Source organism: Shewanella fodinae (assembly GCF_014651955.1).
Taxonomy (GTDB): domain Bacteria; phylum Pseudomonadota; class Gammaproteobacteria; order Enterobacterales; family Shewanellaceae; genus Shewanella; species Shewanella fodinae.
The window spans coordinates 1-57,671 of record NZ_BMXW01000003.1 but is presented as its reverse complement, the minus strand read 5'-3'; the positions used below and the strand labels follow the sequence as shown (position 1 = coordinate 57,671).

The 57,671-nt window shown below is 49.8% G+C and carries 46 protein-coding genes, 1 tRNA gene and 2 pseudogenes (1 of these 49 running past the window's edge); 32 read left to right on the top strand and 17 right to left on the bottom strand.

Going from position 1 to position 57,671, the window contains the following annotated elements:
* On the bottom strand, positions 1-2,587 hold the 5' portion of the coding sequence (gene uvrA, locus IE064_RS04180; protein ID WP_189616890.1) for an excinuclease ABC subunit UvrA. Its footprint begins 236 nt before the window's first position; the window shows 2,587 of its 2,823 coding nt (coding positions 1-2,587); it begins with the start codon at positions 2,585-2,587; its stop codon lies off the left edge, out of view.
* A 338-nt stretch (positions 2,588-2,925) separates the two neighbouring features.
* Here uvrA and IE064_RS04175 point away from each other — a divergent pair, with 338 nt between their 5' ends.
* The 7 genes from IE064_RS04175 (at position 2,926) to IE064_RS04145 (ending at position 11,372) form a co-directional block, all read left to right on the top strand.
* Positions 2,926-4,293 (top strand): MFS transporter, encoded by a 1,368-nt coding sequence (locus IE064_RS04175; protein ID WP_189616688.1) that lies wholly within the window; start codon positions 2,926-2,928, stop codon positions 4,291-4,293.
* Between the two features lie 37 nt (positions 4,294-4,330).
* Positions 4,331-5,002: a single-stranded DNA-binding protein gene (gene ssb, locus IE064_RS04170; protein WP_189616686.1), complete on the top strand. Its 672-nt coding sequence runs from the start codon at positions 4,331-4,333 to the stop codon at positions 5,000-5,002.
* A 504-nt stretch (positions 5,003-5,506) separates the two neighbouring features.
* Positions 5,507-6,259 (top strand): EAL domain-containing protein, encoded by a 753-nt coding sequence (locus IE064_RS04165; RefSeq protein ID WP_189616684.1) that lies wholly within the window; start codon positions 5,507-5,509, stop codon positions 6,257-6,259.
* An 839-nt stretch (positions 6,260-7,098) separates the two neighbouring features.
* Positions 7,099-9,291: an argonaute/piwi family protein gene (locus tag IE064_RS04160; protein ID WP_189616682.1), complete on the top strand. Its 2,193-nt coding sequence runs from the start codon at positions 7,099-7,101 to the stop codon at positions 9,289-9,291.
* On the top strand, positions 9,279-10,451 hold the full coding sequence (locus tag IE064_RS04155; protein WP_189616680.1) for a PD-(D/E)XK nuclease domain-containing protein: 1,173 nt from the start codon (positions 9,279-9,281) through the stop codon (positions 10,449-10,451). Before IE064_RS04160 ends, IE064_RS04155 begins: the two co-directional genes overlap by 13 nt.
* A gap of 174 nt (positions 10,452-10,625) precedes the next feature.
* Entirely contained in the window at positions 10,626-10,859 is a 234-nt protein-coding gene (locus IE064_RS04150) for a hypothetical protein (protein WP_189616678.1), read from the top strand.
* 84 nt (positions 10,860-10,943) lie between these two features.
* Positions 10,944-11,372, top strand: a complete 429-nt coding sequence (locus IE064_RS04145) for a hypothetical protein (RefSeq protein ID WP_189616676.1) — start codon at positions 10,944-10,946, stop codon at positions 11,370-11,372.
* Between the two features lie 277 nt (positions 11,373-11,649).
* On the opposite strand, the pseudogene IE064_RS04140 reads toward IE064_RS04145, so the two are convergent.
* Both IE064_RS04140 and IE064_RS18285 read right to left on the bottom strand, forming a co-directional pair.
* A pseudogene (locus IE064_RS04140) lies at positions 11,650-11,988 on the bottom strand (IS110 family transposase); the annotation flags it as partial.
* A gap of 64 nt (positions 11,989-12,052) precedes the next feature.
* A complete protein-coding gene (locus tag IE064_RS18285) occupies positions 12,053-12,601 on the bottom strand; it encodes a TetR/AcrR family transcriptional regulator (protein ID WP_189616673.1) in 549 nt (182 codons plus the stop codon).
* Positions 12,602-12,697: 96 nt separating this feature from the next.
* Between IE064_RS18285 and IE064_RS04130 the strand changes: the two genes are divergently transcribed.
* Together IE064_RS04130 and IE064_RS04125 are read left to right on the top strand one after the other, a co-directional pair.
* Positions 12,698-13,717: an NADP-dependent oxidoreductase gene (locus IE064_RS04130; protein ID WP_189616671.1), complete on the top strand. Its 1,020-nt coding sequence runs from the start codon at positions 12,698-12,700 to the stop codon at positions 13,715-13,717.
* 111 nt (positions 13,718-13,828) lie between these two features.
* Complete coding sequence (locus tag IE064_RS04125) at positions 13,829-14,221, top strand: nuclear transport factor 2 family protein (protein ID WP_189616669.1); 393 nt, start codon at positions 13,829-13,831, stop codon at positions 14,219-14,221.
* A 284-nt stretch (positions 14,222-14,505) separates the two neighbouring features.
* On the opposite strand, the gene IE064_RS04120 is transcribed toward IE064_RS04125, so the two are convergent.
* Positions 14,506-15,120: a TetR/AcrR family transcriptional regulator gene (locus tag IE064_RS04120; protein ID WP_189616667.1), complete on the bottom strand. Its 615-nt coding sequence runs from the start codon at positions 15,118-15,120 to the stop codon at positions 14,506-14,508.
* 111 nt (positions 15,121-15,231) lie between these two features.
* Here IE064_RS04120 and IE064_RS04115 point away from each other — a divergent pair, with 111 nt between their 5' ends.
* Both IE064_RS04115 and IE064_RS04110 read left to right on the top strand, forming a co-directional pair.
* A complete protein-coding gene (locus IE064_RS04115) occupies positions 15,232-15,990 on the top strand; it encodes an SDR family oxidoreductase (protein ID WP_189616666.1) in 759 nt (252 codons plus the stop codon).
* A gap of 335 nt (positions 15,991-16,325) precedes the next feature.
* A complete protein-coding gene (locus IE064_RS04110) occupies positions 16,326-17,024 on the top strand; it encodes a 2'-5' RNA ligase family protein (protein ID WP_189616664.1) in 699 nt (232 codons plus the stop codon).
* Here IE064_RS04110 and IE064_RS04105 read toward each other — a convergent pair.
* Positions 17,014-17,919, bottom strand: a complete 906-nt coding sequence (locus IE064_RS04105) for a LysR family transcriptional regulator (protein WP_189616662.1) — start codon at positions 17,917-17,919, stop codon at positions 17,014-17,016. The two genes, IE064_RS04110 and IE064_RS04105, sit on opposite strands and share 11 nt — an antisense overlap.
* Before the next feature lie 87 nt (positions 17,920-18,006).
* Here IE064_RS04105 and IE064_RS04100 point away from each other — a divergent pair, with 87 nt between their 5' ends.
* A complete protein-coding gene (locus tag IE064_RS04100; protein WP_189616660.1) occupies positions 18,007-18,786 on the top strand; it encodes an NAD(P)H-dependent oxidoreductase in 780 nt (259 codons plus the stop codon).
* A 45-nt stretch (positions 18,787-18,831) separates the two neighbouring features.
* Here the strand turns inward: IE064_RS04100 and yegD are convergent, their stop codons facing one another.
* Positions 18,832-20,184, bottom strand: a complete 1,353-nt coding sequence (yegD, locus tag IE064_RS04095) for a molecular chaperone (RefSeq protein WP_189616658.1) — start codon at positions 20,182-20,184, stop codon at positions 18,832-18,834.
* 514 nt (positions 20,185-20,698) lie between these two features.
* Between yegD and IE064_RS04090 the strand changes: the two genes are divergently transcribed.
* Complete coding sequence (locus IE064_RS04090; protein WP_189616656.1) at positions 20,699-21,043, top strand: hypothetical protein; 345 nt, start codon at positions 20,699-20,701, stop codon at positions 21,041-21,043.
* A 155-nt stretch (positions 21,044-21,198) separates the two neighbouring features.
* Here the strand turns inward: IE064_RS04090 and IE064_RS04085 are convergent, their stop codons facing one another.
* Positions 21,199-22,326, bottom strand: a complete 1,128-nt coding sequence (locus tag IE064_RS04085) for a DUF3800 domain-containing protein (RefSeq protein ID WP_189616653.1) — start codon at positions 22,324-22,326, stop codon at positions 21,199-21,201.
* 29 nt (positions 22,327-22,355) lie between these two features.
* Positions 22,356-23,363 (bottom strand): hypothetical protein, encoded by a 1,008-nt coding sequence (locus IE064_RS04080; RefSeq protein ID WP_189616651.1) that lies wholly within the window; start codon positions 23,361-23,363, stop codon positions 22,356-22,358.
* Positions 23,364-24,428: 1,065 nt separating this feature from the next.
* On the opposite strand from IE064_RS04080, the gene IE064_RS04075 reads away from it, so the two are divergent.
* The 11 genes and pseudogenes from IE064_RS04075 to selB form a co-directional block, all read left to right on the top strand.
* Positions 24,429-25,160, top strand: coding sequence for a DUF4197 domain-containing protein (locus tag IE064_RS04075; RefSeq protein ID WP_189616649.1), 732 nt, complete (start codon positions 24,429-24,431; stop codon positions 25,158-25,160).
* A gap of 409 nt (positions 25,161-25,569) precedes the next feature.
* Positions 25,570-26,037 carry a MarR family transcriptional regulator gene (locus tag IE064_RS04070; protein ID WP_133039363.1) on the top strand — a complete coding sequence of 156 codons (468 nt, stop codon included), beginning with the start codon at positions 25,570-25,572 and terminating at the stop codon, positions 26,035-26,037.
* 29 nt (positions 26,038-26,066) lie between these two features.
* On the top strand, positions 26,067-27,284 hold the full coding sequence (locus IE064_RS04065) for an HlyD family secretion protein (protein ID WP_189616647.1): 1,218 nt from the start codon (positions 26,067-26,069) through the stop codon (positions 27,282-27,284).
* A gap of 3 nt (positions 27,285-27,287) precedes the next feature.
* Positions 27,288-28,793, top strand: a complete 1,506-nt coding sequence (locus tag IE064_RS04060) for a DHA2 family efflux MFS transporter permease subunit (protein ID WP_189616645.1) — start codon at positions 27,288-27,290, stop codon at positions 28,791-28,793.
* A 124-nt stretch (positions 28,794-28,917) separates the two neighbouring features.
* Positions 28,918-31,221, top strand: coding sequence for a S9 family peptidase (locus tag IE064_RS04055; RefSeq protein ID WP_189616643.1), 2,304 nt, complete (start codon positions 28,918-28,920; stop codon positions 31,219-31,221).
* A 639-nt stretch (positions 31,222-31,860) separates the two neighbouring features.
* Positions 31,861-34,878, top strand: coding sequence for a formate dehydrogenase-N subunit alpha (gene fdnG / locus IE064_RS04050; protein WP_189616641.1), 3,018 nt, complete (start codon positions 31,861-31,863; stop codon positions 34,876-34,878).
* 2 nt (positions 34,879-34,880) lie between these two features.
* Positions 34,881-35,786, top strand: coding sequence for a formate dehydrogenase subunit beta (fdxH, locus tag IE064_RS04045; protein WP_133039358.1), 906 nt, complete (start codon positions 34,881-34,883; stop codon positions 35,784-35,786).
* The gene (locus tag IE064_RS04040; RefSeq protein ID WP_189616639.1) at positions 35,783-36,412 is read left to right on the top strand and encodes a formate dehydrogenase subunit gamma; all 630 of its coding nucleotides are present in this window, start codon (positions 35,783-35,785) and stop codon (positions 36,410-36,412) included. Before fdxH ends, IE064_RS04040 begins: the two co-directional genes overlap by 4 nt.
* Positions 36,413-36,414: 2 nt before the next feature.
* Positions 36,415-37,317, top strand: a complete 903-nt coding sequence (fdhE, locus tag IE064_RS04035; protein ID WP_189616637.1) for a formate dehydrogenase accessory protein FdhE — start codon at positions 36,415-36,417, stop codon at positions 37,315-37,317.
* A gap of 66 nt (positions 37,318-37,383) precedes the next feature.
* Positions 37,384-38,805 (top strand): L-seryl-tRNA(Sec) selenium transferase, encoded by a 1,422-nt coding sequence (gene selA, locus IE064_RS04030; protein WP_189616635.1) that lies wholly within the window; start codon positions 37,384-37,386, stop codon positions 38,803-38,805.
* Positions 38,802-40,610, top strand: a pseudogene (selB, locus tag IE064_RS18280) (selenocysteine-specific translation elongation factor); the annotation flags it as partial. The gene selA and the pseudogene selB, both read left to right, overlap by 4 nt.
* Before the next feature lie 69 nt (positions 40,611-40,679).
* On the opposite strand, the gene IE064_RS04020 reads toward selB, so the two are convergent.
* Positions 40,680-40,774 (bottom strand) — tRNA-Sec (locus tag IE064_RS04020).
* A gap of 139 nt (positions 40,775-40,913) precedes the next feature.
* Here IE064_RS04020 and fdhD point away from each other — a divergent pair.
* From fdhD to IE064_RS04005, 3 genes are all read left to right on the top strand, one after another.
* On the top strand, positions 40,914-41,744 hold the full coding sequence (gene fdhD / locus IE064_RS04015; RefSeq protein WP_189616633.1) for a formate dehydrogenase accessory sulfurtransferase FdhD: 831 nt from the start codon (positions 40,914-40,916) through the stop codon (positions 41,742-41,744).
* A 323-nt stretch (positions 41,745-42,067) separates the two neighbouring features.
* On the top strand, positions 42,068-43,051 hold the full coding sequence (locus IE064_RS04010) for an NAD(P)H-quinone oxidoreductase (RefSeq protein ID WP_189616631.1): 984 nt from the start codon (positions 42,068-42,070) through the stop codon (positions 43,049-43,051).
* 328 nt (positions 43,052-43,379) lie between these two features.
* A complete protein-coding gene (locus IE064_RS04005; protein ID WP_133039351.1) occupies positions 43,380-43,811 on the top strand; it encodes a hypothetical protein in 432 nt (143 codons plus the stop codon).
* A gap of 10 nt (positions 43,812-43,821) precedes the next feature.
* Here IE064_RS04005 and IE064_RS04000 read toward each other — a convergent pair whose 3' ends face one another.
* The 6 genes from IE064_RS04000 to cutA all read right to left on the bottom strand — a co-directional run bounded on the left by IE064_RS04000 (position 43,822) and on the right by cutA (position 50,459).
* The gene (locus IE064_RS04000; RefSeq protein WP_189616629.1) at positions 43,822-44,217 is read right to left on the bottom strand and encodes a DUF2391 family protein; all 396 of its coding nucleotides are present in this window, start codon (positions 44,215-44,217) and stop codon (positions 43,822-43,824) included.
* A gap of 2 nt (positions 44,218-44,219) precedes the next feature.
* The gene (locus tag IE064_RS03995) at positions 44,220-45,269 is read right to left on the bottom strand and encodes an aldose epimerase family protein (protein WP_189616627.1); all 1,050 of its coding nucleotides are present in this window, start codon (positions 45,267-45,269) and stop codon (positions 44,220-44,222) included.
* 26 nt (positions 45,270-45,295) lie between these two features.
* Complete coding sequence (gene galK / locus IE064_RS03990) at positions 45,296-46,450, bottom strand: galactokinase (protein WP_189616625.1); 1,155 nt, start codon at positions 46,448-46,450, stop codon at positions 45,296-45,298.
* 132 nt (positions 46,451-46,582) lie between these two features.
* A complete protein-coding gene (locus tag IE064_RS03985; protein ID WP_189616623.1) occupies positions 46,583-48,193 on the bottom strand; it encodes a cation:proton antiporter domain-containing protein in 1,611 nt (536 codons plus the stop codon).
* A 119-nt stretch (positions 48,194-48,312) separates the two neighbouring features.
* Positions 48,313-50,130: a protein-disulfide reductase DsbD gene (locus IE064_RS03980; RefSeq protein WP_189616621.1), complete on the bottom strand. Its 1,818-nt coding sequence runs from the start codon at positions 50,128-50,130 to the stop codon at positions 48,313-48,315.
* The gene (cutA, locus tag IE064_RS03975) at positions 50,127-50,459 is read right to left on the bottom strand and encodes a divalent-cation tolerance protein CutA (protein ID WP_283166104.1); all 333 of its coding nucleotides are present in this window, start codon (positions 50,457-50,459) and stop codon (positions 50,127-50,129) included. Before cutA ends, IE064_RS03980 begins: the two co-directional genes overlap by 4 nt.
* A gap of 189 nt (positions 50,460-50,648) precedes the next feature.
* Here cutA and IE064_RS03970 point away from each other — a divergent pair, with 189 nt between their 5' ends.
* Positions 50,649-51,167 (top strand): FxsA family protein, encoded by a 519-nt coding sequence (locus tag IE064_RS03970; protein ID WP_189616619.1) that lies wholly within the window; start codon positions 50,649-50,651, stop codon positions 51,165-51,167.
* A 60-nt stretch (positions 51,168-51,227) separates the two neighbouring features.
* On the opposite strand, the gene IE064_RS03965 is transcribed toward IE064_RS03970, so the two are convergent.
* Positions 51,228-52,610: an MATE family efflux transporter gene (locus tag IE064_RS03965; RefSeq protein WP_189616617.1), complete on the bottom strand. Its 1,383-nt coding sequence runs from the start codon at positions 52,608-52,610 to the stop codon at positions 51,228-51,230.
* A gap of 268 nt (positions 52,611-52,878) precedes the next feature.
* Between IE064_RS03965 and IE064_RS03960 the strand changes: the two genes are divergently transcribed.
* From IE064_RS03960 to IE064_RS03945, 4 genes are all read left to right on the top strand, one after another.
* Entirely contained in the window at positions 52,879-53,169 is a 291-nt protein-coding gene (locus IE064_RS03960; RefSeq protein WP_133039343.1) for a co-chaperone GroES, read from the top strand.
* Positions 53,170-53,224: 55 nt separating this feature from the next.
* Positions 53,225-54,868: a chaperonin GroEL gene (groL, locus tag IE064_RS03955; protein ID WP_189616614.1), complete on the top strand. Its 1,644-nt coding sequence runs from the start codon at positions 53,225-53,227 to the stop codon at positions 54,866-54,868.
* A gap of 402 nt (positions 54,869-55,270) precedes the next feature.
* Positions 55,271-56,695 carry a DEAD/DEAH box helicase gene (locus IE064_RS03950; protein WP_189616612.1) on the top strand — a complete coding sequence of 475 codons (1,425 nt, stop codon included), beginning with the start codon at positions 55,271-55,273 and terminating at the stop codon, positions 56,693-56,695.
* Between the two features lie 131 nt (positions 56,696-56,826).
* The gene (locus tag IE064_RS03945) at positions 56,827-57,324 is read left to right on the top strand and encodes a GNAT family N-acetyltransferase (protein WP_229799850.1); all 498 of its coding nucleotides are present in this window, start codon (positions 56,827-56,829) and stop codon (positions 57,322-57,324) included.
* An 81-nt stretch (positions 57,325-57,405) separates the two neighbouring features.
* On the opposite strand, the gene IE064_RS03940 is transcribed toward IE064_RS03945, so the two are convergent.
* The coding region (locus IE064_RS03940; RefSeq protein WP_189616610.1) for a glutaredoxin family protein at positions 57,406-57,671 on the bottom strand (266 nt) is incomplete at its 5' end.

Below are 57,671 nucleotides of genomic sequence, written 5' to 3'. Positions count from 1 at the left end.
GACCCGTTGTGGGTTCGTCCAGAATATACAAGGTTTGGCCGGTATCGCGTTTTGACAGCTCTTTGGCTAACTTCACCCGCTGCGCTTCACCGCCCGACAGTGTGGTAGCGCTCTGTCCCAGTTGCACATAAGACAATCCAACATCCATCAGGGTTTGCAGCTTACGGGCAATCGCTGGTACCGCATCGAAGAAGCTGCGGGCTTCTTCCACCGTCATGTTCAGCACTTCATGAATGCTTTTACCCTTGTATTTTACTTCCAGGGTTTCACGGTTATAACGCTTGCCCTTACACACATCACAGGGTACATACACATCCGGCAGAAAGTGCATCTCCACTTTAATTAAACCATCACCCTGACAGGCTTCGCAGCGGCCGCCTTTGACGTTAAAGGAGAAACGCCCCGGCTGATAGCCGCGAGTACGTGCTTCCTGGGTACCGGAAAACAGTTCGCGGATCGGCGTAAAAATGCCGGTATAGGTGGCCGGATTGGAACGCGGGGTGCGGCCAATCGGGCTCTGGTCGATATCCACCACCTTATCGCACAGTTCCATGCCTTCAATGCGGTCATAAGGCGCGGGTTCGTTGACGGTCGCACCGTTCAACATCTTATGGGCGATACGGAAGAAGGTGTCGTTGATCAGCGTTGATTTACCAGAGCCGGAGACTCCGGTGATGCAGGTCAGCAGCCCAACCGGGATCTCCAAATTCACGTTCTTGAGGTTATTACCTTTCGCGCCATACAGCTTGATCATCTTGTTAGGGTCACACACGGTACGCGGCCCGGGCACGGTGATCTTCTGCTTGCCTGATAGGTATTGTCCGGTAAGTGACTGCTCACATTCTATGATAGTGTTGAGATCTCCTGCGCAGATCACCTCGCCGCCGTGGACTCCCGCACCGGGGCCAATATCGACAATGTAATCGGCGCTGCGAATGGCATCTTCATCATGTTCCACCACAATCACGGTATTACCGAGATCGCGCAGATGAGTCAGGGTGCTTAACAGCCGTTCATTATCGCGCTGATGCAGGCCAATGGACGGTTCATCCAGCACATACATCACCCCCACTAGACCAGCACCAATCTGGCTCGCTAGGCGGATACGCTGGGCTTCCCCGCCTGAAAGCGTGTCGGCAGAGCGCGACAGCGACAGGTAGTTCAGCCCCACATTCACCAGAAAACCCAACCGATCTTGGATCTCTTTGAGGATCTTCTCGGCAATTTGTGCTTTTTGTCCGCTAAATTGCAGCTCGGCAAAGTAGCGGCTGGTGTGGCCGATGGACCAGTCGGTTAATTGTGGCAGGCTGACATCGCCAATAAACACATTGCGTGCTTCTTCACGCAAGCGTGAGCCGCCACAGGTTTTACAAGGGCAGTTGCTAATGTATTTGGCGAGTTCTTCACGCACTGAGTTGGATTCGGTTTCGCGGTAGCGGCGATCCATATTATTCAGGATGCCTTCAAACGGATGATTGCGTATCACCACATCGCCACGGTCATTGATATAACGGAAGGCGATTTTTTCGTCCCCCGAACCATGCAGCACAATATCACGAACACTCTGTGGCAAATCACAAAACGGGGTTTCCACCTTGAAATGGTAGTGCTCGGCCAGTGAAGTCAGCATCTGGAAGTAATAAAAATTCCGTCGATCCCAACCGCGAATGGCACCGCCCGCCAGCGACAATTCATCGTTGGTGACTACCCGTTCTGGATCAAAAAACTGCTGCACACCCAGACCATCGCAAGTCGGACAAGCGCCGGCCGGATTGTTAAAGGAGAACAACCGTGGCTCCAGTTCCGCCATAGAGTAGCCACACTGGCTGCAGGCAAAGTTCGCAGAAAACAGCAGTGGTGCTGCATCGGTGTTGTCCATGCTGACTACAGTGGCAATGCCGCCCGAGAGTTCCAGTGCGGTTTCAAACGATTCTGCCAGCCGCTGTTGCAGATCGGCGCGCACCTTGAAGCGGTCTACCACCACCTCAATGGTGTGCTTGATTTGCAGTTCCAGCTCTGGCGGATCGGAAAGGTCACAGACTTCGCCATCAATACGAGCGCGGATATAACCTTGTGCCGCCAGATTTTGCAGCAGTTTGACGTGTTCACCTTTACGGCCCTGTACCACGGGTGCCAACAGCATCAGGCGTTCACCTTCCGGCAGTGACAGCACCTGATCCACCATCTGGCTCACGGTTTGCGCGGCCAACGGCTCCCCATGCGTCGGGCAGCGCGGCTCGCCAACGCGGGCATACAGTAAACGCAGGTAATCGTACACCTCGGTAATGGTGCCAACAGTGGAGCGCGGGTTATGCGACGTGGATTTCTGTTCAATGGAGATCGCCGGGCTTAGCCCTTCGATATGATCCACATCGGGCTTCTCCATCAGGCTCAGGAACTGACGGGCGTAGGCCGACAAAGACTCTACATAGCGGCGCTGACCTTCGGCATAGAGTGTGTCGAACGCCAGTGAAGATTTACCGGAACCAGATAACCCAGTGATAACAATCAATTTATCCCGAGGAATCGTGAGATTGATATTTTTCAGGTTGTGGGTGCGGGCACCACGAATTTCTATCTTATCCATCTCTGAAATAGCTGACTGCTGACCGAAGAAAAAGACGATCAGTATCGCATAAATCCACATCAGCTCATAGGCGCAAAATAAAATGTAGCGATTTTCTGGGAAACACGGTCAAACACTCAACAGCGGCTATTGCTACGTAGCAAAAATACGCTGAATTAGCGCATGTTACTGTGTATTAACGCGAATTAATAAACGCATTTGTATGAATCTAAATGACTTTTAAATGGATGCTCAAATGTGTATCGCAGAGATAGGATTTCCTTTTGGGTGAAAAAAAAGCTTCGTGTTAAACTGCGCATCCTTTCCTTAAATAAAACTGAACTCAGGGCAAAAACGACATGGCTAATGCTGGACTTTCCGGAACAGAGAAAAGAGTCGCCTTCTCCTTAGCCGGCGTGTTTGGATTACGCATGCTGGGCTTGTTTATGATCATGCCGGTGTTCGCACTGTACGGACAACATCTGCAGGGATTCTCACCGTTGTGGGTGGGGATAGCTATCGGCGCCTATGGTCTGACACAAGCATTACTGCAAATCCCCATGGGGATATTGTCAGATAAAATCGGCCGCAAACCAGTGATCTTGGGTGGCCTAGTGTTATTTGCTATTGGTAGTGTTGTAGCGGCCATGTCCACCAGTATTTATGGTGTGGTGGCAGGCCGAGCTATACAGGGAATGGGCGCTATTGCCGCTGCGGTGCTGGCCTTGGCAGCCGACCTGACGCGTGATGAACAGCGTACCAAAGTGATGGCTATTATTGGCATGTGCATTGGAGGCTCGTTTGCCGTGGCGTTGTTGGTGGGGCCGGTAGTGGCGCAACATCTTGGCCTCAGCGGTTTATTTGGTCTCACCGGTGTGTTGGCAATTGTTGGCATGATTATCATGCAGCTGTTAGTGCCCAATCCGGTGCATCATGCGCCCGCTGGCGATACGCTGGCGCAGACCAGCAAGCTGCTGCAAATGCTGAAAGATCCGCAACTGTTCCGCCTAGACGCCGGGATCTTCCTGTTGCATCTGGTGTTGACTGCGGTGTTTGTCGCATTACCGCTGGATCTGGTGGATGCTGGGCTTGTTAAAGAAAAGCACTGGATGCTGTATTTCCCGGCGTTTGTCGGCTCCTTTATGTTGATGGTGCCAATGATCATCATTGGAGTGAAACGGCAAAATACCAAACAGATGTTCCAGATTGCGCTGGTAATTATGGTGCTGGCACTCAGCCTGATGGCCTCCTTGCCCCACAGCTTGGTGGCGCTAAGTATTGCCGTTATCGCCTTTTTTACCGGCTTTAACTATCTGGAGGCCTCACTGCCGAGCTTAATCTCCAAATTTTGTCCGGTGGGCGCTAAAGGTTCGGCAATGGGGGTTTACTCCACTAGCCAGTTCCTCGGAGCATTCTGCGGTGGTTTATTTGGGGGCGGTGCCTATCAGCTGTTGGGGTCAACCGGTGTGTTTATGGTGGCCGTGGTGCTGATGTTAATCTGGATTGGACTGACCTTCGGTATGCGCAATCCCAAATTGCTTAAAAGTTACACCTTAGAAGCTGCCGTTCAGGGGCGCGAACAAGCGCAGCAGATGGCCGCCAAATTGTCGCAACTGGATGGCGTTGCCGAAGCCATTGTTGTGCTTGAAGAAAAGGTTGCTTACCTCAAGGTCAACGATCAATTCGATTTAACGGCAGCGCGAGCTGTGCTAGGCTCTGCCAATTAAGCTCAACATAAAAGATTAAGAATTGCAGGAGATTTTCATGGCCAGTCGTGGTGTTAACAAGGTAATTCTGGTGGGCAATCTGGGACAGGACCCAGAGGTGCGCTATATGCCGAACGGCAATGCTGTGGCAAATATCACCGTAGCGACCAGTGATACTTGGAAAGATCAGCAGGGACAGCAGCAGGAACGTACTGAATGGCACCGCGTGGTCATTTTCGGAAAACTGGCGGAAGTTGCCGGAGAATATCTCCGTAAAGGTTCGCAAGTATATCTGGAAGGTCGCCTGCAAACCCGTAAGTGGAAAGATCAGAGCGGTCAGGATCGCTACACCACTGAGATCGTTGTTGATATGCAGGGCAGCATGCAGATGCTGGGTGGTCGTCCGCAGAATCAGGGTGGCGCACCAGCACAGGGTGGCAATATGGGCGGCGGTTATGCTGCACCACAAGGTGGCAACCAGTATGCGGCACCGCAGCAATCTCAGCCACAGTATACCGCGCCGCAACAGGCCTCACAGCCCGCGCCACAGTATAATGCGCCACAGCAATCTGCTCCTGCTTATCAACCGCAGCAAAGCAGTGGTTATGCACCTAAACCACAGTCACAGCAGCGCCCGGCACCGCAGCCACAACAAAATCCACAACAGCAGCCTCAGCAGAACTACACGCCAGATCTGGATGATGGCTGGGATGATGATATCCCGTTCTAGATGGGATTGGTGAGTATTCACCCTGTCAGTTTCTACGAAAAGCCACTGTTCGCAGTGGCTTTTATATTAGGTTTAGTAAGATCTAAAATGGAAAGTCCTGTATTACTGGGGATCAAGTAAAGATTGGTGTTGGGCAAATGTTTCTAGCTACACATTGCCGGTACTTCGCAATTGTTTTGTGATTGGCTTTGACGGCTATTCAAGTAGTACTAATTTATTAAATAAAATCAAATAATTAATGTATTTAATTGAAAGGATTGCTTGTAAAATCACCAGCGGCCCTAGCAGCGCGTATCTTTTATAGAAAGCCGCTACATTCTAGGCAATACTGATAGATACTCGTACGCATTTATATTTGGGCTATATGGGGTAAATGCAGTTATGTATATCCAGTCGTGTCATGAGGATAGATCGGGTAAGCGTATTTGAATCATATACCTTCCACGCCCAATTTTTTGAAATTAAATTGCAATATAATCAAATAATCAGCACTTGTGAGAGAACATGGATAAATTAGGGGCGTCATGTAAGCAATGTCAGGAATCATCCGACCTCGGATTTGATTTTACTATGGCATTTCAACCCATCATTCAATATTCATCAAAAACGATTTTCGGTTATGAGGCATTAGTTCGAGGTCTCAATAACGAATCTGCATTTTCTGTTATCTCTCAGGTTAATGATGATAATCGCTATCGGTTTGACCAGTTATGTCGCGTTAAAGCCATAGCGCTGGCGGCCAAATTAAACATTAGCCAAATGGTCAGCATTAATTTTTTACCTAATGCAGTTTATCGGCCGGAACGTTGCATACGGACAACATTAGAAGCCGCCAAAGAATATGGCTTTCCAATTGCTCAAATTATGTTTGAATTCACAGAGGTTGAGAAAGTTAAAGATAATCAACATATTAAAAATATTGTTGAATATTATAAAAGTTTAGGCTTTAAAACAGCGATTGATGATTTTGGCTCTGGATATTCAGGGTTGAACTTGCTTGCTGATTTTCAGACTGATATTGCCAAGCTCGATATGGAGCTTATCCGCAATATAGACAAAGATCCTGTCCGGCAGATAGTGGTTAAAAATACGGTTGCTATGTTTCGAGAACTAAACATAACCCCTCTTGCTGAAGGCATAGAAACTAAAGAAGAGATGTGCTTCTTACGAGATATCGGGATTGATCTGATGCAAGGCTACTACTTTGCTAAACCCAGTTTTGAATCATTACCCGAGGTAAACTTCAGTATTTTATAAAGCACGAAGTCAATATGTGAAGTCCATGCTGGGAGCGCACGACATAGTCGCATGTCTGCACGAAAGTGAGTTAGCAAGTTGTTGGTGGAACAAGCAACAAACGGGGTTTATGCCCTAGAAATTCTCATCTATATCCACCTTTGGTGGAAGTTTCCAGTCATGTGTTAAAACTGGATAGATATGTGCAGCATCATCAGATGTCGCAAAATAGGCAAATTTCAGACATTTTGGCATATTTTGATGTACGAACGACTGCTCAAAAAATAAAAATATTTTTATTTATCAAAAGAATGTCAGTAATATCTCTTTATGTAAATTCACGAATTTGGACAAAATGTCGGAATTAAACACGACATTTTGTCGTCTAAACACTGTTAGGCCAAAAGGAGAATTTCGAGTGATCACTGATTGTCCACATTGCGAATCCAAGGTCGACTGCGTTGAACGCGGATCTGTGGAGCTCAGTCTCGAATATTCAGGTTGGCCGACACAGATAGTCTTGCTTCAGTGCAAAGTTTGTAAAAACGCACTTCTTGGAATTTCAGAAATAATACAAGTTGGTGAAGATGAATGGGAATGGGACTCAGCCGCTCGCCTATGGCTCAGCCCTGAAGGGGAAGTGGATTCAGGAATTCCAGAAATAGAAAGAAACTCCCTAGTTGAAGCAAAAATCTGTTTCAAAGCTAAAGCATATAGCGCTTGTGCCGTGGCGAGCAAAGGCTTAACCAGGGGCTTAAGCGGACCGCTTTTCCGGCGCGGTGCGCCTCCAAATCGGCCGTTTAGCCCAGGCGTTAGACGCCCAAAAAGGTACACGCATTGACCAAAGAAAGGAGCGAGTTTTGTCTGTTTCCCTGAACGCATTTCCACTCAAAATCCCCAATGCGGATCTTGACGCTCTCCAGGTTCCCTATGTCAAGGAGACGCTGGATGGTCTTCGCTCTAAACACGGATCGACGCACTCCTTCCGTCGGCAGGGCGACAATATTCTGATCTTTTCATCAGACGGCACGTTTCCCGTTTCTGGTACGCTGATCACCATTCCTCTCAATGACAACTTCGGTATCTTCTGCTCACTGGTCAAGGACGGGTTGTCCCGTCATCTTACAGGGCTCGGACGTAATCCTCTTGGCTTCAATCCCATTGAGCTGGTAAGTACCAAACCGGAGGATAATCTCCTCGCTCCGATTCTCGGTGACGCCTATCCGTTTAAAGTCTGTGCCAAATATTCAATCAACACTCGTTATGTGCATGACCATCCGTGCCTTGTTATTGACTGCACAACACGAAGGGTTCTCAAAGAGAACGGCCTGTTTTTCCTATATGGTGGATTCGATCTCATAGGCCGCTACGTCGTCACAGAACAAGAGGATGGGTACAGAAAGCTCGTGGGATCAGTGAGCGCGATCAAAGGCGAGACGTTACAGGTCACCCAGCCTGACGGCCAGGTCGTGCAGGCAGATGCAAAGGATGTTTACCTTGAAGCCAGCCGGACAAACTTCGACGACTATATTCTGCATACGCACGGTGCTCAGAAGGACGCCATCGTCGAGCGTATCCGGCAGTCAGTCTCCATCTTCAATGGAGGCGAGAACAAGAAAGCCCGCATAGACACGCTCAAAAAGTACATCCAGTCGAAGGCTATTCCGCTGATTGACGGAACACGCATCGAGATTGAGGATGCGCCCGATATCCAGAAGGATTGTGGGCAGATGCAGAAACCCTTATTCGTCTTCAACGACAACGGTGAGGCTGATTGGGCCGAGAAAGGGCTTACGCAGAGCGGTCCCTATACGAAGCGCACATTCGACCGAAACGATCCGTCAATCTGTGTCATCTGCGCTCAGCATGATAAGGGCCGCGTCGAACAGTTCGTCCGCAAGCTCTTGAAAGGAATTTCAAGCAGCAAGTATTTCAGCAATGGCCTTGAAGGCAAGTTCGCCTTGGGAACTAGTCGCGTGGAGGTGTTTGCAACGGCCACCGAAAGCGTGGAGGCATACAAGAACGCTATTGAGGCTGCGATCCGGAGGAAGGCGGATGACGGTGGACGATGGGATTTGGCCCTCGTGCAGGTTCGGCAATCTTTCAAGAAACTCAAGGTCACAGAGAATCCGTATTATCTCGGCAAGAGCCTGTTCTTCCTGCATCAAGTTCCCGTTCAGGATTTCACGATAGAGCTGTTGGCACAATCTGACTATTCACTCGGCTATTCGCTCAACAATTTGGCGCTGGCTTGCTACGCCAAGATGGGCGGCGTTCCTTGGCTGCTAAAATCCTCCCCTACACTCTCGCATGAACTCGTGATTGGCATCGGCAGCGCCAACATCGGGCAAGAGCGTGGAGCGGATATTCAACGGATTATGGGCATCACCACGGTCTTCTCCGGAGACGGCAGCTATATTGTCTCGAATACCTCGAAGGCCGTCGTGCCGGAAGCCTACTGCGAGGCTCTAACCTCAGTTCTCGGTGAAACTATCGAGAAAATTCAAAAGCGCATGAACTGGCAGAAAGGCGACACGATCCGCCTGATCTTTCATGCGCAGGTCAAGAAGTTCAACAAGGAAGAGATCGAAGCCGTTTGCACTGTGATCGACAAGTACCGGGAATATCAGATCGAGTATGCATTCCTGAAAATCTCGGAAGATCACGGACTACATATGTTCGACTCCGCGACGGCAGGTGAGCAGAAAGGAAAGCTAGCGCCACCGCGCGGAAAGACCTTCAAGCTCTCCAAGCATGAAATGCTCGTCTATCTGATCGGTCAGCGCGAATTGCGGCAGGATACAGACGGACATCCGCGCGGTGTAATCCTCGATATTCATAAGGATTCGACCTTCAAGGACGTTAGGTATCTGAGCGCTCAGCTCTATAGTTTCGCCTCGCACTCCTGGCGCAGCTACTTCCCCAATCCCATGCCGGTGACGATCAGCTATTCCGACCTGATTGCACGAAACCTCGGTTGGCTAAATCAGCTTCCGGGATGGAATGACTCGGTGATGATCGGTAAAATTGGGCAATCGCAATGGTTTCTGTAGAGAAGGAGAACGCGTACCAGTTACGCGAGTATCTGCACCGCAAGGTGATCGAGAGCGCGCACGCCGACCCTTTCAAATCCACCTTTTTACATTTTCTGGGCTTGTCAAAGGACGGTGCTACGGCCTTCGATTTTGCGACGCTTTCCTTGTACCAGCGCTGCGCGATTGCGGGTCTTGGCGTTCTGGAGGAAACCGTCCCCAACCAGGATGTCTCGCGCCTGCTCGGTCAGGCTGCCAAAATCGACTCGACGCCGCGCCCGTGGGTCTCCGATATGTTTGGCGTCATGGCCGTGAAATGGTTGGCTGGACAAGTGAACGATAGCCGCATCGCCTACGAGTTCGAGAACTGGACATCCGGTTTCCTTGCGCAGCAGGCGGGCAGCGACCATCTCAATCTTTTCGAGAAAGATATCGCAGAGTACGTCCGCAACGGGGAATCCGCCATCTACGCCAGCGCGTGCGTGCCGCTCTTTCTTCACTACCACGAGATTCAGCGGATCGACGATCACCGAAGCCGCATGGCTCTGATCGACCGCTTCATGGGTGAATTCCGAGCAACGGCGCAGGGGGACGCTTCGGCGGCGCTCTTGTCCCTGATGGTCTACGTTTTCGATCAAGTCAATCAGGATGTGGCTGTCGTGCCGCCGAAGGGCTGGTGCCTCGATGATCTTCTGGGATTTCTGGAGCACATCCCCGTCGGCCTCAAGCGGTGGACATGGGAGGATTCGGGCCGCACGCGAGGCGCGGAACCCGTAAAGTGGCCGGTAGAGAACGAATACCACGTTCAGAACCTTCTCTATGTTCTGCTCGGGCCGATCTTCAACGACCTCGCGGATGAAGTGAATCTCCAGCCCGTTGGGCAGAAGAATCCGCGCATTGATCTCTACCTTCCGTCACTGCACACGATTATAGAAGTTAAGTACCGTAAGGATATGAAGAAATCTTTCCCGGCGCTCATCGGTGAGATTGCCGAAGACGCCTCGCTTTATCGCGCTGACGCGAAATACAAGGATGCGCATATCGTCAATTTCCTGTGGGATTGCACTCGTGCGACGCAGGAGCACGCTAAGTTCAAGGAGGGTGTGTTGAAGATAGGCGGCATTAACGGGTGTGTCGTGGTTAGTGCGCCATCCACTATGGATGGTCGGCCACAGGGTTAGATTAAGGAATTTGAACAGAATTAGATCTGCACTCAACTGTAGGAAAGTGTTGGCAGAATTAATGACATCGTGAGCGTGGCATCTAACAAGACGTTGCTGTCGGACAAATTTTCCGCTGCGCTTCACTTCAGCCCCAAAGGAAAGCGTTATGTGGCAATCGATTGAGGAGCAAGCATGGGTGAATATTCCAAGATCGAAAAGTATATCGTTGCTAGTGATGTTGGCGATGTTAGGGATGGAATCGGAATAGAAGTTTATTCTGGAAGTGAAATGCTTCTCGAAGTCTTTCGGGATGATACTAAAAAGACCCGAGAGGTCACCCTATACAAAAAGGACCTAGATCTTGAGCTTGTTGAGCAGGCAATTGCTCTATTCAAAAAGGAAATCCCGTGGGAGTTTCAAGAGTGAGAACGACGCACACGTCACCACATACAAGGTGTCCATCCGACGCCAAAAAGCGGCGGTCGGACTTTAACGTTGGGTTGAAAAGTAATGTTCAGAAGTAATCTATATCCTTTCGAGCTTTCAATCTTGAATGGGGTTGCTGCTTCGCTTCCTGAAAGTATGAGTGATACGTACACGTCTCAGATCAAGCATATAAATAAGGTTCAAAGGCTCCTTGAATGGAACGAAATTGAATTCTATTGTATGAGATTCTTCAGGGTTCGGTGGCCAGAGGAATCGCTGTTTAAAAATAAAGGCGAGTTCATCCTTGGTCGTGGAAGGATAACGTCATGGGGACTTGCCGCGGATGTTGCTGTCTGGGCCGTTGGGGGGCATGTTTTCTCTATCGAATCAGAAGCTTCCCTTAAACCCTTTAGTTCAATGCAAGATGTGTCATTTATTTTGACGGAGAACACAACTCAACAAGGCGTTGCAGGCGACGGTGTTGGTATGACTTCCTTTGTCAATCCTGAATGAGTGCTTCCCTGACATTCTTGCAGTCCATCATCAGTTGTTCTTTACACTTAAATAGATGAGCTAACGCACCGGATGAGGCAGTAATGTCGTCGGTCTGCTATTCGTAGGTTACTTACTCTTTGAATAAGCAGAGCTGACCTTACTCAATCCGCCGTAGCACCTTCTCATCAGTCAATGCTCGTGGAGCATAACCCTTAGGCTATTGCCATCATAACACCCTCGTAGGTTGTGCCACATTCCGCGGCCCGATCAGAATGCGTTAGCTCAAACTCGCTGTTCATGCTGGAACTCGACTTAACTGTAGTTTGGGATTAACCGATGTGAGTACGACTTCTTTGGCAATAGCCCAGATGTAGACAGCCATTTCTCTAGCAATCGCAGTAACAATGAGGTTGTAGTGTTTCCCTTTCTGATTCATTCGTTGATAACTTTTACATAGGCGAAGCTGTGCCTTCCAGGCAATATCGACGATGTCCTTAGGTAAGCCTTCTTGCCTTAACTGTAATTCAGTGGAGACATTCGCTGGATACCGATAACTGTGTGGGCCTTCAATCAGTATGCGCCTTGCTCGGCTGTTGCCTGATTTTGTAATGGCACCCAGATGGCGTTTCTGGCCATAGTTCAGTACAAGCTATCGCCTCGTCCGAGCAGTGTTGAGCCGAACAGGCTCCGGCAACGCATCAATGCGGTGTCAGTAAAGCGCTAGTTATTACCTCAAACAAATGATCTGCGCGTGCCGCGGCACTTGGTTGCTCACGCACCCAAGCAAGCGCAGCTATCAGGGCAAAGAGGTCAGTGCCATCAATGTCTTGTCGCGCTTTTCCCTCTGATTGCGCACGCGTAAGGAGTTCGGTGCCTGCTGCGCGCAGCGTTACGCAGGAGGTATGAAGGGCTGAGTCCATATCTTCGATGGCACCCATCATCAGCGAAAGAACACCTCGATGGCTGTACGTAAATGCTATGGTCTCCCGCAGCCACAAAACCAGAGCCTCGTCGGACGAGTTCGAGGCCGTGAATAAGTCCGCGCGTGCCGCTAGCTCCTCAAAGCTCGTTCGCAGAAGTGCCTCCAACAACGCTTCCCTTGTCGGGAAGTGTCGGTACAGCGTACCAAGTCCGACCTCCGCTCTGCGAGCAACCTCACGTAGCGACAAGTCGGCGCCCTGCTCAGTGACAACTTGCCGTGCCACCTCTAGAAGGCGATTGTAATTCTTTTTTGCATCAGATCGCATGATTTCTCTTGATAATCGGAGCGCCGCTCCGTATATTTAAATAGTCGGAGCGTCGCTCCGTTTTTGATAGATTATTTGTTCTGAAAGGAAAATGCAATGCCAACCAAGACTATGAAGGCCATTCAACAGCATGAATTTGGTGGCCCAGAAGTGCTGCTCTACGAAGACTCTCCTGTACCTGAGATCAAACCCGGGGAGGTGCTAGTACGCGTTCACGCTGTGGGCCTGAATCCCCCGGACTGGTATCTGCGCGATGGCTACAAAATGCTGCCACCGGAGTGGCAGCCGAAGGTGGACTTCCCCGTAATTCTAGGCACCGACATCTCGGGTGTCGTCGCGGCTGTGGCTGAAGACGTGACCGCCTTCTCTATCGGTGATGAGGTGTACTCGATGGTTCGTTTCCCCAGCGGCTTGGCCGGTGGTAGCCGTGCGTACGCTGAGTATGTCAGCGTACCGGCTACTGAACTTGCTTTGAAGCCAGCGGGAATTGACCATGTGCATGCAGCAGCGGCACCGATGTCTCTGCTGACCGCATGGCAGTTTATGATTGATTTGGGTCACAACGAACCAAATCCGTTACAGCCGTACAGACACGAGCCGGTGCCACTTGAGGGCAAGACCGTCCTAGTCAACGGGGCCGCTGGCGGCGTGGGGCAGTTCGCCTTGCAACTTGCCAAATGGAAGGGCGCGAGGGTCATTGCCGTCGCGGCTGGCAGGCACGAGGCATTCGTGCGCGACCTTGGTGCGGACGAATTCATCGATTACACCAAGACCAAGGTGGAGGAGCATGTACATGACCTCGATTTGGTCATCGATGCGGTGGGTGGGCCGACTACAGGTCGCTTTTTGCCAACGCTTAAGCGCGGTGGTGCGCTGTTTCCCATCTTTCCGCTGGGTTTCTCTGGTGCGGACGAGGCGGAAAAGCTGGGTGTCACGGTTTCGTCAGTGCAGGTCCGTTCGAGTGGTGCGCAACTCGCGCAACTCGCCGATTTGCTCGCCGCTGGAACCGTTCGCGTCGGCGTTGATAGCACGTTTGCGCTTGCGGATGCGCGAAGCGCCCACGATCGTGCCGCCCGTGGGGGCGTGCAAGGAAAGATTGTACTTACGGTCAAGTAACACCAGCGCTCTCCAAAGCGAGGCGCACAGCCTCAAGGCCGCGTCTGGAACTCGGGGGCGGCTTTGAGCTACCGCTAACGGAGCGCGCGAAAGCCAATAACGAGAACTTTCATGTCAACAATCAAAAATGCAGTCGACGACTTACTCACCCCTCAAGTGCCCATTCAAGAAGCCATGGATAGGCACTTTGCTCCGGACTTCCGCCAGCGCGTCAATGGAAACTGGATTGACCGTACGGCCTTTCTTGATGGTATGGTCCGTCTTCGGCAAGCGCTCAAACAGGCCAAGATTACCGTCATCGATGAGGTCGCCACCGAGGAGCTTTACGCCGAACGTCACGTTGTCGACCTAGTCATGCACGACGGCGCGCGTGTTCTCCAAGAGGTATACGTGTTTGCACAGCGAGGCTCTGACGGACGCTTCGTGCGCATTGAGGAGGCGACCGTTGCTTTAGGCGATGAACTTAGTGCGAGTCAAAACACCATGGCCTCCACCAAAATCTGAAAGCCGTTTGTCAGCAATCTGCTGACATATCCACCACAGCGACCTTATAGCTAACAATCTAGCCCGCTTTTATCCAAAACTGCATTAACCCAAAATTTGAAAAATGGGGCATGATGGCTCATTTCTGCACTAGAAATGATAAGTCACTGTCGCAATGTGGTGAGAGTACGCTGCCAAAGCGGTGTTTGCCCCAGTTAAGGCCATTGAGACCGCTATAGTTGGAGCGGTCTTCTGTGTCGCCGAAGACTGATGATAGGGCAGCGCTCATAAGCCACGGCTATCGATTAGCCTTCTGCGTGTTTGAGTGCGGGCAACAAAATATGATCCAGTAAGGTGGCATAGTCTTCTTTGCTAAAAACGCGGTGTTCGATGCGACTGTGGTAGGTCACCATGGCGACAATTATCTCACATGCCATATCAATATCTGCCTGGGGCGAAATTTCCCCTCTCTCTTGAGCCCGTAGCATCAGTGTTCGGTTAAGTACACTCCATGGCTCGAAAATTCCCTGCATGGCATCTTCCGCTATTTCCTGGTAGCCAGCGTAGAAAGACCCCAGCCCAGCAAGTACCTTCAGTTTGCGCTCGCTATATTCTAGCGAATGCGGCTTGAGCAGCGCCATCAGGTCGCTTCTGAGTGTTCCTGTATCGGGTAGATGTTCGATATTAAGGGAATTTCGACTCATGTGAACCATGGCATCACGTACGAGCTCCGCTTTGGAAGACCAGCGGCGGTAGACCGTTGCTTTACCTACTTTTGCCTGAGTGGACACCATATCCATGGTCATGCCATCAAAACCCGCTTCGGCGAGGATATCGATAGCGGACTCAAGAATAGCCTCATCCAGTTTGTGATTGCGTTTTCGTCCTACCGTAGCCGTGGCTTTTTCTGGGGAAGTCATGCATGCCTCATCTAATTCGATACTTGTTAGTTTCGAAACTATAATGTATCGTAATTATGTTTTTACTAAAAATGCTTTGCAAACATTCATTTTTCAGCAGGAGTTTACCACATGAAAACCGTTATGATTACCGGATGTTCTTCAGGGTTTGGCCTTGAAATTGCCAAGTACTTCCTTGCGCACGATTGGCAGGTTATCGCGACTATGCGTACCCCTTGCGATGGTATTTTGCCCAATTCCGATAGGCTACGCATCCTGCCTTTGGATGTCACGGACATCGACTCAATCCATAAAGCGGTTGCAGCTGCCGGGGCAATTGATGTGCTAGTGAATAATGCCGGGATTGGTTTCTTAAACGCATTGGAGGGAACGCCACTACAAAAAATCCGCGAAATTTTTGAAACCAACACCTTTGGCACTATGGCAATGATTCAGGCGGTGTTGCCGCAATTTAGGGCGCAGAAATCCGGCATGATTGTGAATATCACATCCAGCGTTACGCTGAAATCGCTGCCACTATTATCTATCTATACGGCGAGTAAGGCGGCGGTGAATGCCTTTACAAAGTCGCTCGCGTTAGAGCTAGCACAATTTAACATTAGGGTCGGGGCGGTATTACCTGGGCGTGCTCCAAGTACACGTTTTGGCGAAAATGCCGGTGTGCAAAATCTGAAATTTCCAGAACCATACTTAGCGTTAACTCAAGAAGTATTTTCTGGATGGCAAGAATCAACTGAACCTGTCACTTATGCTGAAGATGTTGCTAAGGCTGTGTGGTACATGGTTAATACGCCGATCGCGCCAATGTTGTTACCTGCTGGTGCCGATGCCATTACATGGGCAGAAGCGGCAAACCTAGAGATGGTGTAATGACGGGATTGTCACTGCCAATTGCTAACGGCAGTGACAACGCACCGCTCATTTCACTGTGAACGTATTGACGGTTGTTTGCTTGGCCTAAGCGTTTGTTGCTGATACTGTACCGCGAGCACCTCTTCTTAATCACAACGGTGAGGGCTGTGGTGGACCTTGTTCATAACCTAGTGTTAAGGGCCGTCAAGATAGGCGCGGCGGGAAAGTCTTTGGCGTAGTCTATGACCATGCCTTTACCGCATAAAAATTTACGGCAGCCATTGGTAATGCACGCTTTATTGGATAACTCGCTATAATCGCGGCTAATCAGGTGTAAAACGAATGGATTTAACATGCACAAATTACTGCGTTTCCAAATCTTTAAAAATGGCTGGTATGGACTCTTCACCTTAGCACTGTGGCTGGTCGCTGGCACCGGGCAAGCGGCGCAGACGCTGGATGTATATGCCATTCCGTCTAAACCGATAGTGCAACTGGTGAGTGATACCAGCAAGCAGTTAGCCACTTATGGCATGCAGAGTTTTTATCAGCAGGGGCGCCCGGTGCATATCACGCTGTATCTGACGGCATTTCCTGACGCTAGCGACGCCGCCATCAAACGGGCGGTGCAGCAACTGAGTCAGCAGTACCAGCCAATACCTTTAATTGCCAAAGGCTTTACGGTGACCAAAGGTAACTGGGCATTTATTGATGTGGAGCACAGCCGGGAGTTGCAACGGCTTGCTGATAAAGTGACGCTGGCACTAGAACCCCTGCGTGATCCCCATCCTGTATTGCCCGAATGGGTGAAAGCCTATCCCGGTAAATTGGCAGCATTTGAGCGTTATGGCAGCCCCAATGTGTTCCAGAATTTTGAGCCACATCTGACGCTGCTGGCGGCTGAGAAAAATCCGCAGCTGGTAAAATTCCAGCAGTTAATGCAGCAGCAAATACCGCGTGCTAATGGTGAGATTATCGGCTTGGGTATCGGCGTTACCGATGCGTGGGGCCAACAGCGGCAAGTGCTCGCGGAATATTTTTTCAAGCCTTAGCCCCCGTTGCACTGGAGGCAAATAACTCGCGCAACCATTGATGGGAAGGATCGCGATGCGAACGCTCGTGCCACAGCATCATCATCTCGAATGGGGCAACGGCAACGGGTGCTTCGGCACTGTCCATCTGCTGCGGGTCGATCAAGCGGCTCGGCAGCATCGCTACTAAGTCGCTGCTTTTTAACACTTCCACCATAAACAGAAAATGTGGCACCGACAGTACCACATTGCGTTGCTGGCCGATGGCGGTTAGCGCTGCATCGGTGGCCCCGGCAAAACCGCCCCCGCTAGGTGAGACAATGACATGCTCCAACGCACAGAAGCGCTCAAGGGTCAGTGGTTGTTGTAACGCCGGATGGCCTTTGCGGGCCGCTAACCGATAGTGTTCACTGAATAATAGGCGACTGCGTAGTGTCGGTGGCGCGGTATTCCTAACATGAAAGGCCAGATCTATCTCGCCCCGCTCCATGCGGGCCTGTAATCCAGCGGGCATCACCTGTGATACGGCAATTTTGGCATGGGGTGCTAGTTGCCGTAGTTGCGCCAACGCTGGCCGCAAAATGGTGGTTTCGCCATAGTCAAAGGCGGCGATACGCCAGATGATGTTGGCTTCTTGTGGCATAAACGGCTGCACTGCCACTAGTGCCTGCTCCAGTTCAGCTAACGCTTGCCGTAGCGGTTGACGTAACTGATCTGCCAGCGCAGTGGGTCGCATGCCGCGGGCATCGGGCAGTAACAGCGGGTCATGAAATATTTCCCGTAGCTTTGACAGTTGCACGCTAATCGTTGGTTGCGACAGATGTAGCCGTTGCGCCGTGCGTGTGACATTGTGTTCCGCCAGTAATACATCGAGCGTCCGCAGCAGGTTAAGATCCAGTGTCTTTATATTAACCATGATAATACCTGCAATTTTAGAAATTCATTATTCGTATACATGATTAAATCCTATTGTGTAGACCTTAGCCAACAATTGAGGTCAGTTATGAATATTTTACTGGTTTACGCACACCCCGAACCCCAATCACTCAACGGTGCCTTGCGAGATTTTGCCGTGTCACATTTACAACAGGTCGGGCATCAGGTACAGGTGTCCGATCTGTATGCGATGAATTGGAAAGCAACATTGGATAGCCGAGACTTTCCCGCACGGCAACCCGGTCGCTTTGATGCTTCGCTAGATTCGGCGGTGGCTTTTAAAGACGATACCCAAAATGCAGATATCAAGGCGGAACAGCAAAAACTTCTCTGGGCCGATACGGTGATTTTCCAGTTTCCTCTGTGGTGGTTTTCGATGCCAGCCATCATGAAAGGGTGGTTTGATCGGGTGTACGCACACGGTTTTGCCTATGGCGTTGGCGAGTTTTCTGATAGCCGCTGGGGCGACCGTTACGGTGAAGGGGTAATGACCGGGAAGCGCGCCATGTTGCTGGTGACCACCGGCGGTTGGGATTCACATTACAGCTCCCGTGGTATCAACGGCCCCATTGATGATCTGCTGTTTCCAATTCAGCATGGTTGTTTGTTTTATCCCGGTTTTAGTGTGTTGCCACCGTTGGTGCTTTATCGGGTACAGAAGATGCAGCCATCGGCATTTACCGAGGCTTGCCAACAGCTAGCCCAGCGGTTGGATACCTTAGCCACCACTACGCCCATTCCATTCCGGCGGCAAAACTTTGGTGATTATCAGATCCCAGCTATGACATTACGCGATGATATTCTGCCTGAACAGGGCGGTTTTGCGGTGCATGTGCGGGAGAGCTAAGGCTTGTCACCATGCCTTGCAACAGGCGTAGCGTCTGGCTGGTGGTTAGCCGAAGCACACCTCAGCCCAACGTGCCAGCCCGGCGGTAACTGAGCCAAAATCGTTACCGCTGACCAAGGGCACTTGCGGTAATACTTCTGCTACCGCTTGCCGTAATAGCGGTGAGCGCGCAGATCCGCCAGTCATAAAGATCACATCAGGAACACTGTCACCTTGGGTTAACGCTTCGCGTACCAGCTTTGTGATCTGCTGTTTGGGGCCATCCAGCGCTTGCAGCATCTCATCGTAACGGATGGTGAGTGGCAGCACTTCAGTTGCTAATGCCAGCGTACTGTGAAATTCCGCCTGTTGCGACAAGGCGATTTTGGCTTCCTCAGCGCGGCGCACTAGGCTGTAACCAAGGGTGTCGTGATACACCTGTAACAAACGTGCCAGTTTTTGCGGTTCTCGTGCTTCTTTGTGCAGTAGTTTGAGTTCTGCCAGATTGCGCTGCGCATAAAAATCGTTTTGGGCTGATAGATCGTTAATCGCCACCGGATTCCACAGCTGTTTTATTGGCATTTCCAGCCCGGAGTCCAGCAAGCTGCCCAAGCCGAAATACGGCATCAGTTGCCGAAACGCCAAATGAATATCCAAGTCGTTACCGCCCACGCGTTGGCCGCTATGGGCCAATAAACTGCCACTGCGATCCTTTTTCTTGCGCCAGTTGGGGCCCATCCTTAGCAATGAACAGTCCGTGGTTCCCCCGCCGATATCGACTACTAACACGGTTTGTTCCTGCGTCAGTCCAGCTTCATATTCCAGCCCGGCGGCGACCGGCTCAAACTGAAATTCAACCTGACGGAAACCGGCGCGGTTGGCGGCTCGGCGCAAAATGTTTTCAGCTTGGCGGTTAGACTCTTCACCGCCGCTGCCTTGAAAATTAATCGGACGACCTATAACGGCATCGTCGATGGTCTGCTGGGTGACCTGCTCGGCGCGCCGCTTGATATTGGCCATCATGGCGCACACCAGATCTTCAAAAAAGCTTAGCTGAACCTCATGCAGGCCCATAGCACCTAGAAATGACTTAGGCGATTTGACGTAATATAAATCTTGCGGATGCGCCAGATACAGTGCTAAGGCCGCTTGACCAAACAGCAGATCTTCCGCTTGTAGGTCAATGCCTTCTTCGCGGTTGGCGGCCACGGAGCGGCGCAGCAACTGTTGACCAACAGCGTCTAGCGGCTGGATCTGATAATGGCGGAACAGGTACTCGGAAACCGATTCACGGGTCGGCGCCGCTAATGTGGATGGCAGATAATGACTGGTATTTTCCAGCGGCAGTAACTGTGGCTCTCCGTCCAGCATACGTGCCACCGAGCAGTTGGAGGTGCCGTAATCAAACCCGATAAACATGTTATTCCCGTGTTGCCGCCAAGAAAGCCGCATAAACTAACGCAAATCATCCATGAATGCCAATGCCGTTAACAGCATCTAGTGTTTATCCGACTACTACTGGCGGCTGTGCCATAAAACTACCAAAGCTTGGGTGAGTGTCTTCCTAAATAAGTGTTCTCAATGCCAGATCACAGAGGCCATTCCCAACGTCGACACGCATAAACCCGTCCATGGGGCTCCACCGCGCCATCCCTGACGCGGAGGGTCGACTTATCGGAATAACCTCTATTCCTCGGGTGAAGCGCAATTAGGAACAGCTATTTAGAAAAATGATTTTTGCTATCTCTGGATCTTTACCACTCCAATTCTACGAATTTTTTACTGCGATGCTTCCCCTAAGAGACTGCGGGCGACATACTGCTACATCTAAATCGCAACACACGCGGTATGACTAAGCCTTTAGCGTCAATACCCTATAAGCTAGGGAGCTAAATAGTTAGCTGATAAGCAATAAAAAAATGGAGTTGTCTACATGGATTGGAAAGCATTTTGGGCTGTAGGTGCGGTGACTTTGGTACTGGGTGTTGTATTGCTAGTTCCAGGATTGATGTTGGGACGGAAGTTAAGTAAAACGTCGTCCAATGAGTTTGTTACCAGTGTTATTACCAAACATGGGCTGTTTTTTTGTGTTGTATTTGTGGTGAGCTTGCTGCTGGCATCTGCCGCACGCTACTTTGCGCCTAACTCATTTATTGGTCATTGGACCGCGACTGATGTGGGTCTTTACAGCTTTATTGCTGTATTGAATGTATTAGCGATGGTGATTGAAAAAATATTGCTGTTGTTTGGCATTAATTTGGTGAGCAACAAGCGTTAGAAAAGGACGTTAAATAGTTTGTGGACAAAAAACGTTTTAGGTCGTCGGTTGTATCAGGTGCATTTCGCATAAAAATTCCTATGGGCTAACGTTTGCATTTTCGGCAGGTTTGGAACGCAGCAGAAAACCAGTCTGACAACATGCACTTGTTATATTCACTTATCCATTGCTGCTCTTTGGTTAGCTTCAATTTTTTTGTTTAGCTCTTTACCTGCTTTTATCATCTCAGGCGTTAGCTCTTGCTGAATTAATTGGAAGTACCTAGCTTGGATAATTGCTAAAGACATTGATCTTGAAATAACGAAATCATCGGAGTTGTCTAATATCTTAGCCTTGGTTTCTTCAAGGCTATTATTTTTAACATCTCGTTGAATTAACCATAAGAAAAGATCCGTTACTTGTAATCCATAAGATATCTTTGAAGATTCTAATTTGAATTTCCCCAAGTTATATTCAACTTCTTTAAATTGTGGGATTCCACCGAATTTATCTTCTTCAAAATCAACACCAAAAAAAATGCGGTGGTACTCTCGCATCGTTCCTTTAAACTCATCGCTCTGATCATGGATAAGTTCAGAAACTGATACGCCATACTCTTTGCAAAATCTATGCGTGGCAGTTAATAAACTAGAAAAAGCAATAATATTTGGTGTCTGTTTTTTATAAGCGCTTTTACCTTTAGCTGATATAAGGGTGAATATATAAGGGTTATCTATCGCGTAACTTAGTCCTGCAGTGACAACTTCACATGCCCTTTTGTCATAAATATATGGCGCTTTTTCCAACAAAGCTTTACATATATTAATTAGTCCATCCAAATCATCTTTTAAATAACAGTTCCAAAACTCAACATCTAAACCGTCTTCCATCATGTCATCTATTAATATACATAATGTGTGTCTGAAAAGTTCAGTTGTGTACCAGAAAGGATGGACTGCGGGGTTATCCCAACAATCAAAGACAGTATCAACAAATTTTGTAGGTGCTATATACCTTTTTTGAAGTGTTGTGTAATGAAATATCCATTGAGTACCGTCTAAAGCATCCAGTAACTCTAAGCAAAGGCTATTTACTTTATCTTCTCCAAGTTCGTAACCATGCAATCTTTCCAGTCCATTATCAGCGCAATATTTTTGAATTATTGGTGCAACTTTGGTTTCAATCTCACCAATAGATATTACTGCGCCTTGATAATAAATAGGTGACTTTGAATCAAAAATTTCTTTGCCTGAGTGACCAGATTCATCTGCATATATGAAAGCTCCTTCTTTACCTTTGCTCATATCTATCCTTATGTCCCTAGTAGCGCATGTTATGCCTTAGCTTGGATAGCCTGTTGGATTTCATTCTTGTGCAACCTTTCAATGACTTTTTCGTCCTTTACTTTCCTAAATTTTCCGCCCATTTCTATATACTTTAAATTATCATTCTCTTCATGAACTGGCTCTTTACCAGAAAAATCGCAAAGATTATGATAATAACTTTTTGCGTATCTGTATGCTGCAACCGCTTCATCCGTCGTCTTACCAACGGTTAAAAGCTCCATTTCTTCTTTACCTTGGAGCTTCGTTGGAACGAGGATGCTGCGTTCCGCAAGCTCAACGTATATTTCTGGCAACCCAAGTTTTTCACTTAACCGATAAATTGTGCTACAAAATGTGACGATATAAAAACTGTAAGTAAATTCCGGCTTGGCGTCTCGAATGATTAAATCCAATTCCCACCTAGCCGATGACAACTCTCTCTCGATATCTTCGAATGCATTTATATTTAGTTGTGGAACTCCATTCTCAGGCTTACCAATAAAGAAATTTTTATGAACTCTTGGGTGTACTTTGAACTTCCCGGTCAAGCAACCAAGATACTCAACTTCACCTATCTGATCGAAATAACTGAATAGCTCTTTTCTGTGAGAATGAAAAAGGTCGATGTTATTTTTCTGATTTGTAATTTTAATCTGCTTAGCCGTTTGTTTCGTTGCATGTAGGCGAGACACAAGAACAGACAATGGTAATGAAAGAGATAAAGCGCCTAGAGGCAGTGCGCTAATTGAAAAAAACACACTCAATCCATCACTTGTCAAAGAGACCGAATAACCCCTCCAGGCGATTACACCCAAGGCGATAAAATATAGAAATGGAGAAATTATTGAGACCCATAGTAGTCCTTGTTCAGCAAGTCCTCGCTCTTCATCTAGCGTCATCGTGGACTTGAGTCGCTCTAAAATCCGAGAACCACTGCCCAAAACTGCCGAAACGACCAATACTGGTAAAAGAAGAGGCAGAAGCACAAGGGCTATCAACGAAACTATGTCCATCAATCAAAACCATCCGTAGGTATAACGATCATAACACAACGGTGCGGTTTTCCGTGTCCGTTGCCGTGGCTTGTTTTGTGAGTGACAGATGACGTAGGCGGTGCGCATGATAATAGGCTATGTGACTTCCTTGTATCTGAACTCTCCGTATTTCGCCAACTTTGAGAAGGTTGTTCCTCACATGAAGGTGGCTGGCGGTGGCTGAGTGTAAACTTGCCTCAACTGCTTATGTAGTAACATTGTCGCATTACTAAGATTTGGTCAATCTTTGTATGTCAGAGTTAGCCTAAAATCACATGCTGAATAACTTTGGGGGCAATATGATGAAGGTTGGAACCATAAGAAGTATTAGCTTCCAACTTGGTTTCATTTTTATCCGTTTGTTGCAATATGGACTGCAATGTTTTACGCTTAACATATTAAATTTATTATAGAAAAATCTAATATTTTCCTCACAGTGAGGGCCACTTCATAGATATCCCTTATAAATTACTATTCAATAACGGGGCCGATACGTAGGGCATAATAGCGAAGTGCCCTGCGTGTATACCTCCAAGAAAACGAAGTGACAGTGTTTATGGCTCATGGACACATCTTTTTAGCTAGTTTATCTGAATCCTAAACACTACCCGTTAAACCGGATAAGCAGCTGTAGTTAAAAGACGACCTTAGGTTTATTTCAGGACGAATCGTTTCTGCTTGAGGTTAATGGTACGGAGTTGTAGATTATCGAACCGCATAAATTGTCTTTCTTTATGCTTCAACTCTAACCTCCGCTTTCGTAGGAATATATCATGATGCGCGATACTCATCGTGTAGTCTGGTTTGGCAACATCTCAAAGCAATCCCAACGTGTTATTTATCCATTCTTACGCTCGTCAACTCTCCCTAAGTATCTGCATTTTAGAAACATTTGGCGCGAGTGCGTTGAGAGCACCTGAGCAGCTTCTCCTATGACCGGACGTTTTGGAACATTTCAGTTGTAAACGTTTATCGAAAATTAATTCACGCAACGCCGCTACAACCCTATGGCGGTGATTATTAATATTTTAGCGTCATGGAAATTCTATGTTTCGTAAAATTGCAGTAACGTTTTTATCGCTTGTTGTCTGTGCTTGCACCTCAATGGTGGCGGATCTAGAAAGTAGCGTGCAGCAAAAATTTCAACAAATGTTGGCGGATAAATTTGCTGAACGGCTAATGGTTGGAATTGATGCCGTGGTGGATGAATTGGCAAAAAGCGGGGGTTACCTCAATGACCCGTTAGTGCGTATTTTGCTACCACCACCTATCGGTATTGTTGCGGGTGTCGCCAGTGAACTTAAGCAAAATCCTGACGCTAACCTATTACAAACATTGATGAATCAAGCGGCTGAGCATGCGATCCCTGTGGCTGGGCCTTTGCTAAAAAATATCATCACCAACATGGATGAGCCTACCTTAGTTGGCGTTCTCAACGCGGGTAATCAGGGGGCTAGTCAATATTTGAAGCAACATGCTGGCGAAATGGTGCAAACCGCATTATTGCCCGTAATTACAAAGGAACTCAATGCTAATGGTGCGGTTGAGCTCTATGGAAAGTTGCTGGAGGCTAAAAGTAAGGCGGACAACATTGCTGCAAAGGCGAATGATGTGCAACAGTCGTTGGCGACCGCGCAGCGGTTGCAAGATAACCCTGAGAATGTCGCCCAAGAACGGCTTACGCAGTATGTCGCCGAACAAGCAATGGGCGGGATGTTCCGTAAAATAGCGAAGGAGGAACTGAGTATTCGCCAAGAATTACAACAGCCCAAGTTGTAATGATTTCTCACCTTTTTAGAGGACAATAGCTTATCCGCATTATCGTAGTTGTCCCTCACACCATCGTGAGGTTACGGATAGTTTATTGCCTTCATCAGACGCGCAACATGCAGCGGCGTGATCAACTTTAGTCGTGCTAGCTCCGAGCGGATGACAGCCGCAAACACTTACCCAAAGTCTAAACCGAATACTGCAACGGTCACGGTTAAGGCAATTGTCGTTTTTGAAAAAATTTCGACCTAGTATTTATTTTTCAGGTGGCAGGTGAGGATTTGCTGCCCAAACCAATGCCGATAACCGAAGACGACTAAATTCCCCAGCAGCAGAGTTGTGCAGAGTTATTGCTATTGCGCCAGCAGCATTGCAGGCGTATATTCACTTTTATTTAATTGCCTAGGCAAATATTGACATGGCATATTTTACCGCAAGCAAAATTGAACAAAATCCTTTTTCGTTGGGGCACTTGCTGCATTTGGTGAACCAATACAAAGACCGGGTACTGACCCGACACTTGCTACCATTGGATATCACGGCGCAGCAGTTCAAAGTGTTGATGATGATCCATCGCGATCATGTTGAGAGCTGCAGTGTGTTGAGCCAGCGCTTATCGATTGACGGCGGTGCTACGACTCGCATGCTCGATCGACTGGAACAGAAACAACTGTTACAGCGGGTGCGAGACAGTAAGGATCGACGCCGTATCGCGCTGCAACTCACCGAAAGCGGTCACGCATTTTGTCAGCAGATGCCGGAAATGATCGCGGAAATGCTGAATGAGTTCACCCAGGGACTGGATGACCAGGATATTGCACAGCTGGAACTATTGCTGCGCAAAATTCTTTGTGCCGGTGGTGTGCTGGAGCAGCAACCGGAATAACTTTTTTATGAATATCAAACGAGACATTTATGGTTGAGCAAACAACAGACAAACAGCCCGCAGTGTCAGCCCCAGCAAAATCTAGCAAGCGTAAACAATATCTGCTGGGATTGCTGCTGGTTGTGGCTGGAACTGGCATCGGAGCCTACGTTTACCAGCAGGAATACGGCCGATTCTATGAAGACACCGATGATGCCTATGTGCAGGGAAATCTCATCACTATTGCGCCGAAAGTTCCCGGAACGGTGACCCAGGTATTTGCCGATGAAGGTGACTATGTCGAGAAAGGCCAGACGCTGGTAACGCTTGATCCCAGTGATGCCCGGATTGCATTGGATAGCGCTGAAGCAAACCTCGCCAATGTGGTGCGCCAGACCCGTGGTTTGTATAACGATGTCGACAACTACCAGGCTCAGGTACAGGTACAAGAGGTTAATTACCGCCAGGCAATGACGGATTATCAGCGGCGGGTAAAACTGGCAAAACGCAATCTGATCTCCGATGAAGAAGTGACCCATTATCAGGACAGCCTGAAAGCGGCAGAGAATCAACTCACCGCGGTAAAACAGGCGCTAAATGCCAAATTGGCCCTTACCGAAGGCGTCAGCATCGCCAATCATCCGGCAATCAAGAGTGCGATTGCCCAACTGCAGAATGCCTATCTCAATCTGCAGTATGCCCAGATTAAGGCGCCTGAGTCAGGCTATATTGCTAAACGCGCCGTGCAGGTGGGGCAACAACTGTCGGCAGGAACTGCCCTGATGGTGGTGGTGCCGCTGCAGCAGGTGTGGATTGACGCCAACTTTAAGGAAAGCCAGATGGCGGCTATGCGCATTGGACAGCCAGTGGACATTGTGGCAGATCTTTACGGTGATGATGTGCATTTTCAAGGACATATCGCCAGCTTAGGGATCGGCACTGGCAGCGCTTTCGCGCTGTTGCCGGAACAAAATGCGACCGGAAACTGGATCAAAATCGTGCGACGTCTGCCGGTGCGGGTGGTGTTTGATAATCCGCAACAGTTGCAGCAACATCCGTTACGCATTGGGCTGTCCACGCAGGTAACTGTGCATCTTAAAGATGAAAAAGGCCCATTGCTGGCACAGACGCCGGTGACCAAACCACGTTTCAGCACCGATATATACGACGATCAGTTGCAGCAGGCACACAAACTGGTTGAGCAGATTCTGCAAGATAATGGCATCAAGCCCGGTGACGTCGTTGTGGCTGACAGCAAGGGTCTCTAACGGATGAGCAACTATCAGTTCCGGCCGCAGAATCTGGTGTTGGCAACACTGGGGCTGTCGCTGGCGACCTTTATGCAGGTACTGGATACCACGATTGCTAACGTGGCATTGCCCACCATTGCCGGTAACCTTGGGGTTTCGTCTGATCAAAGTACCTGGGTTATTACTTCCTTTGCGGTATGTAATGCCATTGCGTTGCCTCTGACTGGCTGGGTGTCGCGTACGATTGGTGAAACTAAGCTGTTCCTAGGAGCGGTGATCATGTTTGCGATTACCTCATTTCTTTGTGGTATGGCGCAGTCGATGAATGAACTGATCCTGTTTCGGGCGCTGCAAGGTTTCTTCTCGGGGCCGTTATTCCCAATGTCGCAAACGCTAATGATGGCGATTTTTCCCCGTGATAAGCGCGGCCTGGCATTAGCGCTGATAGGCATGGTGACGGTGGTGGCGCCGATTGTTGGGCCGATAACCGGTGGCTGGATCACCGATAATTACTCCTGGCGCTGGATTTTTTACATCAATGTGCCCATTGGGATTTTTGCCGCGCTGGTGGTCTTTATGCAACTGCGTGGCCGCCAAGAAGATACCGTGCGCAACCCCATCGATTTTGGTGGTTTGTCACTGCTGGTTATTGGGGTGGGCGCACTGCAGATCATGCTAGATAAAGGCAACGACCTCGACTGGTTCTCTTCCAGTTTTATTGTGTCGTTGGGGTTGGTATCGCTGGTGTCATTGGTGGCCTTTGTTATCTGGGAGCTCACCAGTGACCATCCCATTGTTAATCTGTCGCTGTTTCGCGATAGAAACTTTACCGCTGGCACTATCGCGTTGGTGTTTGGTTATGCGGCGTTTTTTGCAATCGCACTTATTCTGCCACAATGGCTACAGATCAATATGGGTTACACCGCCATCTGGGCTGGGCTCGCGGCGGCACCAATGGGCGTTATTCCGCTGCTGACATCGTCACTGATGGGTAAGTATTCCCATAAGTTTGATCTGCGGTTGCTGGTGACAGGTTCCTTTATGGTGATGGGGGCGTCCAGTTTTATGCGTGCCGGGTTTAACCTGCAAGTGGATTTTGCCTCGGTAGCATTGGTGCAATTGTTTATGGGCTTGGGCGTGGTGCTGTTCTTTATGCCTCTGACCACCATTTTATTATCAAATCTGGAACACCATGAGATTGCTGATGGCTCAGGCTTGGCGACCTTTTTGCGGGTCCTGGGCGGCAGTTTTGCTTCGTCACTGAGTATCTGGCTGTGGGATCGCCGTGAAATTTTTCACCGGGCGCAGCTCAATGAAAATATCAGTCTGTTGAATGACAAGGCCGTGCATTATCTGCAACAGATGGGGGGCGTGACCCAGAGCAATTTGGCGCAGATTGAACGAATGCTGCAACAGCAGGCGGTGATGATGTCCACTATTGACTATTTCACACTGCTGGGCTGGATGTTTATCGGTTTGATTGTGATTATCTGGTTTGCCAAACCCCCCTTCTTCCATAGCCATTAAGTCGGAGTGCCAAGGACGGTACACATCTGCTAACGAAGTTTAGCCGACAAAATATTGTATAAATTATGTGATTTATGTTAATGAATAGCTGATTCTTTCAATAATAAATTCAATAACAAAACTCATGAACATCTACAAAACTCTACTATATGTCGCTGCGCTGTTATTCGGTTTGGGCGGTTGTGTCTCCGCAGGTGCACCAGCGGATGCCAGTGCTCAGCTCACCCTAAAACGGATTTTCCAGGATAAAGAATTCAAGCCACAACGCGCGCCTTATTTCCGCTGGCTGGATGATGGTAGCGGTTATACCGTACTCGAATCCCGCGACAAACAAGCCGACGCCAAACCCCAGACTGATGAAGAACACGGCGTCAAAGGCAGCGACATCGTATTTTATCAGGCCGATGGTAGTGGCCGTAAGGTGCTGGTATCGCTGGAGCAACTGACCCCCACCGGAGCCAAAGAGGCGCTCACCATTGAAGATTATCAGTGGTCTGACGATGGCCAATGGCTGTTAGTCTTTACCAACGGGCAGAAGGTGTGGCGCAGTCGTACCCGGGGGGATTTTTGGGTCTTGAATCTGAAGAATAACAAGCTGTACCAATTGGGTGGCAAGCAGCCCGATGCCAAGGTGTTGATGTTCGCTAAATTCTCGCCTGACAGCAAACGAGTTGCGTACGTCAAAAATAACAATATCTATATGGAGTCGCTGGGCAGCAGTAAGGTCACCCAACTGACTACTGATGGCAGCGATACCTTAATCAACGGGCATTTTGACTGGGTTTATGAAGAGGAATTCACTATCAAGGATGGTTTCCTCTGGAGTCCTGACAGCCAGAATATTGCTTACTGGCAGCTCGATAGCAGCGGCGTGAAGTTATTCACCATGATCAATAACACCGCCGGGCTCTATCCAACCATCACCCAATTTCCCTATCCCAAAGCGGGCGAGCAGAATTCTGCCGTGCGCATTGGGGTGGTCAATATTAAGGACAAAAAGACCCGTTGGGCACCGTTGCCCGGTGATAATCGAGATCGCTATGTGCCACGTATTAGCTGGGCTGGCACCAGTGAGGCGGTGTTGATCCAAGATGTGAATCGGCCACAGAATACTAACGTATTACGCTTGTTTGACTGGCACAAGCAACAGCTGACCAGCATTATGACCGAGCATGATGACGCCTTCCTAGAGTGGTTCTATCAGGCTGAATGGGAAAAAGACGGCAGTCATTTTATTTGGCACAGCGAACGTGACGGCTGGCGTCATCTGTATCGGGTGTCCCGCGATGGTAAAAGCGTGGTGGATTTAACGCCGGGTAACTACGATGTGGTTGAACTGCTAACGTTGAATGAAGCCACCAACAGTCTCTATTTCACTGCATCGCCCGATCATCCTGAGGCGCGTTATCTGTTTAAGGCCAGTCTCGATGGCAGCGGCAAAGTGACCCGTATTACTCCAGAACAATTCAGCGGCAATAACCATTACTACATTTCCAAAGATGGCAGTTTGGCGATGCATAGCCACAGTTGCTTTGATCTACCGCCTTCCAGCGAAATCATCAAAGTCGATGGTCATAAAACCATCAAAGCGCTGACGGATAATGCGGAACTAAAAGCTAAACTGGCGACACTGGAGCTGCCGCCACATCAGTTTTTCCAGGTGCAGGCTCGTGACGGTGTAGTGCTGGATGGCTGGGTGATGTTCCCACCACATATGGATAAATCTAAAAAGTATCCGATTATTTTTTACGTCTACGGCGAACCTTGGGGCTCCACTGTGCAAGATGTTTGGGGCGGTGATAACTACCTGTGGTCCAGCATGATGGCCCAGCATGGTTTTATCATGGTGTCAGTGGATAACCGTGGCACCCGTGCACCTAAAGGTCGTGATTGGCGTAAATCCATTTACAAAAAAATCGGCATTATCACGGTGCGTGACCAAGTGGATGCGCTAGATGCCATGGCTAAACGCTGGCCACAAATTGATACTGAGCGCGTAGGTGTCTGGGGGCATTCCGGCGGTGGCAGTTCAACCTTGAATCTGCTGTTCCGTCATGGCGACAAGTTCAAGGTAGGTGCCGCATTTGCGCCAGTGGCGGATATCCGTCTGTATGACTCCATTTATCAGGAGCGTTACTCCGGCAATCCCAAAACCGATCCAGAGAGTTACACTCAAAGCTCGCCTATCACTTTTGCTAAAAACCTCACGGGCAAGTTACTGTTGGTGCATGGTACCGGTGATGATAATGTGCATTATCAGGGCACTGAAGAGCTAATTAACGAACTGGTGAAATACAACAAACAGTTTGAGTTTATGTCTTATCCCAACCGTACCCATGCACTTAAAGAAGGTGAGGGCACAACGCTGCATCTGCAGACACTGAAGACGCTGTTTTTCGAGAAGTATCTGCTAACGCCAGCCAAATAATCGGCGCACCGATACCAATAAGCCGTGCTAGGTGGTACGGCTTATTTGTGGCAGCCGCGGTTTGAGTCATCTGCTCTTCGTTCTTATGTGAGTCGCGCCGTATACAATACAAATAGTGCAGCATTAGCCGCCGATACTGCCATTGCCTGTGGTACATGGGCGCTTACCAATCTTTGCTGTCACCACCAAGCGGCACAATCACTAAAAATACCTTTGTCAGCTAGGGTAAAAATGTCCCATGGCTGGTTTTTATCCAGCAGAAACACTGTTGAGTAGTTGTTAAGTGCGGCAAAAATCGTTTTTTAAGTGATCTATGTCACATTTAATATTAGTAATCATCCAATATGAGACATCTTTACCAATATGACCAAGACAAAATGACCAATGGAAAATATGTTAAAAAATAGAATTAAACACTAAAATATTCTATTTAAATTGTATTATATTCCTTTAAATGTTTAATTTAAGCATTATATCCTTTCAAAAATCATATGTGATCAATGTCACTTGTCGTTATTTGTTATCTATTTTCCTTTTGCGGATAATTGAAACACGGGTAGTGGTGTTATTTGCCAGTGTCCGAACCGGCGGTCTGTGGACTGCCAATCGTACTCATAACAAACAAGTGTGAGATTACTTATGAACAGACGACAGTTTTTCAAACTGTGTGCTGCCGGGGCGGCAACTTCAGCGATTTCTGCGCTGGGGTTGATGTCCGACAAGGCCTATGCCGCAGTGCGAGAATTCAAGCTGCTCAGAGCCAAAGAAACCCGCAATAATTGCCCTTATTGCTCAGTGGGTTGTGGCCTGTTGATGTACAGTCAAAACAGCGGCGGCAAAAACTCAGAACATGCGATTTTCCATATCGAAGGGGATTCAGACCATCCTGTAAGTCGGGGTGCATTGTGCCCGAAAGGTGCGGGTCTGGTGGACTATGTTAACAGCCCACACCGCCTGCAATATCCAGAATATCGTGCTCCAGGTAGCAACAAGTGGCAGCGACTCAGCTGGGATGAAGCGTTCAAACGTATCGCCCGTCTGATGAAACAGGATCGTGATGCTAATTTGCTGCAGAAAAACGCGGCTGGCGTCACCGTCAACCGTTGGCTGACTACCGGGATGATGACCTCGTCTGGTATGTCGAATGAAAGTGGTATTGCGACCCAGAAGTTCGCCCGTGCTCTTGGCATGGTCGCTATCGATACTATTGCGCGTAACTGACACTCCCCAACGGTAGCAAGTCTTGCTCCAACATTTGGGCGTGGTGCCATGACCAACCACTGGATCGATATCAAGAATTCCAATGTGATCGTGATTATGGGCGGTAATGCTGCAGAAGCACATCCTGTCGGTTTCGGCTGGGTGACTGAAGCAATGCAACACAATAACGCCAAGTTAATCGTGGTCGATCCCCGTTTTAACCGTAGTGCCGCATTGGCAGATCACTATGCACCCATTCGTTCCGGTACGGACATCGCGTTCCTGCTGGGGGTTATCCGTTATCTGATCGATACCAAGCAGGTTAACTACGACTACGTGAAAGCGTATACCAACGCCAGTTATATCATCCGCGAAGACTTCGATTTCCATGATGGTCTGTTCAGCGGCTTTGATGAAGAAAAAGGCGCTTACAATACTGAATCCTGGTATTACGAATTGGATGAACAGGGCTATGCGAAAGTCGATGACACCCTGCAACATCCTCGTTGCGTCTGGAACCTGCTAAAACAGCATGTAGAACGTTATGACTTCAAAACGGTAAGTAACGTTACCGGAACGCCGATAGATGACTACCAGACCGTCTGCGAAATGATCGGCAGTACCCATACCAAAAACCGGGTTGCTACCTTTATGTATGCGCTGGGCTGGACCCACCACAGTAAAGGTGCACAAAACATCCGTACCATGGCGATGGTGCAGCTGTTGCTGGGTAACATTGGTCAACTGGGTGGTGGGGTCAACGCGCTGCGTGGTCACGCTAACGTACAGGGTTCTACTGACATGGGACTGCTGGCGCAAAGCCTGCCGGGTTATCTGAAGCTGCCAAGTGATAAAGAACCAACACTTGAGGCGCATTTAACTGCCCATACGCCAAAACCATTGCGTCCCGGCCAGACTAACTACTGGCAAAACTATCCCAAGTTCTTCGTGTCACTGCTGAAATCATTCTGGGGCGATGCCGCCACCGCTGAAAACGATTTTGGCTACGACTGGTTGCCAAAATGGGATCAGATGTATGACTTCGGCAAACACATCGACATGATGTATCGCGGTCAGGTGAATGGACTGCTGGTGCAAGGGGTTAACGCCATTAACTCCATGCCAAACCGCAATAAGACACTGAAAGCACTCAGCCAGCTGAAATATCTGGTGGTGCTGGATAACCTGTCTTCTGAAACGGCCACTTTCTGGCAAAATGAGCCGGGCTTTAACGAAGTGAACACTGCTGAGATCCAAACCGAAGTGTTCCGCTTACCGACGACCTGTTTTGCTGAAGAAGAAGGCTCTATCGTTAACTCCGGTCGCTGGATGCAGTGGCACTGGAAGGGCGCTAATGCGCCTGGTGAAGCGATGGCCGACTCAGAGATTGTGTCAGGTATTATGTTGGAGCTGAAAAAACTCTATCGTGACGAAGGTGGTGTGCTGCCAGAACCTGTGGCTGCGGCTAACTGGCATTATGCCATTGAGCACAATCCGAGTTCAGAAGAACTCACCAAAGAGCTGAACGGTTATGACGTAGCTACCCGCCGCCAGGTCAGCGGTTTCGGTGAACTGAAAGCCGATGGTAGTACCGCTTGTGGTTGCTGGCTGTATGCCGGTTCCTGGACCGAAGAAGGTAACAACATGGCTCGCCGTGATAACCATGACCCGTCAGGGAAAGGGATCACGCCGGGATGGACCTTCTCATGGCCGATGAACCGTCGCGTGCTATATAACCGTGCGTCTTGTGACATCAACGGTAAGCCATGGGATCCAGAACGTACCATCGTTGAATGGAAAGACGGTAAGTGGCACGGGATCGACGTGGGCGACTTCAACATGAAGCTGACGCCGCAAGAAACGGCCAGTCCATTCATTATGCAGCCTGAAGGTGTGGGTCGTCTGTTCGCCCTGAAGCTGCTTAAAGAAGGGCCGTTCCCGGAACATTATGAGCCGGTAGAATCACCCATTGGTACTAACCCGTTGCATCCTAAAGTGGTGCACAGTCCGGTATTACGCTGGTTTGAAGGGGTAAGGGAAACTCTTGGGACTAAAGATGAGTTCCCGTATGCCTGTACCACTTACTCGCTCACCGAACACTTCAACTTCTGGACCACTCACTGCCGACTGGCCGCGATTTCTATGCCGGAAACCTTTGTGGAAATGAACGAAGTGTTGGCTGCCGAGAAAGGCATCAAGAATGGCGACTGGGTGAAGGTCAGCTCCAAACGTGGGCATATCATCACCAAAGCGCTGGTGACCAAACGTCTGCGGCCGTTGCAAGTAAACGGTCAGGTAGTGCATACCTTGGGGATCCCGCGTCATGGCAGCCACAACGCACTGATCAAGAAGGCTTACACCTGTAACGTGTTGACCACCGAAATGGGTGACGCTAATACCGGTGTACCTGAGTACAAGGCGTTCCTGGTTAACGTAGAAAAGGCGGAGGGCATCTGATTATGGCTGAACAAGATATCATTCGCCGTTCTGGCACCACCGACATTACGCCAGCTTCACAGGCACGTGTTGGTGGCGTGAAGAAGGTTGCCAAACTGTTCGATGCAACTAAGTGTAATGGCTGTAAAGCCTGCCAGGTTGCTTGTTCAGAATGGAACGATCTGCGTGAGGAAGTCGGTGAGTTCAGTGGCTCATACCAGAACCCACCGTCATTGTCGCCCGAATGTTGGACCCTGATGAAGTACAACGAGATTGAGGATGCTGGCAAGTTACGTTGGCAGTTTACCCACTCTGCGTGTATGCATTGTGCCGATCCGGCCTGTCTGAAAGCTTGCTCTACCGCTGGCGCCATTATTCAGCGCGCCAATGGTACGGTGGATTTTGATTCGGACAAATGCATCGGCTGTGGTTATTGTGCCAGTGCTTGCCCGTTCGACATCCCTAAGATCAGCGCCAAGGACAACAAAGCCTACAAATGTACCTTGTGTTCCGACCGCACGGCGGTAGGGCTGGAACCTTCTTGCGTTAAGACCTGTACCACTGGTGCGCTGCGCTACGGTACCCGCGAAGACATGCTGTTCTATGCGGAAAAACGGGTTGAAGAGCTGAAGGCCCGCGGCTATAAAAACGCCGGTTTGTACAACCCTGAAGGGGTGGGTGGCACTGCGATGATGATGATCTTCCATGACATCAATGATCCTGAAAGCTACTACATGCCGAAAGATCCTCAGGTGCCAATGGCCACTGAGATCCGTCAGGATTGGCTCAAGCCATTAGGAACTGCAGGTCTTATCGCGACCGCCGCCTTTGCCCTGATGCACCGTATCACGGTGGGCCGCAATATCGTCGAAGAAGATCAACCCGGCTACATTGATGCTGCGGCCGAGAAAGAGGAGGACAGCAAATGAGCAAGCAAGAGATGATTGTGCGTCATAAGCTGTTTGACCGGTTATGTCACTGGACCATTGTTGTGGTTGGGCTAGTGACCTTTCTTACCGGCTTTTCCTTCTTCTACCCGTCGTTTCAGTGGCTTGGTGGGATTGTGGGAACTCCGCAGTTAGCAAAAGTGCTGCACCCATTTTTTGGGATTGCGATGTGTTTGCTGCTGGGGTTGCTGCTGATCCGTTATTACCACCATAACAAATGGGATAAGTATGACTGGCCTTGGATGAAAGCCGTGGTGTGGGTACTGTTGCAGAAAGAGGAAAACATTCCGCCGGTGGGACATTACAACCCCGGACAGAAGATGTTGTTCCGCGCTTTCGTTATCTTTGTGATCGCCTTTATCGTGACCGGCGTGATCATGTGGCAACCGTACTTTGCACCTATGTTTGAGGCCTCCACTGTTAACTGGGCAACGCTAATCCATGCGGCCTGCGCCATTTTGATGCTGATTGCCATCGTGGTGCACTTCTGGATGGCGACCTGGATCGAAGGTTCCATTACCGGCATGTTGTACGGCAAGGTTTCTAAAGCCTGGGCACGTAAACATCATCCGGCGATGCTGGACGATTTTAAAGAAGAGGAGAAGTAGAGATGACATTTGCCAGTGAAATCCCGTTGAGTCTGGGTGATAAATCGCCCCTGGCACTCAAGCCGCTGTTGGCGGCCAAGCCACAGGATATTTATCGTCACCGGGCCGAACGGCTGGAAACACTAGCCGAAGGGTCGCCGCTGGCAGACTATCTCAAGCTGTGCCGGTCGCTGGTGGCCACTCAGCTGAAACTGGCTGAGGCGCAGGAATTTGGTCCCGCGCCTGAGCTGGATATGACGCAACCCATGCCATTGTCACTGCAATATACCGCCGACAATCACTACTGGCTGGTGCAACTGCAATCACTGTTAAGTGATATGTTGCCATTAGTCCCAGCAGCGGTTGCCGGGGTTATTCGTGAATTGATGGCGCTGACACCTGAACAACAAGCGGCCTATGGTAATAGCTTGCGGCAAGGGCATCTTAGCGATGTTCCTGCTCAGTACAGCTTGTTCCTGTGGGCGGCCTTGTCAGCTTATTGGGCGCACTGGGCACCTATGGTGATTTCACGGATGGATATCGCGGCGGTTAAGCAGACCGCACTGTGTCCGGTTTGTGGTAGTCATCCGGTGGCGAGTGTGATCCGTGAGGAGCCAAGGGAAGGATTGCGTTATCTGCATTGCAGTTTATGCGAAACACAGTGGCATTATGTGCGCGCACAGTGTACTAACTGTGATGACGCCAAACAGTTGTCGTTGTGGGCTTTTGATGACCACCAGGCAAACATTCGCATTGAAACCTGCGATCATTGCCACGGTTATACCAAGATGCTGTTTGTTGCCAAAGATCCGCGTATGGAAGTGGTAGCAGACGATCTGGCTTCGCTGGGACTGGACAGTCAACTGAGTGATAAGGGTTACAGTGCTACCACACTGAACCCACTACTGCTGGCGCATGAATCGTAGGCACGGCAGCCCTAAACACCTGGGAGGGCTGTAGGCCCTCCCTTTATTGTTTGCTATTTGTGACAGATGATGACCCAAGTATTTGATACTCATGAAAAGCTCTATCGTGCATTGCCATCCATGGATGGGTTATTGGCTATGGCTTCGTTGCAACCGTTGCTGCAGCGTTATGGTAAAACTGCATTCAAACAGGCACTGAACCAGATGCTCGCGGCAGCCCGTGCGCAGATTGCTGCTAGTCAGCAATTACCGGAGTGGCTGAGTATCGATGCGGAGATTTTCGAGTATTTGGCTGATCAATTGCAGGCGAGTCATCGCCATAGTTTACAGCCGGTTTGGAACTTGACCGGCACCATACTGCATACCAACCTTGGCCGGTCGCAGCAGTCTGAGGCCGCAATTGCCGCCGTGGCTTCGGTGATGCGCTATCCAACACCGTTGGAATTTGAACTGGAAGCGGGTAAGCGCGGTCATCGTGACAATACCGTCAGCGAACTTATTCACTATCTGACGGGTGCCGATGCCTGCTGTGTCGTCAACAACAATGCCGCTGCGGTGTTATTGATGCTCTCGGCAGTTGCCACGGGCAAGGAAGTGATTGTTTCCCGCGGTGAGCTGGTGGAGATTGGCGGCGCATTCCGTATTCCTGACATTATGCGCCAGGCTGGCTGTACGCTGGTGGAGGTGGGCACGACTAACCGTACGCATCTGCGCGATTATGAAGCGGCCATTACCGAAAACACTGGCGCGATTATGAAGGTACACACCAGCAACTATCATATCAGTGGCTTTACGGCGGCGGTGGATGAAGCCTCACTAGCGAAATTGGCGCATGAGCGCGGTTTGCCGCTGCTGTCTGATCTCGGCAGTGGTGCGCTTACGGATATGCGTCGCTTTGGCCTGAAACAGGAACCGACACCGCAGGCGATGCTGGCCGATGGTGTGGATTTGGTGAGTTTTTCTGGCGACAAGCTGTTGGGGGGGCCACAGTCGGGACTGATCGTTGGCAAGCAGTTGCTGATCAATCAGTTACAGCGCCATCCACTGAAGCGGGCGTTGCGCTGTGACAAACTTATTCTGGCGGCGTTGGAAGCCACGTTGCGCCATTACCTCAATCCAGAAACGCTGGATCAGCAGTTGCCTATCATGGCTAAGTTTGCTCGTACCGAGGGGGAACTGCAGTCTCAGGCACAACGGTTTATTACCGCGCTAGCCGCCGTCTATGCCCCCGCTTACCAATTACAAAGTATTGCGTGCCACACACAAGTGGGCAGCGGTTCGCAGCCAGACACTTTTCTATCGTCAGTTGCTCTGGCCTTCAGTGCCACAAACGGCGGTTCTATTCTGGCGTTGGAACGGCATTTCAAAACGGCAACCCGTCCGGTGATTGGCCGTATCGCCAACGACCAATTACTGTTGGATCTGCGTGGTGCCGACGATTTCGATGAACTATTGACCGACCTGCAAACTCTCGGGGCCGCCTTATGATCATAGTAACTGCAGGTCATGTGGATCATGGCAAGACATCGGTTATTCAAGCGCTGACGGGCATGAATACGGACCGACTACCGGAAGAGCAACGCCGTGGCATGACTATCGACCTCGGTTATGCTTTCCTGCCGATGCCCGATGGCAGTCGCTTGGCTTTTATCGATGTGCCGGGGCATGAAAAATTTATTAATAACATGCTGGTAGGCGTCAGCCATGCTCGCCATGCGTTGCTGGTTATCGCTTGTGATGACGGAGTGATGCCCCAAACCCGTGAACATCTGGAAATTCTGGCACTGTTACCGTTGCAGAGCCTGACGTTGGTACTGACCAAAATCGATCTGGTGGACCCTCAGCGTCAGGCACAGGTGCTTAACGATGTTTTACTGTTACTGCAATCCCATGGACTGGAGGCTGCCGGTGTTTTTCCTGTTTCGGCGCTGACGGGCGATGGGATTGATGGACTGCGCCAGCATATCTATACCTTGTCAGCCGACGCAGCGGATGACCGACAGTTATTCCGTATGGCACTCGACCGGGCTTTCACCGTGAAAGGTGCCGGTTGTGTGGTGACCGGAACGCTTATCAGTGGCAGTGTCAGTGTTGGGGACACGCTTTACAGTTCCGCGCAAAAAGGTGCCCTGCGCGTGCGGGCAATCCATGCGCAAGGACAGGAAACTCAAGCCGCCGCTGCGGGCAACCGCGTAGCGTTAAACCTGGTGGGTACTGATAGCCATCGACTGCCACAGCGGGGCGACTGGCTCAGCAGTATCGAAATTCCTGCCCCCAGTGAACGGCCTGTGGTGGTAATTGATGCGCAGGAGCCTTTGGGACATTGGCAGAGTGTGCATTGTCATCATGGTGCGGACCATACGCAGGCGCACCTGTCGTTATTGGGGGAGCCAGATCCCCAAGGTCGGCAGTTGGCAGAGCTCGTGCTGGAGCAACCATTGCTGCTGTGTCAGAACGATAGAATTATCCTGCGTCATGCAGGGGGCAAGCAAACGATAGGCGCAGGGCGAGTGTTGGCGCTCAGCGTACCGAACCGCCGCAAACGTACACCACAACGGCTGGAATCTTTGTGGGCCTTGGCACAAGCTGCTGATGTGGTGACCGCGCTGCAACAGCTGGCGACAACCGCAGCACTGCCTGTCGATGAAGTCATCTGGCGTTGGCAATTGAATGAGTCAGGATTACAGCAGTTGTTGGCGCAGGCGAATCTGCAAAAAATCGCACAATGGCTGGTGGCTCCGGCGTTGCTTAAACAGGAAAGTGAACGCTTTATCAACGTGTTGGCAGAATACCATCAGCAAGCGCCGGATCAACTGGGCGTTGGACTGAGTCGCCTATTACGGATGTGCCACTGTACGCTCCCTGATGCAGTGGCCAAAGCGTTGGTCGAGCAGCTGATCCAAGAGGGGCGCTTGCTGAATCGCGGCACCATGCTGCATTTACCCCAGCACAAACAGCAGCTCTCTGCCGAAGCGCAAGCTTTCTGGCAACAGTTACTGCCGTGGCTGTTGTCGCAGTCTGGTCCAGTGTGGGTGACCGACATGGCAGATGCACTTGCTGTTGACGCCGACAGTATTCGTCCTTTTTGTATCCAGTTGGTACAGCAGGGCTACATTTGCGCCATTGTCAAAGACCGCTACATGCTTAATTTTCGATTGTGTGAGATCGCCGATTCCATCCGCGAACATTTTCGTTACCATGACGCTCTGGAAACCGCCGAGTTTAAAGAACTGGTCGGGCTGGGGCGCAAAGTGGCAATTCAATTGTTGGAATTCTTTGACCGCAGTGGCTTCACGCGTCGTAAGTACCGTTCCAACAGTCGTGATATCCGTGATGGGGAATTGTTTCGGGATCGAGGAGAGTGGCGGAAGAACATAGGAGTCGAACCTACCCGGGACTGCTGGCAGCCCCACCCGGATTTGAAATCCGGACGCCTCACCGGAGACGACGTTCTTCCTCTGAAGGACACAGAGATAGTAAGTAATGATTGAACATTATTCAACGAAAGTTTTATTTTCCAATATCATTTGTGATCAGGATAATAATTTATTTTTGGCACACTTGTTTTTAATTATACAGTAGTTCATGGGGTGCTTATGTACGATAATTGCGCAGATGTTGTAGTTGAAAAAAATATCACCCTCTTTGAACGAGATAAATGTTCGGAATTAACTGATAAATTAGCCAACGAAGTGCGAGTAGCACTGGTCTATAATGGTATTTCACATACCGTCATGCTGGCCAGCCCACAGGATTTGGAAGAGTTCGCTATCGGCTTTACCTTATCAGAAAGAATCGTATCAAATATCAACGAAATCAAAGGAATTGACGTTGAACGTGTCGAAAACGGCATTATCATTCATATTGAAATTACCCAACGCTGTTTTGTGGATTTGAAAGAACATCGTCGCAGTATGGCTGGACGAACTGGTTGTGGTTTATGTGGTGTTGCACAGCTTGATGATGCGGTGAAACCTATAAAAACTGTTGATTCAGATGCAGTTTTTAATATGGAGTTTTTGTCCTCTGTTTTGGCTACAGCAAAAATGAAACAGAGTAATTTTGAATTAACTGGGGCGACACATGCGGCCTTAGGTTTAAATAGTAAAGGAGAAGTTATTTATATATACGAGGACATTGGCAGACACATTGCCCTAGATAAACTTATTGGTGCATTTTCCCGTCGTAATGCAGAAAAGCCCGTGGCGGTACTGTTAACCAGCCGCGCAAGTTTTGAAATGGTACAAAAGGCCGCTAGTGCCGGTATTCAAATCCTGTTCGCCATGTCGGCCGTCACTGCACTGGCCGCGGAATTGGCAGAAAAGAGCAATATCACCCTCGTCGGTTTTTGCCGTAATGGCCGTGCCAACGTTTACAGCCACAGTTTCCGGCTGCAGAACAGGCTCGCGCCGGTAACGACCATCTAACCAGCATTCTCTGTGTGAGAAACCGTGCGGGCAGTGGCTTAACAGCTGCTGCCTTGGGAACATTGTACTTTTTTGGAGTCTATTCATGACTTGGCAACAATTTAAACAAGACTATCTGGAGCGTTTCCATATTGGCAGATTGAGCAGAACGGCCCGACTATCGGTTATCTGAACCAGCGTTAATGGCTGATTATTGGTAGAGCACGATTTGGCACCGCCTAGGCGGTGCTTTTTTTTGCGGCAATGACTGACGTGTTGGCGCATCCGCGGCTAAAGGCTAAAGTAGGAGGCATCAATGCTAATAGCACTATTAAGGATATGAGATGCGACAGGTACAGTTTGATAATCCAGGTGAGCCCTCCGTATTGTATGTTGCCGATGCGCCCGTACCACAGCCTACGACAGGACAGGTGTTGATCAAAGTCGCCGCAGCGGGTGTTAATGGCCCAGATCTGTTTCAGCGTCAGGGCAGCTATCCGCCACCGCCAGAAGCGTCACCAATTCTGGGGCTGGAAGTTGCCGGTGAGATTGCTGCAGTCGCCCAAGGTGAAACTCGTTGGCAAGTTGGTGAGCAAGTGTGCGCGTTAGTGCCGGGCGGTGGTTACAGTGAATATGTGCTGACCTGGGCCGGCCATTGTCTACCGTTGCCGCAGGGCTGGAGCATGCTAGAGGCCGCGGCGTTACCCGAAACCTTTTTCACCGTGTGGGGCAATCTTTTTATGCGCGGTGCGCTTAAACGTGGTGAAAGCGTGTTGTTGCATGGGGGTTCTGGTGGCATTGGGTCGACTGCCATTATGCTGGCAAAGGCGTTTGGTTGCCGGGTGATTGCTACCAGTGGCACCGATGAAAAACGCGATTATTGTCTTGCTCTTGGTGCCGATGCGGCGTTTGATTACCATGACGGTGTATTCGTAGACCCCGTGTTAGCGTTTACTGATGGGCGTGGTGTTGACCTCGTGCTGGATGTCGCCGCGGGTAAAAATATTACTGCCAATCTGCGAGCACTGGCATATGACGGACGCATGATATCCATTGCTACCCGTGACGGGCGGATGGCGGAAGTGGATGTAGCATTGCTGATGTCTAAGCGCATTATCTGGACCGGTTCGACATTGCGACCACAATCTGTATCAGCCAAAGCTGAGATTGCAGCACAACTGCGCCATCAGGTCTGGCCGATGCTGGAACGGGGACAGTTAAAACCGACGATTCATAAGGTATTTCCTTTGGCGCAGGCCGCCGAAGCTCATCAGTTGCTGGAGTCAGGGGCGCATATGGGTAAAGTGGTGCTGACATTAGAAGGATGAGATGCCGTTGTTGTGTCGTTAACAGCTGAAAATTTGTTGCTTACAGCAATTAAAAGATTTTTCTCGCACAAATTCGTTTGCGTTAGCGGCTTTTTAGGCTAAATTCCCATCTGACGCCAGATGGCAGAAAAAATAGGGTGAGAAAAACGGCATTTTTGCTCGAAAAATCACCTTTTTGCCATTGATTCTGTAAAAGATTCTGTAAGAATACGCTCTGGCTGAGCTCCGGCGATTACCGGTGCACTGCGGCGGACGGAAACATCGGTTCAAGTGCGCATCTCTGGTTTATTAATTTGGTATATGTGTTGATTTAAGGGTATTGGCATATATGTATAACACGGCTAAAAAACAAGTTTGGTATGGCGAGCTGAGAACCGCACGAGGAAACGCTATCGTCATCCATGACAATCAGTTACCCGAGGCCTCTGCTGGCCGTATCTACCTGTACAATGCACAGCGCAAAGCTATCGTTGAGTATGTAGAAGACCTAGTAAAGCCTAACCTGCACGAACTGAGTGATGAGCAGTTAAAAGCTGCTGAAAGTGAGTTCGGGGGGGCCTGGAAATCTGCCCGTGCTGAATTTATGCAGAAACATTCTGCCCGGATCAGCTTGGCAAACATCAAAGACACTGCCCCGGTACGTAAAGCCAAGCCGGTACCGCAGCTCGATGATGACGCAGACAGCGGCGACGAGATCATTGGTGATGATTTTGAAGACGATAGTGATGACAGTTGGGAAGATGAAGATTACGAAGAGTAATCTGCAGTAATTATTCCTTGTCGAAACTGTCGACTATGATGGCGCCCATTGAAGCGGGCATGGCAATCAGTAATGTCCGCTTCAATGCCAGATAGGGTTCCGTCAACAGTGGCCATTTATCCAATGCCAACAGCACGATACTGACGACCACTAATGTCAATGTGTATGCCAGTATAATTCGCAGTAAAAATACCAGTATTCGGCTGCGGATCCGTGCCTGAAACACACTCTGGTAGGCATACAGCGCAATAAATCCCAAGCTTAATCCTACCACTAGCAACAGATTCCCCATGGGCAGCGAAGCAGCAAGATCCCAGGCCTCCTGTGAAAAGGCAATTGGAACCGACAACGCAAATGCACCGATACTGATTTGTCCTAAATCTTCGCTGTTAAAATAGAAATTCATGGTCAACTGGCGGTGAATTCGTAGCGACTGATATGATGGTAAGTCTGCCCTGGCAACACCCAGGGATTTCCCGGTAGCAACGGTTGGTTGGGAGAATCCGGCAGCATTTGCGGCTCTAGGCACCAGCCTTGATGATCCTGCAATATGCTGCCGCGGCGCCCAGTGGTTCCACCGAGGAAATTTGCCGTGTAGAACTGCACGCCAGGCTGGTTGGTGTGCAGTGTCAGTTGGCGTCCAGAAAGTGCACTATGTACTGTTGCTACCTGCTGCAAAGTGCCTTGTGGATTATCGACAATGTAGCAATGATCATAACCTTTGGTCGCTGCTAGTTCTGGATGCTGCAGGCGTTCACCAAGACTGACAGGACGGCGCAAATCAAACGCCGAATTTGCCACCATCATGGTGCCATGTGGTATACCTAGCTCGTCAGGCAGCAGCACTTTATCGGCGGTTAACTGCACCTGCTGCTGGCGGATATCGGCACTGCCATCTAGGTTAAAATAGCTGTGTTGGGTTAGGCTGATTGGACAAGGGGCATCGGTGGCCGCCACGAATTCTACATAGAGGTTGTTGCCCGCCAAACGATAGTCCAGCTGCACCTGACAGTTACCGGGAAAGCCCATATCACCGTTCGGACTATTGAGTGTCAGGCGCAGACCATCGGGCAGGGTGCCCATGTGCCACAACTTACGGCTGAAACCTTCATGCCCCCCGTGTAGACAATGCCCATGAAAATTATTGTCCAGTTGGTAACTGTGGTTCTGCCAGTTGATGCGACTGTTAGCAATGCGGTTACTATAGCGACCAGCTACCGCGCCCAAGTGGGCTGTTTGCGCTAGATAAGCGGCGGCCGCATCGGTCCCGAGCACGATATTGGCTCGGTTACCCTCGCGATCAGGGCTCCACAGTGAACGAATGATGCCGCCAAGACTGAGCACCTCCAATGCCAGAATCCCGTTATCGAGGCGAATGCGTTCGATCTCGCCGCCTCGCGGATCTTTCCAGGGTTCCAGTACACTGAATCTTACGGTAGCACTCTGTCCTTGATTCATTCGTTAATGCCTGTGTTTGTCATGAATTACTTGCCTATTCTCGCAGCTCCAGCCGTTGGACTGCACAGGTAAATCTGTGCTTCTAGACCGGTACTGTGGTGATATTCCTGTTCAACGGCGGCAATGACTTTGTCGGTAAATTCATGTTCTACCAGTGCAACAACACAGCCGCCAAAGCCTTTACCCGTCATGCGTACCCCACCATGACTACCCAACTGGCGGCGAATGATCTGTACTAGCGTATCAATCGCTTCCGGCACAATGGCAAAGTCATCACGCATGGAGTCATGAGATTCTGTCATCAATTGCGAAATCCGCTCAATATCGCCTTTGGTCAGCGCCCGGACGGCCTTCTGAGTACGGTTATTTTCGGTGATAACATGGTGAGCGCGGCGATAAGCGATGGGATCCAGCTGCGCCTGTTGCTGTTGCAGTTGCGCCAGAGTCAGATGCCGCAGGGTATCCAGCCCGAAATGGGCTGCCACTTGTTCACATTGTTGGCGCCGTTCATTAAAGTCTTCACTGTGTTGTACTGAAGGCAAACCAGAGTTGATGATCAGCAGGCTAAGGCTGTCAGGGATGGGCACTGGCTGGCATTCCAGATCCATACAGTCAATCAACAACGCGCAGTCTTCTTCTGCCATGGCGCAGGTGATCTGATCCATAATGCCACAGGCATGGCCTACATAATGGTTTTCACCGCGCTGGGCCAGTTGTGCTACCGCTAGCGGTGACAGATGCAATTGGCTGGTATCGTTAATGGCGGTACCAAAAGCGATTTCCAGTGAGGCCGATGAGGCCAACCCGGTGCCCGCAGGCACATTACCCACCACCGCTAGATCCAACCCTTTGGCGGGGAGACCACTCAGGGCCACCGCAGCACTAAAGCCTTTCAGATAATTGATCCAGCCGTCGCCATCCACCATCGGGCCTTCGGCACCGTAGCGCCATTGGCGGATGTCAGGAAAAGCATCGGCAATGGCACGAAATTGGTCATCATTGCGGACTTTCACCGCAATGACCGTATGGAAGTTGATGGCGGCAGGTAACACAAAGCCATCGTTATAATCGGTGTGCTCGCCAATAATATTGACGCGACCCGGGGCACTGAAAAGTGCATCGGGTTTAGTACCAAATGTCTTTACAAACAGTTTGGTCGCACTGGGTGCAGGGTTCGACATTTTCCGGGTCATTCCACAAAAAACAACTTAATTATCAAAGTCTGGCACAGACTTATTTATCCTGCTGTTATATCACGACTGTTGTGGCTAACGTTAGCAGGATTTGCGGCGAGCATCGCGGTTCAACGCTGGTCAGGCCGCAGGCGCATCATCGGCGCTGGTGACCAGCGGTAATAGTTCGGTGGCCACATGATCGACAAAACCGGCACCAGCAGCTTCATACAGGTTGTAGACACTGTGCACGCCAAGTTCTTTAAGCGACTGAGCATCTTCACCGTATTGGATAATAGCGCTGATCTTGCCTTGATAATCTAGTTTCTTCAGTTGCTGCACTGCAAACAGATTACCGGCGTGATAAGGCATTGCCAGCAGCACCAGTTCCAGGTTAGGGGCGCGGTCGAGTTTTTCCCAAAAGTCGGTATCGGCGGCATCGCCTTTGACCACATTGCGACCGTGCTGCCGATGAAAGTCCACCAGTTCCTGCTTGTGTTCAATGCCGAGGATCTCACCGCCAAAGCGGTTTTTCAGTTCATCATAAGCGCCACTGCCGATACGGCCCATACCAAGGATCAGAAAGCGCGGATTACCAATGGGGATTGGCCGATCCTCGGGGTGTAATGGCTTGCGCTCCAGTCGTACCAATTTTTTCTGAAAGCGCTGATACACTTTGCCCACCAGCGCATTAAGTGGTGCCGCTAGTAAAAAGCTGATACTCAGCGCCACGGCAATAATCACCAGCCAGTGTGCCGGCAACCAGCCTTTGGCCGCAGCCACTGCCGCGACGATGAGACCAAATTCGCTGAAATTTCCTAGATTAAAAGCACTGAGCATGGCAGTGCGCGAGCGCAGTTTGAAGCGGGTCAACAGCCAGATAAACACCAGAATTTTTAAAGGGATAAACAGCGCCAGCAACAACGCCAACAGAATGTCGCTAGCGCTAGGTAAGCCATTGAGACCTATGGTGAGGAAAAATGCGACCAAAAAAAGTTCTTTAAAATAAAACAGTGACTTGGCTAGCTCGGAGGCTTTTGCATGTCCCGCCAGCAGAATACCGATCACCAGCGCACCGAGATCCGGTTTTAACCCAACAGATTCAAATAACCAGGCACCGACAACCAGTGCCATGACCAGCCCGAACAGCACCAGGAGTTCACCGTGGCCCACTCGATCAAAGGCGCGGTAAATCAGTGGCTTGACTAGCGGCAGTAACAATAATGCCAGTGCCCAAGGTGACGGGAAATTCCCTTTGGAAATCGTCAGAAACAGTACTGCAAAGATATCCTGCATGATCAGAATACCAATGGCGACCCGACCATACAGTGTCTGCATATCGCCTTTATCTTCGAGCACTTTTACCGCAAAAACGGTACTGGAAAAGCTCAGGGCGAATGCCAGCAATGTTAATTGTTCTACCCCAAGACTGGTGATCTGACTCAGACCAATTACGCCCAGAATTTTCAGTAATGGCACAAACAGCAGGATTGACAGTAACAGATGTAAGCCCGAGCCAGCCCAAACTTCCGCCTTAAACAGGCTGCGAATATCCAGTTTTAGGCCAATAGCAAACAGCAGCAGTGTCACCCCAAGGCTGGCAAGGGCATTTAATAATGGCAGGCTGTCGCTCTGTATCCCCATGATGTAAAGCACAAAACCAGCGGCGAGATAACCGATTAAGGGCGGTAGATTGATCCGGCTGACCAGCAGGCCACAGGCAAGGGTGATAACAAGAATGGCGGGTTCCATGGTAACGCGATACCGTAAGCAAGTAGAGTTCCTGCTCTCTACTATAAGGCATTCAATACCATAAATAAAAAGGCGGAGTTGCTCGTAGCAGACGCCGCCTTTTTGGTAAAATGTTCGGCTTAGTTGAGCAAATGATCCAAATGTGGTGCAAATTCACTTGGTGCCATAAAGCCCGTGACGCGTAAATCGTCGCGTAGTTGCCCATCTGCACCGACAAACAACAGGGTTGGCAGTCCGAGGACGTTGTAAGCATTCAGCAGTTCTTCGTCCTGCTTATTCATGGCAGTAACATCGGCGGTCAGCAGCACCATTTGTGACATCCGCTGCTGTACGGCGGCGTCTTTAAAGGTGATATTGGCAAATTCTTTACAGGCCACACACCAATCGGCATAGAGATCCAGCATCACGGGCTTGCCTTCAGTCTGCGCCTTGGCAATCTCTGTTTTAAATTCGGCTAAGGTACTGATGTGCTTGAACTCTGTGGTTCCAGCCTTGACCTCGGCGTTGCCGTAGCCATAACCCAGCGACAACATCACCGACTGTACTCCGTAGGCAAAACTGCCAATCAGCAGCAGTTGCAATAGCACGCCGCGTACGGTTTGCTTCCAGGTAAAAGCGGTGGTTTTATTTTCATGGATCAAGTAACCCGCTAGGCAAATGCCCCACACCGCCCATAGCAAATCTGACACCAGACCTGGCCAAATCCGACCCAGCATGATGATCGCCACCATGATCAGTAAGAAGCCGAAGATATGTTTGATGATCTCCATCCAAGCGCCAGCTCGGGGGAGCAGTTTGCCGCCCGTGGTGCCAATCAGCAGCAACGGCAGCCCCATGCCCATACTGAGAATATAGAGCGTGATAAAGCCTTGCAGCAGATCACCACTTTGGGCCACGTAAACCAGTACTGCTGACAGCGGCGCCGTGGTGCAAGGCGAGGCCACCAATCCAGAAAGTACCCCCATCATAAATACGCCAGTGAGCTTGCCGCCCTGCTGTTTATTAGAAAGCGTATTCATCTTTTGTTGCCACGAGGATGGCAACTGTAGTTCATAGACGCCGAACATCGACAAACTCAGCAGCACAAACAGCAGCGAAATGGCAATGAGCACTGGTGGACTCTGTAAGGCGGCCTGATATTTCATCCCCGCGGAAGCGACTACCAATCCGAGAATCGAATAGGTGAGTGCCATACCTTGCACATAGGTCATTGATAGCGTAAAGGCGCGTGCAGTCGACACTTTTTGCCCTTGTCCGACAATGATACCGGACAGGATGGGATACATAGGGAACACACAGGGTGTGAGTGCCAACCCAATACCCAGTACAAAGAAGGTCAGCAATGTCAGCAGTTTGCTGTCACTGTGGAGCAGCTTATTGAGCAGTGAATCCTGCTCGGTCAGCGGTTGTTTGGCGCTTGCGTCAACAGTGGTTGCGGTTGCGGCGTTATTGCTACTCTCCGCAGTCGCCGCCGCAAGTTTACCCGCGTTTTCGGCTACTGGTTTTAGCACCAATGCGCTGGTGGTTGGCGGAAAACACAATTTGCCTTCAGCGCAGCCCATGTAAGTGACTTTAAGCGTGGCTTCTGTCCCTGCTTGCTTGATGGCAACGGGGATCTCCACATAACTGCGGTAAACTTCCTGACTACCAAAATAATCATCGTGATGACTTTCACCGCGCGGCTTGGCGATATCACCCAACTCTCCGCCCTCAATCGCAAACTGCAGTTTGTCACGGTACATATAGTAGCCGTCGGCAATCACAAAACTGACCTTGACTACTTGACCGTCCTGTACGGCATCAAAAGCGAATGCCTTGTCTACAGGCATCAGTTCCGGCTCGCTTTTAAGAAACGGGAATTTGTCACTCAGGCCACTGGCATGTGCTAGCGGTAGTAACATTAATGAGGCAAACAGCAGGGTGATGAGTCGTTTCATAATCTTGTGTTGTCTTTTATCCAGTCCAGATACGCCGGTAGCCCCTGCTGGATATTCACCGCAAGCAGCTCCGGTACTTCATAAGGATGTAATTGCAGCACTCGTTGCTGCAGTTGCGGGTAAACCGCCGCCAGACATTTCAGTTGCAGGCTGACTTCCGTCGTTTCACAGTTTTGCCCCTGCCACTGGTATACCGATGTCATTGCCGCAGAAACCTGCGCACAGGCCACCAGCTTTTCATCCACCAGCGTTCTGGCAAGATCTAATGCCGTGTCATGATCGGGGCAACTGCAGAATACTAACAGGAATTCTGGCGTTATACTGTTCATCTGTGTCACTCTGTTAATTAACGGATGGCCGTGATAGCAGGACAATCCGAGCGCTTACTTTACGTTGTTTGTCCTGTCGTTGCATTAAGCAGTTGCTAAAACAGTGAGCTTTGGCAGCTACGCAGGTCTTGAATTCAGACCCTTGCGACCCCATAAAGTTTTTTCAAGTAGTGAGTAAATGAGATCTTCATGCCTTTTTTAATCTTGCTGGTGGCAGTGATATTTTTACCGATGATGGAGCTGTCGGTGCTGATGCAGGTTGGTGATGTTATTGGAACATTCAACACTGTTGCCTTAGTGATCCTGACCGCCGTAGTTGGTATTTCACTGGTGAAAAGCCAGGGCTTGAATACGCTGATGGCGGTACAACGTAAACTGGCGCAGGGCGAAGCCCCCGGACAAGAGATTGTTGAAGGCATGCTGTTAGCACTTGCGGGCATACTGTTGGTGATCCCTGGTTTTGTAACCGATTTTGTCGGGGTCATTTTTCTCACCCCATTCTGCCGCGCTGTCATTGCCAAATTTCTCTATAAACGCATGCAACTGCGGGTGGTGATGGCACCAAAACATCGGCGACCACCGTTTGGCGAACCGCCTCGACAGGATAAAGACAGCGTGATTGATGGCGAGTATGAACATAAGCCAGACCCATCGGATAAACGGCCTGAAAGTCATCAGTTGCCCAATGATGATGATAAACGGCGCTGATGCTTGCTTAACATCCCCCACAATTTGCTTGTCGAGCTTTTTGATTTGCCTAATTGGCCTTTATTTACTGTGCCAATCACTGTCCTGATAGTGGCAGAGATGGTGTATATTGGCGGGTTCTTTCATACGCATAGCGATGAGGTAACTCACCAGTCCCATCAGTAAGTTACTTACTGGTAATGCTAGCAGCACCCCTTTAACACCTGCGCTCCACGCCCCCAATGCTGCTAATGGCAAAATCAGTACAAACAGCCTGCACAGGTTGAGCATTAGAGAGGCCATCGGCCGGTGATAGGCATTAAGCGCGGTAGCCACAATGATCACCATTCCCAGCGGTCCGTATGCTAGCGGCAATATCTGGATGTAAAATGTCAGCCATTCCAGCACCTGTGGATCGTCCGAAAACAATCCTGCCAATGGTTGTGCCCATAATGCTAATGGCAGGTACAGTACAGTCTGAAACACCAATACGAATCGCAGCGATAGCATCACCGCATCTCGTGCCCGTTGTTTTTGGCTGGCCCCGAGATTTTGCGCGACAACCGGCACCACGCTGGATGACAATGCCATCGATGCTATCAGCAGTACCGATTCCAGCCGGGTTCCAGCGCCGAATGCCGCCACAGCCGCATGATCAATACGCGCTAACATTGCCATGATCAGCGCATTTGCCAACGGATTCATCAGATTCATTACGGCGGCTGGTTGGGCGATATGAGCCAGCTGTGTCCAGTTGGCCCACCAGCGCTGCCAACAGATGGGTGCTGCCACCAGCAATTGCCGCTTCAATACCAACAAATAACCGGAAAAACACAGCGCCACCACCCAGGACACCACAGTGGCAATTGCAGCGCCTTGTAACTCCAATCGCGGGAATGGCCCAATACCAAAAATCAGCAATGGGTCGAGGATGAGATTAATCACCGCCGCTAGTGCCAGTATTTGCGCCGGAAGGCGAGTATCGCCGGTGGCTTTCAGTCCCTGGTTGCCCACCATTTGTAGCACTAGCAACGGTATGCCGATATACCAGATCTGCATATATTGATGGATCAATGGCAAAATGTCGGCGGCGGCCCCCATCAGCGTGAATAACCAGTCGTTAAACAGGCTACCTAGGGTTGCCAAGCCACTAATCACTATAAACGTCAGCAACAGTGCGTCGTGCAGGAACACTTTGGCTTGGGGGGCACGACCACCACCAATCAGACGGCCAAGATTGGTCGATACGCCAGCACCAATACCAATGGCGATGCTGGAGATAATCAAGGTGACCGGAAAGGTAAAACTGATTGCGGCCAACGCTTCAGTACCAAGGCGACTGATGAAAAAGGTATCGACTAGGTTAAAACCGAGCACGGTTAAAATACCCAGCATGTTGGGCAGACTCATGTTGAGCAGCACACGACCGATTGGCTGACTCAGCAGCCCGTGTCTGTCTCTCATCGTTTACTACTACTCCATGAGCGAAGAAATTGGATTTGCTGTTGCGCCGCGATTCTAACAGGAAGCAAGCAAGCGACAAAACTTGATTGCACAAACACTGATGTACTCCGAAAAAATTTCAAAAAATTTTTCGGTAGACACTTGGAACTCTGAAAATTAGCCCCATATAGAGCTACATCTGGCGGCAGTGATTAAACGCTGCTGTATTTTATCAACCTGTAAACTCGCCTGAATATGTTGGGCAAAACGTCATTAGGAGAATCCATAAATGAATATTCGTCCATTACATGACCGCGTAATCGTTAAACGTCTCGAAGTGGAATCCACTTCCGCTGGTGGCATTGTGCTGACCGGCAGCGCGGCCGAAAAGTCTACTCGCGGCGAAGTGCTGGCAGTAGGCAATGGCCGGATCCTGGAAAATGGCGAAGTGCGGCCATTGGATGTGAAAGTTGGTGATGTCGTGATCTTCAACGAAGGTTATGGCGTCAAGAAAGAGAAGATCGACGGCGAAGAAGTACTGATCCTGTCTGAATCTGATCTGATGGCCATTGTGGAATAAACCACACTCCCCATTACGTCATTCCAATTCACCAAAGAATCAAAGGATAATCAACATGGCAGCTAAAGAAGTAAAATTTGGCAATGATGCCCGCGTAAAAATGCTGGCGGGTGTAAACGTTCTGGCTAACGCAGTTAAAGTCACTCTGGGTCCTAAAGGCCGTAACGTAGTGCTGGACAAGAGCTTTGGTGCTCCGCTGATCACCAAAGACGGTGTGTCAGTGGCCAAAGAGATTGAACTGGAAGACAAGTTCGAAAACATGGGCGCGCAGATGGTGAAGGAAGTTGCTTCCAAAGCCAATGATGCCGCCGGTGACGGTACTACCACAGCGACTGTATTGGCGCAGGCCATTGTTAACGAAGGCCTGAAAGCTGTAGCTGCAGGCATGAACCCAATGGACCTGAAACGTGGTATCGACAAAGCCGTTATCGCCGCAGTTGAAGAACTGAAATCTCTGTCTCAGGCATGTTCAGATTCTAAATCTATCGCTCAGGTAGGTACCATCTCTGCTAACTCTGACGAATCTATCGGTCAAATCATCGCCACTGCGATGGAAAAAGTCGGCAAAGAAGGCGTGATCACCGTTGAAGAAGGTCAGGCACTGGAAAACGAACTGGATGTGGTAGAAGGTATGCAGTTCGACCGTGGTTACCTGTCTCCTTACTTTATCAATAAACCAGAAACTGGCAGCGTAGAACTGGATAGCCCATACATCCTGCTGGTTGACAAGAAAATCTCCAACATCCGTGAACTGCTGCCAGTACTGGAAGGCTTGGCGAAATCAGGCAAACCACTGCTGATTGTGGCTGAGGATGTTGAAGGTGAAGCCCTGGCAACTTTGGTTGTGAACAATATGCGCGGCATCGTGAAAGTGGCAGCAGTGAAAGCTCCAGGTTTCGGCGACCGTCGTAAAGCCATGCTGCAGGATATTGCCGTGCTGACTGGCGGTACTGTTATCGCAGAAGAAATCGGTCTGGAACTGGAAAAAGCCACTCTGGAAGATCTGGGTACTGCTAAGCGCGTGGTGCTGACCAAAGACAACACCACCATCATCGATGGTAACGGTGCTGAAGATCAGATCAAAGCCCGCGTGGTACAGATCAAGCAGCAAATCGAAGAATCTACTTCTGACTACGACAAAGAAAAACTGCAGGAACGTATGGCTAAACTGGCCGGCGGTGTGGCAGTGATCAAAGTCGGTGCGGCTACCGAAGTAGAAATGAAAGAGAAGAAAGCTCGCGTGGAAGATGCTCTGCACGCTACTCGCGCCGCTGTTGAAGAAGGTGTGGTTGCCGGTGGCGGTGTTGCGCTGGTTCGCGCCGCGTCTAAGATCCACAACGTTGAAGTGGCTAACGAAGATCAGAAACACGGTGTGGTTATCGCGCTGCGCGCCATGGAAGCGCCATTGCGTCAGATCGCCGCCAACGCGGGTGAAGAACCTTCTGTAGTGGCTAACAAGGTGAAAGATGGCAGCGGTAACTTCGGTTATAACGCTGGCAACGATACCTATGGTGACATGCTGGAAATGGGTATTCTGGATCCAACCAAAGTAACCCGTTCCGCACTGCAGTTTGCCGCTTCTGTTGCTGGTCTGATGATCACCACTGAAGCCATGGTAGCTGAGCTGCCAAAGGATGAAGCTGGTGCTCCTGATATGGGTGGCATGGGCGGTATGGGTGGCATGGGCGGCATGATGTAATTTAGTTTACATCATACAACTCTATGATAAACCAAGGCATTACTTGCCTTGGTTTTCATCCTAGCGTAAAAACAAAGCCCTTGAACGAAAGTTCGAGGGCTTTGTTTTTGAGACTTAAGTAATTTATTGATGATCCAGAAATTTATACGAAGGTGGAGTAGAAACTGTATGAGTGAAGTGTGAGTAATACTAACGGGGTGCGTTTGTGGCTGGGTAAGCACAAATAGAGTAGCGCTTTACCATGGTATTAATGTCAACGATGCTACCCTTGCGCGCTGCATTACACTATACTTGCGCCGCTAACCGCGAGAAGGCGGAATTTCCAGCAGTTTTGTTAGCTAGCCCGCGCCGTTGCTAAAGAACGGTAGCCCACATCTGTGATTTATTTACCTGAGACCCACCATGTCATTTGCAAACCTTGGATTAAGCGATCCGATATTACGCGCCATTTCTGAATTAGCTTATAGCCAACCTACACCAATTCAGGCCAAAGCGATTCCGGTGATCCTGCAAGGTAAAAATCTGCTGGCTGGGGCGCAAACGGGCACGGGAAAAACCGCCAGCTTTGTACTGCCGATATTGCAATTACTACAAGATAAAGGGCCCGTAAGACCCAAGAGGATGCGAGCGTTAATTCTGACGCCCACGCGGGAACTGGCATTGCAGGTGCAAACAAACATCACTCGTTATGCTAAACATCTACCGCTTAACTCCCTGGCCGTGTATGGCGGTGTCAGCGACGTGCCGCAAAAGCAGCAGCTGATCGCTGGTGTGGATATTCTGGTCGCCACGCCGGGGAGGCTATTGGATATGTATACCCAACGGGCGCTGCATTTTGATGAGCTGTCGCTGTTGGTGCTGGATGAAGCCGACCGCATGTTAGACATGGGCTTTATTGACGACATCAACAAGATTATCGAACGTTTGCCAGAACAGCGACAAAATCTGTTATTTTCCGCTACCTTATCTAAACAGGTGCGGGTGTTGGCCAAAACGGTAGTGCCGGATCCGGTAGAGATCGATATTGCCCATAACCGCAGTAATGCGCCGCAGATTGAACAGTGGCTGGTGACAGTAGACAAAGATAAAAAGTCGGCATTACTGAGCCACTTGATTAACAGCGAAGCTTGGCAGCAGGCGCTGATCTTTATTCAGACTAAGCAAGGCGCCGCCAAGCTGGTGAGTCAGTTGGAGAAACGCGGTATTGCCGCTGAGGCATTTCACAGTGGCCGCAGCCAAGCGGTACGTGAGCAGTTACTGAAGGATTTTAAATCTGGCAAAGTGCGCTTTTTAGTGGCCACTGGGGTGGCGTCACGTGGCATTGACATCGATGCCTTGCCACGAGTAGTTAACTACGATCTGCCAGATGAAGCCGATGACTATATTCACCGTATTGGCCGGACTGGCCGTGCTGGTGCCAGTGGCGAAGCCATCTCTTTTGTGTCTAAAGATGATTTTAGAAATCTCTGTGCTATTGAAAGGCGCTTAAATCAGTTAATCGTACGCAAGGAAATTGACGGGTTTGCCCCCAAAAAAGCGGTACCGGTTTCTATCCTTAATTTTGTGCCTAAAGCAGCGCAATCTAAGGCGGCCCAAGCCCGAGCGACTAAACCCAAAACACTGCTAGAAGCGGGTAGTCACTCGTCTTCTGCAACCACACAGCGCGCCTTTGCCACGGAAAAAGCGAAAAAGCATCGTAGCGCTAAACCTCGGCCAGCCAGCAAAATTGCAGGTGGCGGTATGGTTGACGCTAAAAGCCAAGGTGCTACTCCTGATGCTAATAGCGCCACTAACAACCCTTGGTTGCACAGCACCGCCAAGAAGTAGCGCATTGTGTTTAGCCGTTATTAGGCGTGGTGCTGCGGTTGTATCGGCGGCCACTGTTGCTGGGTGGCAGTGTCAGCCTTGTTAATGTTAATCTGCCTACCATCGTCAAGCGCTGATGTAGAGAACTGCCATTGAATATTACCCAAGCCACCTTAGCTGATTTAGAACAAATAATGCGACTCTATGAGCAGGCAAAAGCCTTTATGGCAGCTAATGGGAATGGCGGGCAGTGGGCAGAGGGGTATCCGCAGCGCGAATTGATTGCTGCTGGCATCGACCAGGGTAAATATTATCTTTGTGTTGATGAAGACGAGATTATTGCCACTTTCTATTTTGCGGTAGAGCCAGAACCTACCTACAGACGTATCGACGCGGGAAAATGGCTGAACGAAGCCCCTTATGGTGTGTTGCATCGGCTGGCAGTACACAGTGATAAGCGCGGTATTGCCGGTTTTTGTCTGGATTGGTGTATGGCGCAGTGCGGCAATATGCGCATCGATACTCATAGAAATAACCTACCGATGCGGCGCGTATTGGAAAAAAACGGCTACCAGTATTGCGGCATCATTTATGTACGTGATGGGAGTGAGCGTTTAGCCTTTCAGAAGTGGGCGGATTCATCAGTCTGACTCTGCTAGGCATCGTCAAAAAAGTGCGCGAAGGTTTAAGCCTGCGCGCACTCACGCGTTGTGTAGCGTTAACTGCATTGCTTAAGCGGCAAATCTTTGTTGCAGGTAGCGATTGATCTCGGCCGATTCATACAACCATTGTTCATTGCCATCATGGTCCACGATATGCAAACAGGGCACTTGTGACTTACCACCTTCCTGTTGCAATTTTTGCTTAGCGTTGCTGTCTTTCTGAATATTCGCCATGGTGATTGGCAATGCCAACCGATGCACCTCTTTTTTCACCTTGATACAAAATGGACAGGTGTTGAACTGATAAAGCGTCAGTCCTTTACAATCGGCATCAA

Excerpts from the sequence above, each read along its gene's own strand:
- IE064_RS03985 (WP_189616623.1), bottom strand. The coding sequence starts at position 48,193 with ATGGAACCCGCCATTCTTGTTATCACCCTTGCCTGTGGCCTGCTGGTC.
- IE064_RS04055 (WP_189616643.1), top strand. The coding sequence starts at position 28,918 with ATGAACATCTACAAAACTCTACTATATGTCGCTGCGCTGTTATTCGGT.
- fdhE (WP_189616637.1), top strand. The coding sequence starts at position 36,415 with ATGACATTTGCCAGTGAAATCCCGTTGAGTCTGGGTGATAAATCGCCC.
- selA (WP_189616635.1), top strand. The coding sequence starts at position 37,384 with ATGATGACCCAAGTATTTGATACTCATGAAAAGCTCTATCGTGCATTG.
- IE064_RS04145 (WP_189616676.1), top strand. The coding sequence starts at position 10,944 with ATGTTCAGAAGTAATCTATATCCTTTCGAGCTTTCAATCTTGAATGGG.
- IE064_RS03950 (WP_189616612.1), top strand. The coding sequence starts at position 55,271 with ATGTCATTTGCAAACCTTGGATTAAGCGATCCGATATTACGCGCCATT.
- IE064_RS03995 (WP_189616627.1), bottom strand. The coding sequence starts at position 45,269 with ATGAATCAAGGACAGAGTGCTACCGTAAGATTCAGTGTACTGGAACCC.
- IE064_RS03970 (WP_189616619.1), top strand. The coding sequence starts at position 50,649 with ATGCCTTTTTTAATCTTGCTGGTGGCAGTGATATTTTTACCGATGATG.
- IE064_RS04105 (WP_189616662.1), bottom strand. The coding sequence starts at position 17,919 with ATGGTTAATATAAAGACACTGGATCTTAACCTGCTGCGGACGCTCGAT.
- IE064_RS04090 (WP_189616656.1), top strand. The coding sequence starts at position 20,699 with ATGGATTGGAAAGCATTTTGGGCTGTAGGTGCGGTGACTTTGGTACTG.
- yegD (WP_189616658.1), bottom strand. The coding sequence starts at position 20,184 with ATGTTTATCGGGTTTGATTACGGCACCTCCAACTGCTCGGTGGCACGT.
- IE064_RS04060 (WP_189616645.1), top strand. The coding sequence starts at position 27,288 with ATGAGCAACTATCAGTTCCGGCCGCAGAATCTGGTGTTGGCAACACTG.
- IE064_RS04130 (WP_189616671.1), top strand. The coding sequence starts at position 12,698 with ATGCCAACCAAGACTATGAAGGCCATTCAACAGCATGAATTTGGTGGC.
- IE064_RS18285 (WP_189616673.1), bottom strand. The coding sequence starts at position 12,601 with ATGCGATCTGATGCAAAAAAGAATTACAATCGCCTTCTAGAGGTGGCA.
- IE064_RS04065 (WP_189616647.1), top strand. The coding sequence starts at position 26,067 with ATGGTTGAGCAAACAACAGACAAACAGCCCGCAGTGTCAGCCCCAGCA.
- IE064_RS04155 (WP_189616680.1), top strand. The coding sequence starts at position 9,279 with ATGGTTTCTGTAGAGAAGGAGAACGCGTACCAGTTACGCGAGTATCTG.
- IE064_RS03960 (WP_133039343.1), top strand. The coding sequence starts at position 52,879 with ATGAATATTCGTCCATTACATGACCGCGTAATCGTTAAACGTCTCGAA.
- IE064_RS03980 (WP_189616621.1), bottom strand. The coding sequence starts at position 50,130 with ATGAAACGACTCATCACCCTGCTGTTTGCCTCATTAATGTTACTACCG.
- groL (WP_189616614.1), top strand. The coding sequence starts at position 53,225 with ATGGCAGCTAAAGAAGTAAAATTTGGCAATGATGCCCGCGTAAAAATG.
- IE064_RS03965 (WP_189616617.1), bottom strand. The coding sequence starts at position 52,610 with ATGAGAGACAGACACGGGCTGCTGAGTCAGCCAATCGGTCGTGTGCTG.
- IE064_RS04075 (WP_189616649.1), top strand. The coding sequence starts at position 24,429 with ATGTTTCGTAAAATTGCAGTAACGTTTTTATCGCTTGTTGTCTGTGCT.
- galK (WP_189616625.1), bottom strand. The coding sequence starts at position 46,450 with ATGTCGAACCCTGCACCCAGTGCGACCAAACTGTTTGTAAAGACATTT.
- IE064_RS04150 (WP_189616678.1), top strand. The coding sequence starts at position 10,626 with ATGGGTGAATATTCCAAGATCGAAAAGTATATCGTTGCTAGTGATGTT.
- IE064_RS04125 (WP_189616669.1), top strand. The coding sequence starts at position 13,829 with ATGTCAACAATCAAAAATGCAGTCGACGACTTACTCACCCCTCAAGTG.
- IE064_RS04040 (WP_189616639.1), top strand. The coding sequence starts at position 35,783 with ATGAGCAAGCAAGAGATGATTGTGCGTCATAAGCTGTTTGACCGGTTA.
- IE064_RS04100 (WP_189616660.1), top strand. The coding sequence starts at position 18,007 with ATGAATATTTTACTGGTTTACGCACACCCCGAACCCCAATCACTCAAC.
- ssb (WP_189616686.1), top strand. The coding sequence starts at position 4,331 with ATGGCCAGTCGTGGTGTTAACAAGGTAATTCTGGTGGGCAATCTGGGA.
- IE064_RS04165 (WP_189616684.1), top strand. The coding sequence starts at position 5,507 with ATGGATAAATTAGGGGCGTCATGTAAGCAATGTCAGGAATCATCCGAC.
- IE064_RS04000 (WP_189616629.1), bottom strand. The coding sequence starts at position 44,217 with ATGAATTTCTATTTTAACAGCGAAGATTTAGGACAAATCAGTATCGGT.
- cutA (WP_283166104.1), bottom strand. The coding sequence starts at position 50,459 with ATGAACAGTATAACGCCAGAATTCCTGTTAGTATTCTGCAGTTGCCCC.
- IE064_RS04110 (WP_189616664.1), top strand. The coding sequence starts at position 16,326 with ATGCACAAATTACTGCGTTTCCAAATCTTTAAAAATGGCTGGTATGGA.
- IE064_RS04115 (WP_189616666.1), top strand. The coding sequence starts at position 15,232 with ATGAAAACCGTTATGATTACCGGATGTTCTTCAGGGTTTGGCCTTGAA.
- IE064_RS04010 (WP_189616631.1), top strand. The coding sequence starts at position 42,068 with ATGCGACAGGTACAGTTTGATAATCCAGGTGAGCCCTCCGTATTGTAT.
- fdhD (WP_189616633.1), top strand. The coding sequence starts at position 40,914 with ATGTACGATAATTGCGCAGATGTTGTAGTTGAAAAAAATATCACCCTC.
- IE064_RS04175 (WP_189616688.1), top strand. The coding sequence starts at position 2,926 with ATGGCTAATGCTGGACTTTCCGGAACAGAGAAAAGAGTCGCCTTCTCC.
- IE064_RS04085 (WP_189616653.1), bottom strand. The coding sequence starts at position 22,326 with ATGAGCAAAGGTAAAGAAGGAGCTTTCATATATGCAGATGAATCTGGT.
- IE064_RS04070 (WP_133039363.1), top strand. The coding sequence starts at position 25,570 with ATGGCATATTTTACCGCAAGCAAAATTGAACAAAATCCTTTTTCGTTG.
- IE064_RS04005 (WP_133039351.1), top strand. The coding sequence starts at position 43,380 with ATGTATAACACGGCTAAAAAACAAGTTTGGTATGGCGAGCTGAGAACC.
- fdxH (WP_133039358.1), top strand. The coding sequence starts at position 34,881 with ATGGCTGAACAAGATATCATTCGCCGTTCTGGCACCACCGACATTACG.
- IE064_RS04120 (WP_189616667.1), bottom strand. The coding sequence starts at position 15,120 with ATGACTTCCCCAGAAAAAGCCACGGCTACGGTAGGACGAAAACGCAAT.